Source organism: Leptolyngbya sp. 7M (assembly GCF_018128485.1).
On record NZ_CP070897.1, the window covers coordinates 1,900,216 to 1,957,886 of the forward strand.

Annotated in this window: 47 protein-coding genes, 1 tRNA gene and 1 pseudogene (2 of these 49 only partly in view); 27 read left to right on the forward strand and 22 right to left on the reverse strand. The window is 48.9% G+C overall.

The features are described from left to right. The 3 genes in view from JVX88_RS09030 to JVX88_RS09040 are tightly spaced (at most 12 nt apart) and all read right to left on the reverse strand, a layout consistent with a single transcriptional unit that may run on beyond the window. Positions 1-1,345, reverse strand: partial view of a CHAT domain-containing protein gene (locus tag JVX88_RS09030; RefSeq protein WP_211627003.1) — the 5' portion only. The gene continues 287 nt to the left of window position 1, outside the view; 1,345 of the gene's 1,632 nt are visible here — the first part of the coding sequence; it begins with the start codon at positions 1,343-1,345; the stop codon falls past the left edge of the window. A 12-nt stretch (positions 1,346-1,357) separates the two neighbouring features. Continuing rightward, positions 1,358-2,059, reverse strand: coding sequence for a DUF1822 family protein (locus JVX88_RS09035; RefSeq protein WP_211627004.1), 702 nt, complete (start codon positions 2,057-2,059; stop codon positions 1,358-1,360). Continuing rightward, positions 2,017-3,783 carry a hypothetical protein gene (locus JVX88_RS09040; protein WP_211627005.1) on the reverse strand — a complete coding sequence of 589 codons (1,767 nt, stop codon included), beginning with the start codon at positions 3,781-3,783 and terminating at the stop codon, positions 2,017-2,019. The genes JVX88_RS09035 and JVX88_RS09040 overlap by 43 nt, the downstream gene beginning before the upstream one ends. Positions 3,784-4,754: 971 nt before the next feature. On the opposite strand from JVX88_RS09040, the gene JVX88_RS09045 reads away from it, so the two are divergent. From JVX88_RS09045 to JVX88_RS09055, 3 genes are all read left to right on the forward strand, one after another. Next, a tRNA-Thr gene (locus tag JVX88_RS09045) sits at positions 4,755-4,830 on the forward strand. A gap of 372 nt (positions 4,831-5,202) precedes the next feature. Next, complete coding sequence (locus JVX88_RS09050; protein WP_211627006.1) at positions 5,203-7,161, forward strand: radical SAM protein; 1,959 nt, start codon at positions 5,203-5,205, stop codon at positions 7,159-7,161. A gap of 68 nt (positions 7,162-7,229) precedes the next feature. Next, positions 7,230-9,716 carry a S8 family serine peptidase gene (locus tag JVX88_RS09055; RefSeq protein WP_211627007.1) on the forward strand — a complete coding sequence of 829 codons (2,487 nt, stop codon included), beginning with the start codon at positions 7,230-7,232 and terminating at the stop codon, positions 9,714-9,716. Here the strand turns inward: JVX88_RS09055 and JVX88_RS09060 are convergent, their stop codons facing one another. From JVX88_RS09060 to JVX88_RS09070, 3 genes are all read right to left on the reverse strand, one after another. Further along, positions 9,717-10,316: a hypothetical protein gene (locus JVX88_RS09060; protein WP_211627008.1), complete on the reverse strand. Its 600-nt coding sequence runs from the start codon at positions 10,314-10,316 to the stop codon at positions 9,717-9,719. Continuing rightward, positions 10,249-11,274, reverse strand: coding sequence for a rod shape-determining protein (locus JVX88_RS09065; protein WP_211627009.1), 1,026 nt, complete (start codon positions 11,272-11,274; stop codon positions 10,249-10,251). Before JVX88_RS09065 ends, JVX88_RS09060 begins: the two co-directional genes overlap by 68 nt. 78 nt (positions 11,275-11,352) lie before the next feature. Beyond that, complete coding sequence (locus JVX88_RS09070; RefSeq protein ID WP_211627010.1) at positions 11,353-13,119, reverse strand: adenylate/guanylate cyclase domain-containing protein; 1,767 nt, start codon at positions 13,117-13,119, stop codon at positions 11,353-11,355. Between the two features lie 75 nt (positions 13,120-13,194). Between JVX88_RS09070 and JVX88_RS09075 the strand changes: the two genes are divergently transcribed. Then, on the forward strand, positions 13,195-14,340 hold the full coding sequence (locus JVX88_RS09075) for a cysteine desulfurase family protein (protein ID WP_211627011.1): 1,146 nt from the start codon (positions 13,195-13,197) through the stop codon (positions 14,338-14,340). Here JVX88_RS09075 and JVX88_RS40515 read toward each other — a convergent pair whose 3' ends face one another. Together JVX88_RS40515 and JVX88_RS09085 are read right to left on the reverse strand one after the other, a co-directional pair. Beyond that, positions 14,341-16,458 (reverse strand): sigma 54-interacting transcriptional regulator, encoded by a 2,118-nt coding sequence (locus JVX88_RS40515; RefSeq protein ID WP_225931365.1) that lies wholly within the window; start codon positions 16,456-16,458, stop codon positions 14,341-14,343. A 141-nt stretch (positions 16,459-16,599) separates the two neighbouring features. Beyond that, positions 16,600-17,445 (reverse strand): thymidylate synthase, encoded by an 846-nt coding sequence (locus JVX88_RS09085; protein ID WP_211627013.1) that lies wholly within the window; start codon positions 17,443-17,445, stop codon positions 16,600-16,602. Between the two features lie 96 nt (positions 17,446-17,541). Between JVX88_RS09085 and JVX88_RS09090 the strand changes: the two genes are divergently transcribed. The 5 genes from JVX88_RS09090 (at position 17,542) to JVX88_RS09110 (ending at position 20,897) form a co-directional block, all read left to right on the forward strand. Then, entirely contained in the window at positions 17,542-18,006 is a 465-nt protein-coding gene (locus JVX88_RS09090) for a hypothetical protein (protein ID WP_211627014.1), read from the forward strand. An 82-nt stretch (positions 18,007-18,088) separates the two neighbouring features. Beyond that, positions 18,089-19,102, forward strand: a complete 1,014-nt coding sequence (locus tag JVX88_RS09095; protein WP_211627015.1) for a methyltransferase domain-containing protein — start codon at positions 18,089-18,091, stop codon at positions 19,100-19,102. A 27-nt stretch (positions 19,103-19,129) separates the two neighbouring features. After that, entirely contained in the window at positions 19,130-19,768 is a 639-nt protein-coding gene (locus tag JVX88_RS09100; RefSeq protein WP_211627016.1) for a hypothetical protein, read from the forward strand. A gap of 54 nt (positions 19,769-19,822) precedes the next feature. Continuing rightward, positions 19,823-20,587, forward strand: coding sequence for a class I SAM-dependent methyltransferase (locus tag JVX88_RS09105; protein ID WP_211627017.1), 765 nt, complete (start codon positions 19,823-19,825; stop codon positions 20,585-20,587). Next, the gene (locus JVX88_RS09110; protein ID WP_211627018.1) at positions 20,580-20,897 is read left to right on the forward strand and encodes an HIT family protein; all 318 of its coding nucleotides are present in this window, start codon (positions 20,580-20,582) and stop codon (positions 20,895-20,897) included. Before JVX88_RS09105 ends, JVX88_RS09110 begins: the two co-directional genes overlap by 8 nt. Here JVX88_RS09110 and JVX88_RS09115 read toward each other — a convergent pair. Beyond that, positions 20,894-21,820, reverse strand: coding sequence for an isoaspartyl peptidase/L-asparaginase family protein (locus tag JVX88_RS09115; RefSeq protein ID WP_211627019.1), 927 nt, complete (start codon positions 21,818-21,820; stop codon positions 20,894-20,896). The genes JVX88_RS09110 and JVX88_RS09115 overlap by 4 nt on opposite strands. Positions 21,821-22,074: 254 nt before the next feature. Between JVX88_RS09115 and JVX88_RS09120 the strand changes: the two genes are divergently transcribed. The 6 genes from JVX88_RS09120 to JVX88_RS09145 all read left to right on the forward strand — a co-directional run bounded on the left by JVX88_RS09120 (position 22,075) and on the right by JVX88_RS09145 (position 25,650). Beyond that, the gene (locus JVX88_RS09120) at positions 22,075-22,341 is read left to right on the forward strand and encodes an AbrB/MazE/SpoVT family DNA-binding domain-containing protein (RefSeq protein ID WP_211627020.1); all 267 of its coding nucleotides are present in this window, start codon (positions 22,075-22,077) and stop codon (positions 22,339-22,341) included. Next, on the forward strand, positions 22,325-22,594 hold the full coding sequence (locus tag JVX88_RS09125; RefSeq protein ID WP_211627021.1) for a hypothetical protein: 270 nt from the start codon (positions 22,325-22,327) through the stop codon (positions 22,592-22,594). Before JVX88_RS09120 ends, JVX88_RS09125 begins: the two co-directional genes overlap by 17 nt. Beyond that, positions 22,527-23,645, forward strand: a complete 1,119-nt coding sequence (locus JVX88_RS09130) for an ArnT family glycosyltransferase (RefSeq protein ID WP_211627022.1) — start codon at positions 22,527-22,529, stop codon at positions 23,643-23,645. Before JVX88_RS09125 ends, JVX88_RS09130 begins: the two co-directional genes overlap by 68 nt. A 55-nt stretch (positions 23,646-23,700) precedes the next feature. Continuing rightward, on the forward strand, positions 23,701-23,892 hold the full coding sequence (locus tag JVX88_RS09135) for a chlorophyll a/b-binding protein (protein WP_211627023.1): 192 nt from the start codon (positions 23,701-23,703) through the stop codon (positions 23,890-23,892). Positions 23,893-24,014: 122 nt separating this feature from the next. Next, positions 24,015-24,170 (forward strand): hypothetical protein, encoded by a 156-nt coding sequence (locus tag JVX88_RS09140; protein WP_211627024.1) that lies wholly within the window; start codon positions 24,015-24,017, stop codon positions 24,168-24,170. Between the two features lie 601 nt (positions 24,171-24,771). Then, the gene (locus JVX88_RS09145) at positions 24,772-25,650 is read left to right on the forward strand and encodes an SH3 domain-containing protein (RefSeq protein WP_211627025.1); all 879 of its coding nucleotides are present in this window, start codon (positions 24,772-24,774) and stop codon (positions 25,648-25,650) included. A 112-nt stretch (positions 25,651-25,762) separates the two neighbouring features. On the opposite strand, the gene groL is transcribed toward JVX88_RS09145, so the two are convergent. The 10 genes from groL to JVX88_RS09195 form a co-directional block, all read right to left on the reverse strand. Beyond that, the gene (groL, locus tag JVX88_RS09150) at positions 25,763-27,400 is read right to left on the reverse strand and encodes a chaperonin GroEL (RefSeq protein WP_211627026.1); all 1,638 of its coding nucleotides are present in this window, start codon (positions 27,398-27,400) and stop codon (positions 25,763-25,765) included. Positions 27,401-27,546: 146 nt separating this feature from the next. Beyond that, a complete protein-coding gene (gene groES, locus JVX88_RS09155; RefSeq protein WP_211627027.1) occupies positions 27,547-27,858 on the reverse strand; it encodes a co-chaperone GroES in 312 nt (103 codons plus the stop codon). Between the two features lie 656 nt (positions 27,859-28,514). After that, a complete protein-coding gene (locus JVX88_RS09160) occupies positions 28,515-29,405 on the reverse strand; it encodes an alkene reductase (RefSeq protein ID WP_211627028.1) in 891 nt (296 codons plus the stop codon). Between the two features lie 7 nt (positions 29,406-29,412). Then, positions 29,413-29,760, reverse strand: a complete 348-nt coding sequence (locus JVX88_RS09165; RefSeq protein WP_211627029.1) for a nuclear transport factor 2 family protein — start codon at positions 29,758-29,760, stop codon at positions 29,413-29,415. A 19-nt stretch (positions 29,761-29,779) separates the two neighbouring features. Next, entirely contained in the window at positions 29,780-30,724 is a 945-nt protein-coding gene (locus JVX88_RS09170) for an EamA family transporter (protein ID WP_211627030.1), read from the reverse strand. A 140-nt stretch (positions 30,725-30,864) separates the two neighbouring features. Then, positions 30,865-32,448, reverse strand: a complete 1,584-nt coding sequence (locus tag JVX88_RS09175; RefSeq protein ID WP_211627031.1) for a nuclear transport factor 2 family protein — start codon at positions 32,446-32,448, stop codon at positions 30,865-30,867. Between the two features lie 52 nt (positions 32,449-32,500). After that, positions 32,501-33,496, reverse strand: a complete 996-nt coding sequence (locus tag JVX88_RS09180; RefSeq protein ID WP_225931367.1) for a zinc-dependent alcohol dehydrogenase family protein — start codon at positions 33,494-33,496, stop codon at positions 32,501-32,503. 36 nt (positions 33,497-33,532) lie between these two features. Next, positions 33,533-33,688, reverse strand: coding sequence for a hypothetical protein (locus JVX88_RS09185; RefSeq protein WP_211627032.1), 156 nt, complete (start codon positions 33,686-33,688; stop codon positions 33,533-33,535). Positions 33,689-33,696: 8 nt separating this feature from the next. Further along, on the reverse strand, positions 33,697-34,329 hold the full coding sequence (locus tag JVX88_RS09190; RefSeq protein ID WP_211627033.1) for an FMN-dependent NADH-azoreductase: 633 nt from the start codon (positions 34,327-34,329) through the stop codon (positions 33,697-33,699). Positions 34,330-34,580: 251 nt separating this feature from the next. Continuing rightward, positions 34,581-36,167: a radical SAM protein gene (locus JVX88_RS09195; protein ID WP_211627034.1), complete on the reverse strand. Its 1,587-nt coding sequence runs from the start codon at positions 36,165-36,167 to the stop codon at positions 34,581-34,583. Between the two features lie 226 nt (positions 36,168-36,393). Here JVX88_RS09195 and JVX88_RS09200 point away from each other — a divergent pair, with 226 nt between their 5' ends. Together JVX88_RS09200 and JVX88_RS09205 are read left to right on the forward strand one after the other, a co-directional pair. Then, positions 36,394-38,250: a DUF4097 family beta strand repeat-containing protein gene (locus tag JVX88_RS09200; RefSeq protein ID WP_211627035.1), complete on the forward strand. Its 1,857-nt coding sequence runs from the start codon at positions 36,394-36,396 to the stop codon at positions 38,248-38,250. A gap of 151 nt (positions 38,251-38,401) precedes the next feature. Further along, the gene (locus tag JVX88_RS09205; protein WP_211627036.1) at positions 38,402-40,699 is read left to right on the forward strand and encodes a carbohydrate binding family 9 domain-containing protein; all 2,298 of its coding nucleotides are present in this window, start codon (positions 38,402-38,404) and stop codon (positions 40,697-40,699) included. Between the two features lie 497 nt (positions 40,700-41,196). On the opposite strand, the pseudogene JVX88_RS38175 reads toward JVX88_RS09205, so the two are convergent. After that, positions 41,197-42,129: pseudogene (locus JVX88_RS38175) on the reverse strand (TolC family protein); the annotation flags it as partial. Between the two features lie 216 nt (positions 42,130-42,345). On the opposite strand from JVX88_RS38175, the gene gap reads away from it, so the two are divergent. The 10 genes from gap to JVX88_RS09260 all read left to right on the forward strand — a co-directional run bounded on the left by gap (position 42,346) and on the right by JVX88_RS09260 (position 53,955). Beyond that, a complete protein-coding gene (gap, locus tag JVX88_RS09210; RefSeq protein WP_211628640.1) occupies positions 42,346-43,353 on the forward strand; it encodes a type I glyceraldehyde-3-phosphate dehydrogenase in 1,008 nt (335 codons plus the stop codon). A gap of 63 nt (positions 43,354-43,416) precedes the next feature. Beyond that, entirely contained in the window at positions 43,417-44,634 is a 1,218-nt protein-coding gene (locus JVX88_RS09215; protein ID WP_211627037.1) for a phosphoglycerate kinase, read from the forward strand. A gap of 128 nt (positions 44,635-44,762) precedes the next feature. Beyond that, positions 44,763-45,539: a hypothetical protein gene (locus JVX88_RS09220; protein ID WP_211627038.1), complete on the forward strand. Its 777-nt coding sequence runs from the start codon at positions 44,763-44,765 to the stop codon at positions 45,537-45,539. Positions 45,540-45,658: 119 nt separating this feature from the next. Further along, a complete protein-coding gene (gene tpiA / locus JVX88_RS09225; protein WP_211627039.1) occupies positions 45,659-46,417 on the forward strand; it encodes a triose-phosphate isomerase in 759 nt (252 codons plus the stop codon). Between the two features lie 126 nt (positions 46,418-46,543). Continuing rightward, positions 46,544-46,738: a hypothetical protein gene (locus tag JVX88_RS43960; RefSeq protein WP_410503777.1), complete on the forward strand. Its 195-nt coding sequence runs from the start codon at positions 46,544-46,546 to the stop codon at positions 46,736-46,738. A gap of 533 nt (positions 46,739-47,271) precedes the next feature. Continuing rightward, positions 47,272-48,396: a heat-inducible transcriptional repressor HrcA gene (gene hrcA / locus JVX88_RS09235; protein ID WP_211627041.1), complete on the forward strand. Its 1,125-nt coding sequence runs from the start codon at positions 47,272-47,274 to the stop codon at positions 48,394-48,396. A 40-nt stretch (positions 48,397-48,436) separates the two neighbouring features. Next, positions 48,437-49,282, forward strand: coding sequence for a nucleotide exchange factor GrpE (locus JVX88_RS09240; RefSeq protein ID WP_211627042.1), 846 nt, complete (start codon positions 48,437-48,439; stop codon positions 49,280-49,282). A 48-nt stretch (positions 49,283-49,330) separates the two neighbouring features. After that, positions 49,331-51,136: a molecular chaperone DnaK gene (dnaK, locus tag JVX88_RS09245; protein WP_211627043.1), complete on the forward strand. Its 1,806-nt coding sequence runs from the start codon at positions 49,331-49,333 to the stop codon at positions 51,134-51,136. Between the two features lie 193 nt (positions 51,137-51,329). After that, complete coding sequence (gene dnaJ / locus JVX88_RS09250; protein ID WP_211627044.1) at positions 51,330-52,424, forward strand: molecular chaperone DnaJ; 1,095 nt, start codon at positions 51,330-51,332, stop codon at positions 52,422-52,424. A 178-nt stretch (positions 52,425-52,602) separates the two neighbouring features. Next, positions 52,603-53,955 (forward strand): ATP-binding protein, encoded by a 1,353-nt coding sequence (locus JVX88_RS09260; protein WP_211627046.1) that lies wholly within the window; start codon positions 52,603-52,605, stop codon positions 53,953-53,955. Between the two features lie 32 nt (positions 53,956-53,987). Here the strand turns inward: JVX88_RS09260 and JVX88_RS09265 are convergent, their stop codons facing one another. Together JVX88_RS09265 and JVX88_RS09270 are read right to left on the reverse strand one after the other, a co-directional pair. Next, positions 53,988-55,991, reverse strand: coding sequence for a flippase activity-associated protein Agl23 (locus JVX88_RS09265; RefSeq protein ID WP_211627047.1), 2,004 nt, complete (start codon positions 55,989-55,991; stop codon positions 53,988-53,990). Positions 55,992-56,032: 41 nt separating this feature from the next. Continuing rightward, a protein-coding gene (locus JVX88_RS09270; protein ID WP_211627048.1) for a hypothetical protein crosses the window boundary here: on the reverse strand, positions 56,033-57,671 show its 3' portion. The gene runs 419 nt beyond the window's last position; the window shows 1,639 of its 2,058 coding nt (coding positions 420-2,058); its start codon lies beyond the right edge, outside the window — the gene reads right to left on this strand; the stop codon is at positions 56,033-56,035.

The window sequence follows — 57,671 nt, forward strand, 5'->3', positions numbered from 1 at the left end:
CAAGCAACTCAATGGTGAGGGAAACCTGCTCTAGAAAATCTGACTCGTACTCTTCAGGGGAAATAAATCTGGCTCTCTCGCGTCCCATTCCCCCTCTGCTTAATTGCCATTCCTTCGGATATTTCATAGCGATTTCAGCATCTTTATAAAGCGAAAAAGTATTAAATTCTCTAACTTTGTTGATTATTGCTGGAGTTGCTAGCAAAGCAGCAATTGTCATGACAGCCGCAGCAAGCACACCAATCCGACGATTGGTAGACTTTTTCTTGATCCAAGTCATAGGTTCAGTGGCCGGATTCTGAAAAATGATTGGTAGCCAACTAGCACAAGGATATTCACTCTCTAGTCCTTGCAGTTGTTCTCGTGCTTCACGAACCGAGGCATAAAGGGATTTACCGCGAGAAAATATAGTCAGAAAGTTCTTCAAAAATTCTTGAGCAATCCGATCAGGAACGGGTTCTCGCATCACAATCATTTGAGGAATGTGCAGGTGGGCAAGCTGACGCGCTAATCCTAGCCCATCACAGGAGTTAAAAATTGCCAACTGTAACCCTCGTTCAATCGCTTTAGTCAATGCATAGCTGAGTTGAGGAATAGTCAAACTTTCAGTCGAGTTGATATACATTCGACCCGTTTCTGCTTCTGTCTGGCTATGTCCTGCGAAAAATAGGATGTCCCAACCTCGCTCATCCCATAGCCACCGATCTAACTCTCGCCTTTGAGGTTTAACCAAAAACACAGTTTCAGCTTTCGGCAGTGCTTCTAGAATTTCTCGATCAGTTTGAATATCAATTCCCGCTGCATCGCCTAAAATCGCCAAGATCCGAATTTTTTTTCTTCTTGGTTTCGATGATTCTACATACTGGTAGTCGGATGGACTCAGCGCAATTTCTGCATTCCGGTAGTCTCTAAAGAAATCCCATAACTGCCAAGGAATTCGCTGCCCTAAATCATCATCAACTTCAATTACCACTTGAACCTCATCCGCTACATTGAGCTGCGATCTCAAGTGTCGCTCGATAGAACGAAAATTTTCTGAATTGAGCCATACATTGATCCGCTGCTGCAACTCCTGGCAAATTTGATTAAATTCAACTTCTGAAAAGTTTGTTAAATCATTTTCTTCTATCCGAATGGCTGCTCGACGTAATCCTAATCGTTGGTAAGCAGCCGTATAAAGTCCTTGCCAGCGTCTATAGAGATGAAAAATCTCTTGATCAATGGGCAACTTGCCTGTAAATTTGACAGATGGAAGACCGCTATTTGACCAAACCTGTGCGGTAACGTAGGGAAACCCCGTTTTAATATCTCGCTGTCCTAAACTAATCACTACCAACTTACTCATGACCGACATACCTTAAATTTCAAACTGTTCTGTATAATTGTCGTCATCACGGCCTAACTGGAGCGAGAACTGTTCTCCGATAGGACAGGTAAAGCGTTTTAATTGAATAAAATTATCTTGAGTTCTAGCTTGAACGGTTTGTAGCACCTCTCCATCCACGGATGACAGCACTAATTCAAGACCGCCTGGGACTAAGATTTCTCCTTGATGAGGATGAACCTGAACTAATACTTGCACCTCCTGATTTACTTCTGGCGTCAAAGCAATTAAGAGTACAACCGTTGTCTTGTCAATCTCAACCAACTTTGCTCGTTTGGTTCCTTCTCTAAATTGCATTGAGCTTCTGAGGCTAAAGGCTAGCTGCTCTTGCTCTGGTGCTAGCAGCGTATCAATTGCTTGCCAACCTGCTTCAATCGCCTGATCAAAGTGATGCTGTAACCACTGTACTAGCTTCACTAAATGTTGCGGAGCAGAAGTTGGCGTTAATTTTGACTGAAGCGAATCTAGTGTGCGATTTACGATTGCCCGATTTTGTTCAGCAGCAGAGAAGTCAGCAGAGCTAGGTAATACTTGACCATAGCTAGCGAGTGCGTCCTGATATTCTTCACAGGCTTCTTCATATTGCTCTAGTTGTACATAGTAATCACCCACCGTCTGTGCAATTTGACCAATCAAAAATTCAGTTCCTTCCTGATCGCCAGCAAAGTTCGACATAGTTCAATCCTCATTGGTTGTGCTTGTTTTGCAGCTTTGAATACCTCAAGCCATTCCTTCACACCCCGCTGAAAATCTTGACAGATGGCGTGATAAATCGCTTCTGAAATTTCTCCTTGCTCTCGATAATGCTGTTCTAGAACCATATGAGCGTTCTTAATAATTTCGTGGCCAGTTTTAAGATTGAGACGGCGGATCAGCGGATGAATAGAATACCATCCCTGACCTTGTTGCTTATTCTCCCAAATAAAAGAAAAGCGAGTTAGATGGCGGAACGAAGCATTTGTAGTGTTAAAGTCAAGCGCTTTGCCAAGTTTGCTATAAATTGCTTGATCGAATGACCGACAGGCACTAAGGGCATCAACCGCATCTCGGATGTCTTCATCCACGTACTTCAGCAGATGCTCTATCATCAGTTTGTCCTTTTGAGCTGTTTGAGGTAGGCTCGAGAAGTCATCTACACTTAAAGATAGTCCCTTATTTCGAGCTGCCAAAATGATATCTGCACACAAGCCAAGATACAAAGGATGTACCTGTGCTTTTTCTTGTTCATTTCTAGAACCACTAGCATAGGTAATCAAATGCTTGCAAAGCTGATCATTCTCAATTCCAACTTTTCGTAGGTAGTCGTGGGCATCCGATTTCTCAAGATGCTCAACCGAATAAATCGCTAATTTCTCAAAGATTGGATAATGAGAGGCATCCGCCCAGCGAGGTTTCTCTCTGCCACATACCACTACCCTGATCCTAGTGGACAAGTCGAGTTCATCTATCAATCGCCGGAGCCACTCATCCTGCTTAAAGAAGCGAGCGTCACCCTGATTGCGCGAATCACCCCAAAAAGCTTCATGCGTATCGAACATTAGAACAACACGAGGGGGCGCATCAGACTTCTGCATAGATACATTTAGATCTTCAGCAAATAGACTGGGCAACACATTAATCAATTCTGTGTCGGGGTTTAGCCGTAGAATGTACTCCAGGTCTTGTTGCAAATCTTTATCTTTGCCTCCACGTTTTTGCAAGTAGCCGACCATTAAATCTCCACTTTTGTGTTTTCTAAACAAGCTCAAAACTTGAGCTACAAGGGTAATTGCGATAGGCCCATAGGGTATGGCTGAAGCCATTGCAGTCTTGGCTAAATTATCCTCAAATGCAGTTCTGAAGATACTGGCAATGCCACCTGCTAGAAATAATTCTTCAGAAGGAAAAAAAAGTTTGCCAAGTTGGTCGGTCGCCAGTCTCCCTTTATACTTTAAGTAGCAAATGCAACCGAATTCATAAAGCGGAAAGTAGAGTTTGTAACCCTGCTTTCGGCTAGTATGCATTAAGTTTCGGTGTATCATTAGTAATCCGTAGAAGGGATCTTGAGGACGCTCATCTCCAATAGGTTGCTGACCAAAATCATGTAATACAGCAGGCACTGGGCTAAAATCCCAACTATCCGCTGCTTGAAGATGAGCAACGGCTTCCGTAGCAGTTCTCATTTGTAACATTTGCTGATTTTCCGGAAAGTATTTGCATCCATGTTGAAGTAGAAATTTCAGTAGCAACGATTTACCGTTGCCACCATCACCGTGAAAAAAAAGAATTTTCTGAAGTGAAGAATTATGTATATATTCAATAAACAGCTTAATTAGTTCTTTGCGATCCACAAAGTATTGCAGTGTCAAATCACCTGCTGAAAGGAATTGCTGCTGCACTAGTTTTTCGCTAATACCCATAGTCGTAATGCCAAAAAAGGTGATAAGGAATGAGAATGGCCAAATTCAATTAATTTGTGTTCAGATAAAAATCTGACTTGAATTATTGATCTGAAAAGTACTTATATGGTTGGAGAGTCGCACAAGTTTCTATTGTTTTTCTAAATCATAATTTTAGCGGAACTAATGAGTACCAGTGTTAAATTGATTGAACGTGGTTGGATGATCGCAATTACAACAATCCTTTAAAGGTGAAATTTTTAGTTCAGCCATCTGGAATGGTCAGGGTTGAACAATCAATACGACTTGTTGACTAAATCCGAATTTGCTCTAAGATTGAGCGAAATTATCTGAGATTAGAGGTATACCCAACAGATATTTCTTCTTGTCTCATATACTCTTCTTCTTTCATGGCCTATGCATACTGCCAGCTCTACCATCACCCCTACTGCAACGCTGCTGATTTCTTGCCCGGATCAGAAAGGGTTGGTCGCTAAAATCGCTAGGTTTCACGGTAATCTCCTGTTCTAAAACTTTGCAAGTCTTTTTGGGGTCGAAATTCCCTATTGATCTGGCGGGAATGTGAAGAAACTGCCGCGAACGGCATTCTTCTTAATGTTATCGCGATGTAAAACAATCGTCAATGATTATTTTAAAATGTTTAACACCAGAGCTTGTTGTTTCCGACCTCTTCAGGTATTAGTAAATGTCGACGTCAAGAGAGCTTAAACTATTTAGCGATGACCTTTTGGCCAGCCCGCACCTTATCCGGTAAATTACACGATCGCCTTTTCTATTTGATATTTATGAAGTAAATAACGTAATGCTTTCCTACACTACAATTAAACGTTAAAGGCGAATATGCTAACACTTTCCGTTATACCTCGCCATTTTTTGGCGGCTCTGCCCAGATCCTTACAGCCATCGCTTGATTTGCTCTTTTACGATTTGTTACCATTTCGGTTTGCCGCAATACCGTATTCCTTCCGTTAGCCGGTGTAGCTCAGTTGGTAGAGCAGTTGATTTGTAATCATCAGGTCGGGGGTTCAAGTCCCTTCACCGGCTCCAGTATTTATTGGTGTTCAGATCTTTGGCTATCCAAGCCATTTTGTTGCCATAATGATATGTAGTTAGCATCTGTTTTTATAGTGTGGCCGACTCCCTTTCTGCTCTCATAATCTGATCATTAATACAACAATTCAACGAGCTTGAATGCCGTAAGTTCGGAAGATTCTGCTATATCAAAGGATATTAAGGTAGGAGTTTTTCAGAAGGCATTTTGCTGGGGGGAGGAGCTTCCCTTCTTGAATTGTTACCTTAGTATTTATGTTCTCAAGATCTAGAGTTCAGGTTAAAATATCAAATCTGATATGATTAGGCATTTATGGCGTGTCATCTACAGTAATAACATAGAGACATACCATATAAGGACAAAAACTTATGTTCAGCGATAATTTCAGACGAGGCGAAGGTAAGACGAAGGGCATGGCCGGCTCGAAGGCCGTGTCAAAACTTGCCGACATTGGCTGGAAGGCTTTTCAGGCGGTGAATACCGCGTTGCCTGAGGGCAAGTCGATCCAGCCGAAATGGGCCGCAGAGCCACTGCTGAAATCGTACGAACGAACTTCGCCGCCGCTCGGTTTTCCGCGCGAAACTGATTCGCTCTGTCCTGCCTGCGTCAAGCAGGTCCGCAACGGCGTGATCGCGGGCGATATTCCTCTGGATATCCTGATGAACTCGCATCCGGGTGAGATAAAGGCGCAGATCGTCGAGGAGAACGGGCAAGTGATAATGCGAAAAGAGTGCCCGACGCATGGCGTTTATGAGGATGTTCTTGCGACCGACGCGCGGTTCTTGGAAAGGATCGAGAACCTCTTTTTCGGGCGTGATTTCAGATCTGCCGAAGACGAGCACGTCCATCATCACGGCACCTCGGATATCAAATTCGGACGCGGTGCTGTTTTGACGGTCGATCTGACGAACCGCTGCAACATGATGTGCAATCCGTGCTTCATGGACGCGAATCAGGTCGGCTACGTTCATGAACCTACGTTCGAGGACATCAAGGCGATCCTCGACCGGGCAGTTTCTTTCAAGCCGCGTCGCCAAATAATCATTTTGTTCTCCGGCGGTGAGCCGACGCTATCGCCGTTCTTTCTCGATGCTGTCGCATACGCGAAAAAGATCGGTTTCTACCGCATTCTCGCTGCGACGAACGGCATTCGTTATGCCGAAGACCCCGAGTTCTGCAAAGCCGCGAAAGAGGCCGGCCAGCATGGAGTCTATCTGCAGTTTGACGGAACGAACGAAGAGGACAACAAGCATCGCGGCGTCGGTAATCTGTTCGATGTCAAACTGAAAGCTATCGAAAACCTGGCCGAGGTCGGCATCAAGGTCACCCTTGTTACGACGATCGTGAATTCCTGGAATAATCAGGGCATCGGCTCGATCGTCAAATTCGCGGCTCAGAATATCGACAAGGTCCAGACCATCGCATTCCAACCGGTCTCGTTCACGGGCCGTGATGAGGACGTTTCAGACAAGGACCGGATGCAGCAGCGATATACGCTTGCGGGAATGACGCACGACCTGAAGGATCAGCTCGGCGGCGTTCTAGAGCCGATGCGCGATTGGTTTCCGCTATCGTCGTATTCTGCATTCACATCTGTGATGGATATGCTGCAGGGAGCCGACGCTCCTTGGGGCTGGTCGTCGTGTAATTGCCACCCCAATTGCGGCATCTTTACGCTGATGGTCGTCAACAAGAAGACGAACGAGATGCGTTCGCTATTCGAGTTCTTCAACTACGAGCAGTTCATGAAGGACGTCGCAAAGATCACCGATACAGCACGCGGTAAAAAGCTGACCATGGCCCAGCTTGCGATGGCGATCATGCGGAACTACGATGCTTCGCGTGCACCGGAAGGCTTCCCCATCTCGCAGATCATCAATCTTTTCAAGCCTTCGTCAACCACTTCGAACAGCGACCGCAACGACCGTATGAAGGTCGAAAAGGCGGAAGACGACGTTTGGCGGGTGCTGTGTGTAGAGGGAATGTGGTTTCAGGACCTATTCACCTATGATTTCCGAAGAACGGAAATGTGCGTCATTCCGTATGGTACGCAGGAAGGCGAGATCAGCTTTTGTGCATACAACACAGGCGTTGGCTGGCGGCAGATCATAGAAGAAATGCACAAGACCGCTTCGCTTTCCGAATGGTACAAAGAGCACGGCCGCCACGCCGTCTATGCAAAGGGCAAGGAAGTTCCCGGCATCGGAAAAACACGATCACTCTCGTTGCCGGTCATAGCCAAAGTACTCGAAGAAGATATTGATAGATCGTCAATTACTCCCTATCTTGTTGATGCGGCGGACGTCGAGATTTCGGATTCTAAATGATATTCATCATATAAGTTCTCAATTGGTCTCTCACGCCGGATCGATTCTTTTGAAATGGAGTGGGCTAAATGATCCTTTTCGGCCGAATAGTAGTAGTAGTTGTCCTGCTAGTTCTGTTCATAGGTGGTCTGTTTCTGTCTAACCAACACACCGGTGCTAGTAGCGGCATCCCTGAGCCAATTTTTCACAATGATGAATTGCGCAGCTTGGGCTTGAGAACCATCAGGGATCTAGAACATGCTAGGTACTTTGTTGGATCGGGGAAGAAGATCTCATTTCCGCAGTCGAAAACTCAGGTCTTTACATGGTCTGAGTTTCGCCCATCCGGCCCTCCCAGAGAGTTTTATGCTATCAGTCTCGACGGTGAACATTTTTCTAAGGTAAGTGACTCCGAGACACTTTTAAGACTTCGCTTCGCCGAATTTGATCCGGTCGTTGAGAGGCCAATTATTTCCGGGGAGCTAACCTCCAAAGAATACGCAGGCAAGCAGGCATACATAGTTCAATTTGTTTCGCAGCCGCTTGAAGAGTTTCGTTTTGCAATTCAGAAATTTGGGGGACGTATTTTCACTTATCTCCCTGAAAATGCCTACATAATACATCTTGATAGTTCCATGGCCGCGGCTGTTCGTAGTCTTCCTTTCGTGCGTTGGCTCGAACCCTATCATCCCGCATTCAAGCTGGATCCAGCGATTTCCGATGTTCTAGCGGCGGGTCAGCTTAACGAGCGCCGTTACAACATAATGGTGTTGGAAAGAGGCTCCTCGATGAAGGATAAGTTGGCCGGCGACATCGTATCGATAGGCGGTACTGTTTACCCTTATGAGGAACAAGGCTTCAGACTGGAGGCTCAGCTAACTGATTTACAACTACTAAATGTTATCCGCTCGGAAGATGTTCTTTTTGTTGATGAATGGTCCCCACCGGAGAATGATATGGATGTTGTTCGGTCAACCGGTGGAGCGAACTTTGTTGAAAGCACGGCCGGTTTTCGGGGTGAAGGTGTTCGCGCTGAAATAATGGACAACGGTTTGCGACAGACCCACAGTGATTTTAACTCCGGGCTCTCGCCGATCATACATAACTCGTCAAATACGAACGAGGGATCCAATCATGGCACATCAACATACGGAATAGTGTTTGCAAGGGGCACGTCCAATCCGGCTGGGCGCGGGATGTTGCCGGAGGCACAAGGAATATTTGCAGACTACGATTTTCTAGGCAGTGGACGCTACGCTCATACTGCACGCTTAGTTAATCCGCCCTATAACGCTGTATTCCAATCCAATAGTTGGGGCAGCGCCCTCACCACGAACTACACGACCATATCGGCTGAGATCGACGACATTCTCTTCATCAACGACATCATTCTCCTCCAATCGCAAAGCAACGCCGGAAATCAGAATTCCCGGCCGCAGGCATGGGCAAAGAATGCGGTCTCGATTGGAGGCATTCGGCATTACAACACAGCAGATTTTCAGGACGACAGGTGGCAGAGTGGTGCAAGCACCGGGCCCGCTGCTGATGGTCGTTTGAAGCCGGATCTGGCTCATTTCTACGATTCTATTTTTACTACGCATAATTCGAGTGACTCTGCGTACACGACCGGTTTCGGTGGAACAAGCGCTGCAACACCGATCACGGCCGGGCATTTCGGCATCTTTTTCCAAATGTGGCACAACGGTATTTTTGGAAACCCGGTCAGCACCTCTGTCTTTGCGAGCCGTCCGAAAATGAGCACCGCAAAGGCCATGATGATCAACACTGCCATCCAGTGGGATATGACGATATCAGGAACGGATATTACGCGAGCAAGGCAAGGATTTGGCCGAGCAAATGTCCAGAATCTTTATGATCTGCGTAACAAGATGCGGATCGTTAATGAAACGGATGTGCTCACCAATCTACAAACGCGAACCTATTTTGTTAATGTGCCTACAGGATCAGCAGATCCGTTAAAAGCAACTCTAGTTTATACAGACCCAATGGGAAGTCCTGGCGCCTCACAGGCGCGTATAAATGACATTACGCTCCGTGTTACCTCACCCGGAGGAACGGTCTATTGGGGAAATGTAGGTCTTAACGGTACTGGAATGTGGTCAACCGCGGGCGGATCTGCCAATACGGTTGATACGGTCGAAAATGTGTTCATCCAATCTCCTGCGTCTGGAACTTGGACCGTAGAGGTGATCGGATCTGCAATAAACCAAGACGCTCGTCCGGAAACGCCGGGCGTTGTCGATGCCGATTTCGCACTGGTCGTCAGTGGTATAAGTCCGGCAGCTCCGACTTCCGCGAACATAACAATTTCCGGACGTGTTGCAACGAAATTAGGTACTGGGATTGGCAATATCTCGTTGACCCTGACGGACTCTGAAGGGAACGTTCGGCAAGCTCGGACAAATTCGTTTGGCTTTTTCGCTATCGACGAAGTTGCCGCGGGACGCAGCTATATTTTGTCTGTAAATGGCGGGAAGAGACAGGTCTATCCCGCAACGGTTCAGATCGATGCAGTTGAGGATGTTTCGGATATAGCATTTAGGGTCATTGAGTGATCAACTCGTTAATAACTCAGCCAATCTACCGATCCCGGTTACCGAGCTGCAGTGTACCCGCAATGCCCGACGACCACGGTCGAGCAAAACCTGAAAGTCACCCCTTGCCTGTGCCGCCTTCACCACCCCGAAAGTAAAACCTTGCCCAGGTACCGGCAAATCGATCTCATCATCAGCCGTTATCTGCGTAAATACTCCATTGTTTGCTCCTCCTTTGTAGGCCTGCCCGGTCGAATGCAGGAATCGAGGTCCAAATCCAAGGCAGGTTGCTGCCAACCTCTTTCCCAGAACATTAGTACGTATTTTTTGGAGTATCTTTTCGTTGCTCTCGTTCATCTCAACATACGCTAGGATCGCAAAGTAATCGCCGTCATCGATATTGGCAAAGTGAGCCGATAAGATCTCGGTTATCGACGGTTCATCCACCATCTCCAAAAGATGTTTCGAATAAGCCTCGGAAGAAAACAGTGCAAAGCCATCGGCTTCGAAGAACGGCTGTTCAGGCGGCAGCTTGCCGGTCTTTTCATATTCCTCAGTTATCTTTCGGGCTTCGATCTTTGCAGATTCGACATCGGGTTGATCGAACGGGTTTATCCCCATCACGGCTCCCGCCACCGCGGTCGCAAATTCCCATCTGAAGAATTCGGCCGCAATGTCTCCCATCCAGCATCGCACCTCCGCCTGCGAGAATGACGCCGCGATCATAAATATCCGCTGCGACCTCCGGACGGAGTTCGGTCAGCGTATCTTTGACCAGTTGTGCGATCCGGCGAACGATACCCTCAACGATCGGATACAGTTCACCGGTTGTTATCTCAACGGCTGCCGGACTTCCGGTTTGGACGTCGCGGCCTCGCACCTCAATGGTTCTGGAAATATCGTCCGGCAAATACGTTGAAACGAAATTGGTTTTCAGGAATTCAGTGGTTTCTTCACCGACTTGCAAGCCTCTATGACGACGTAGATGTGTCGCGATAACGTCATTTATCTCATTACTTCCAAATCGTTCCGAAGTGGAATGAACTATAGAACCTTTTGCGATGATCGCGATATTTGTAGTTCCGGCGCCGATGTCAACGATCGCAGATGCGCGTTTATCCGTCGGGAGTATCCCGGCCCCGAAGGCCGCAGCCAGGCCCTCCTCCATCATAAAAACTTTTCCGATGCCGGCATCTTCTGCAGCATTCAGCAGGGCTCTTTGTTCTACGTGAGTGACATCAGAGACCATGCTCATAACGGCTTGGATAGCGATGTTAGAGCCGCCAGAGCGAGCTTTCTTGACGAAATGAGCGAGCATCTTTTTTGTTCGCTCGAAATCGGCGACCACACCACCGATCAGCGGAGCCTTTACAATTACATCCCGACCTTCCCGGCCGGACATCTCAGCGGCTTCTTGCCCAAATGCAACGATCTCTTCGTTCAGTTCGTTGATCGCGACCAGCGAGGGTTCGTCCAGAACGATCCCCCGATCCTTGACTGCAATTATGGTGCTTGCGGTGCCAAGGTCGATAGCCATCGAATCAGTGACCAATTTTTTGAGCGAAGAGATCTTCAACATAAGAAATAAGTGATCATTTCGATTATATTCTGATTAGAATATCGCTGCCAAGAAAAATCTCAGGTATGCAAATTGTGGTTACGCCCACTTGATCTCATAGACTTCGACCGGCTGGATCCGGTTCCTGACCGTGAGCGGCTCGCGTGCGATGACCGGGATCCTGTTGCCGCTAGCTTGAAGCGTGGCGTCGCTTATTAAGATCTGTCCGCCGAGTGCGTTGGATTCAAGGCGGGATGCGAGATTGACGGTATCTCCGATAGCTGTATATTCCGAACGCTTGTCAGAACCGATGTATCCGATGGTCGCGACGCCAGTGTGAAGACCTATACCCATCGCGACCTGGCTATAGCCTTCCGCACGGAATTCCTCGTTCAGTTTAATTAGTCGCTTTTGCATCGTAACAGCGGCTTTGACAGCATTCAATGCATCTTCCGGGGATGCGGTCGGTGCCCCGAATATCGCCATCAATCCGTCACCTATAAACTTATCAAGTGTCCCTCCGTGCTCAAATATGATCTCTGTCATAAGGGAAAAATAACGATTCAGCAGAGCCACGACCTTTTCCGGATTCTCTTTTTCAGAAAGCGTTGTGAAACCACGGATATCGGCAAAAAGGACGGTGATGGATTGATTTATGCCTCCAAGCCTAAACGATTCCGGATGTTCAAGGAGCTGTTTAACTACATATTCAGGCATAAACCGGCTGTAATTGGCTCGCGCAACCTCTTCTCGGGCAAGCCGTTTATGGGCCTTTACGGTTTCGACCGTGACCGCAGTCTGCGCAGCGACAGCACTGATGAGTTCCAGATGGTCCGGGGTAAAAGCCGCAAATGGATCGAGCCGGTCTGCATAGAGAACTCCGTGCACATTAGATTCAGTGATCAGTGGGGCACAGATGGTAGATCGTACACCCTGCGCGACGATTGATTCCGCACCTAAAAACTGTTCATCAGTCTTCGCATCCTGGGACAGCAGTGCAACCTTCTCACGCATAACCTTTTGCGTGATCGTTCGACTGATGGTCAGCTTTTCCGTTAGAGCGTCCACATTCGCATCGCGAGTTTTGATTCCGACCGGAACGAGACTGTAATCCAATATCCTGCCATCGATCGTCTCATCGGCAAGGAGTGCGACAACGCGGTCTGCCGGAGTGCCGCGAAAGATGAGATCGGTTGCCTTCTCAAATATTTCCTTCAGGTCAAAAACGGTCCCGAGCGATCTGCTCATCTCGTAAAGTAGCTCAAGCATTCTTGCCTTCCGACGGAGGTCCTTTATCTCCTCTGGAGATGCGTATTCCGATTCCATCGAAAGATGAGATTGCCTTCCGATGATCTCATTTGCGGATATTCGAAGCTGAGTCTGGCCGAGCGGTTTGTCATCAAAGTTGACTCCGGCCGGAACATCTACAACAGTAGGTGCGTTTTGAACTACGGAACGTAGGTCGGGACGAGGCTCGGGCTTAGCGATCGGAATTGAGGTCTGACTTTGTTGTGCGACTGGGGAAGAGGCACCGGGAGCTGGCGCGATCTCAATGACTATTGTTGTTTCACCAATGACAATGCGGTCGCCGTCCTGCAAGATCCGCTCAAGGGCCGGAGCGCCATTCACGAAAACATGGTTGACACTTCGCTTAAGAACACCATCTTCGATATAGCCATCAACAAGCTTGTAACCGTTTGCGGTCGGTTCTATCCAAGCGTGCTTTCGCGAGACGCGACGGTCGTTCAACACAATATTGTTTTCTTTGAAACGCCCAATGGTGTGGACCGCGCCGGGAATTAGCTCAAAGTCCCGTGTCCTTCCGTTAGGTTCCGTTATCTTCAGCAATGTGTTCACTTTGGACACAATTGTAAGACTTCGTTTACTGATTTTGAAATCTCTTTGGCAATATTAACGGATAAAGAAACAAACAGGTGCTTAATGATCTACCTTGATAACAACGCTACAACGCCGATCGAATCTTCTGTCGCAGCCGTGATGGAACGGTTCATTGGTGAAGAATTCGGGAATCCTTCATCTTCACACCGCCTCGGGAAAGTAGCCAAAGAAGCGGTTCAAGACGCACGCAGATCGGTTGCAGAGCTTGTCGGCGCCGCGAGCGAGGCTGAGATCTATTTCACCTCTTCGGGAACAGAGTCTGACAACTGGGCAATACTCGGTGCAATTGGATCCAGCAACAAACCCGAACATTTCATCACGACAGCGGTCGAACACGAGGCTGTTAGAAAAACGTTTGATCGCCTTGAAAGATCAGGTCACGAAGTAACCAGATTATCCGTCAATGAAGAGGGGCATCTTGACCTAGACGAGCTACGCCGTTCGCTTCGCAGTAATACATTCTTGGTCTCCGTGATGATGGCGAATAACGAGACAGGAGTCATGTTTCCGATCAAAGAGGTCTCAGAGATGATCCATTCTGAAAGTAGTGCCGTATTTCATGTTGACGCTGTCAATGCTGCCGGGAAGGTTCCAATCGATGTATACGAGATGGGGGTCGATCTGCTTTCGATCTCCGCGCATAAATTTCAGGGTCCCAAGGGCAGCGGGGCTCTGTTTGTTCGTGAAGGAATTCAGATCGAGCCCTTTCTTGTAGGTGGCGGTCAGGAACGCGGGATGAGAGCAGGTACCGAAGCTGTTCATCAGATCGTTGGACTTGGAGCAGCAGCAGAAATCGCCAAGGATATGGAGCAAATGGATAGGATACGGAAACTGCGCGATCTACTCGAAAATAAGCTTATCTCGATGATCCCGCATGCTTATGTGAATGGAACACAAGACAGCATGAAAAGATTACCGAACACAACGAACATTTCCTTTAGGTACGCGAACGGGGAGATCATCCTGCACCTTTTAGATGAGTGCGGGATATTTGTTTCGACGGGATCGGCCTGCAATGCCTACGGAAATGAGCCTTCACCGGTGCTTGTTGCGATGAATGTGCCATATTCGCGCGCGATGGGTTCGATAAGATTCTCACTCGGACGCCAAAATTCCCTAGAAGATATATCAAGGGTCCTTGACGTGATGCCGGAGATCGTTAAAAGGGCGAGAAGTTTGGCTAAATGATCAGGTAGCCTTGTCAATTCCGTAGCGCGCGAGCTTCAGATACAGCCCGCGTCGGGTAAGGCCAAGTTCGTTTGCGACACGCGATATGTTCCAGTTATGCCGCGAGAGCGAATCTCGGATCATCTGCATTTCCAGTTCTGTTACAGCGTCTTCTAGCGTTCCGCCCTTTGGCAGGTTCACGAATGGCCTTATCGCGTGTTGTGTTCGGTCTTGTGCAATATTTACCAACCCAGAACTATAAGGGGCGATCGGGCGGGTCGAGCGTTTTAATTCAGGAGAAAGGTGCTCTGGTGTGATCGTATCTCCATCGCTTGCACGGGCGATTACCCGCTGAAGCTCATTGCAAAGCTGACGAACGTTTCCTTCCCAATCACAGACCATCAAAAGGTCGATGGTTTGCGGCGTGATGGTGATGTCGCGCTTGCCGAACTTGTCAGAGTAATGTTTGACGTAATAGTTGACCATCGGAGGTATCTCCGAACGGCGTTCTCTTAGCGGGGGAACACGGAGGCGGATCACATTAAGTCGGTAATAAAGATCTTCGCGGAAGGAACCATCGGCGACCTTTTCTTCCAAGGGCATATTGGTTGCTGCGATAACCCTTACATCAACCTTTATCGGACGCTTTTCTCCAACAGGCTGTACTTCGCCTTCCTGCAGAAAACGCAGCAACTTCGGTTGAACATCCAAAGGCAGATCACCAACTTCGTCTAGAAAAAGCGTGCCGCCGTCCGCCGCACGGATCATACCGGGCGAATCTGTTACGGCTCCTGTAAATGCTCCTTTCCTATATCCGAATAGATGACCTTCGGCGAGTTCTTTTGGAACGGCCGTGCAATTGAACGGAACAAATACCTTGTCTTTCCGATTCGAAAGCGAATGGATCGCACGCGATACAAGCTCCTTTCCTGTTCCAGACTCACCCGTAACCAAAACCGTTACATCAGACGAGCGGATCTTGTAAATCTCTTCGACCAAAGAGGTCATTGCCGGCGAAGAATGGATGAAACCAGGAAGCATCCCATTTGCCGAGCTTGAGGCGGAAAATGTTTCGAGCGGTTTAGTCCGACCGTCTTCTCGGAGAGCGATCACATCCAGTCCGAGTTCAACAACGCGCAGGAGCGGGGCGATCGGGCCTCCATCGATCAGAACAACATTCTTGATTGGCCCGGCAAAGAGTAACAGCGGTCTGGCGGCTTGCGGCGACAGACGGAACAATTCAAGATCCCGACCGCGGGCCAGCTTCTTTTCGTCACCCGTTTTCTCCGATTCAAAGAAGGTTGATAAGAATTTGTCGGCCTCGTCGCGAGCGAAGCCTTTAGCGATGAAGGGGACTAGATTTGAACCTTGTACTTCGACGATAAGCAAACGTTCGATCCGGCTTTCTTGTTCCAAAACCGCTGCCAACTCACGCAGCAACAGTTCTCGTGAAGCTGTAGCTTCTGCCAGCCTTGCGGATATCATTTGGGAGACGGCTAAATTCCTACCTGAATCCACGAACTTAGCCTTTGCGGCCGCTCGTCTGGAAACATACTCTTCCGTCTCTGCTAGCAGTTTTTGAAGGCCAAGTTTCTGAAAGATCTCTTTTGCGCTTCTTATGTGCTTGAGTGCCCTATCGGCATTTTCACTTGGAAGATGCTGTCCTAAAAGGAAATGGGCGATCGCGGTATTGTAAGTATCCGACGCTGTTTCAAAAATAGTTAGGCAGCGATTCAGATGATGAATGCCAGTTTCTAGATCACCAGAACGGATAGCTCTGAGTCCGCGAATACGCTGAATGCTTCCGAAAACAAAAAAATCCTCAGATTCAGCTTCTTCGCTTCCTAATGAGTCAAGTACCTCAACGCATTCATCCAGCGAATTGGTTGCAAGAAGGGCATCTGCTAGGACGATACGTGACATCTTAGCATAGTGCTTGTCGCCAATACGTCCGCTCAATTCGATCGTGGCTCTAGCTATAGTCTTAGCATCTTCGAAGCGGCCTTCGGCAAGCATACAACGAGCGAGATTACGCATTGCTTGGGCCTCGTACCATTCACGCTTCTTCTCTTTTGCGATTGCAACGGCCTGTTCAAGGAGTTCTTTTGCCTGATCCAGCTCGCCGCGAAGTATCATCAATTCGCCAAGACTACAAGGAGTTCGCGGCGAAGCTCTTCAGACAAAAGGCTATGGAGCCGCTCAGCCGCGGCCCGGCGCCGACAATAACACCGAACAAGGCCGATTCCTGAATCGGCGAATTCAATACTCGGTTCTGAATCGCTAAACAGCTACGGGAGCAGCGATCTTACCGTGATGCTGATAGTTCTGTAGTTTTAGATTCTCAGATCTGAAATTCAGCAAACCTTCCAGACCTTTTAGCTTTTCAGCATCGCTGAATTCTAGAGTTGGCAGCGGCAAAGGTTCGCGGCCAAGCAACTCGTTCACTTGATCAAGATGATTTGAATAAATATGTACGTCGCCGAACGTGTGTATGAATTCGCCGACGTGCAGGCCGCAAACATGGGCTACAAGATGGGTCAACAGGGCATAGCTCGAAATGTTGAACGGCACGCCTAAAAATGCATCCGCCGAACGCTGATACAGCTGACAATGTAGCGTCCTTCCGCTATCGATCTTGAACTGAAACAGCGTATGGCAGGGCGGCAACGCGACATTATCACAAGTTTCCGGATTCCAGCCCGTAACGATCAAGCGGCGTGAATTCGGGTCATTCTCTATCTCACGTATAAGCCTCGCGATCTGGTCCACGCCATTCATCTTTGGGTAATCACCCCCGAAAGAACGCCATAGATAACCATAAACCGGCCCAAGGTCTCCCTCTTCGCGGCCAAATCGGGCGGTCTGTTCTTGGGTCGCCCATTCCTGCCAAATATCTACTCCGCGGGCACGCAGATCGGCCTCATCGGTCGAACCGCTAAGGAACCAGAACAGCTCTTCCGCTACCCACCGAAAAGGCACCCGCTTTGTCGTAACTATCGGAAAACCTTTCCTTAGATCAAATCGGGTTTGATATCCAAATGTCGAGATCGTGCCGACACCTGTGCGGTCCTCGTGCCTAACGCCGTTATCGAGAATATGTCGGAGAAGGTCGTGATACTGTCGCATCTATTGAATAGTAAAATGTAACCGGAAAATAGTAAAAAGCCTCTTAGCCGTTCGGCGTTTTACTAATCTCGATCTACCATTTACGATTTATTAGCGATGCTTGAGATAAGTTTCAATTCACCGCAGTGCGGATGGATGTCCATCGGTTTCAAAGACGGGGCAAACGAGTTTCACACTACGACGGCGCATTCGCCGCATGAGACTGCCCTTCCGGACCTGATGCGGATACTTACAGCTCTTTCGGAACCCAATACCGAGCAAGACGATTTTCTCCTCAAATGGAACCGCGATCCCGAAGAATTCGATTTTCATTTCGTCCGAAGCGGCGATGATCTGACCATCGAAATATATCAATACCCGACCGACGAACGGGACGCCGCGGAACGTGAGCTTGTCTATTCACACACCGGCCCACTCCGCGATGCCATCGCCGCTTTTGCGGAAACATTTAACCAACTCTACGAAGATCGCGATACAGACGAATTTGAGTTCAATTGGCGCCAGCCTTTTCCATTTAAGGAATTTGAAGAATTTCAGGCAAAAGCGACAGCCGTCACATAGGTTATTCAGAATGGTCGACACGCCTCAAAATTGATATCATTTCCATTCGTATCAAACCGTGTTTGATACGTTTTTGTTTTTGATGAAAGAAAAGCTTATAGACCTTCTGGCCTGTCCGAAATGCGGCGGGGATATTTTGCTGGCATACGCCAGCAAGTACGAAGACAAAGAGATAATCGACGGCGTTCTGACATGCAAGAAATGCGATCGTGAATATAAGGTCGTCCGCGGTGTGCCGCGCTTCGCAGATCTTGGCAAGATCGAGGCAGATAAGGCCGAAACCGCCGAGAATTTCGGCTGGCAATGGACGCATTTCACTCAGGAAGACCCGAAATATAACGATCAATTCCTTGGCTGGATCAAGCCCGTAAAGCCCGACTTCTTTGAAGGAAAGGTCGTGCTCGAAGGCGGCTGCGGCAAGGGTCGGCATACAAAACTTGCTGCACAATGGGGCGCGAAAGAAGTTGTCGGCATCGATCTCGGCGACGGGGTCGAATCCGCATTTGCGCTTACACGCGATCTGCCGAACACACACATCATCCAGTGTGACATTTTCAAGCTGCCGCTCAAGCGACTTTTCGATTACGCATTCAGCGTCGGCGTTCTGCATCATACGCCAGATCCGAAAAAGGCGTTTCACTCGCTCGCATCAAAGGTACAGAAGGGTGGCCACATAACTGCCTGGGTTTACGGTGCTGAGAACAATGAATGGATCACCAGATACGTAAACCCGATCCGTGAAAGCTTTACATCTAAAATGTCGCAGCCGATGCTGTATCAGCTTTCAAAACTTCCGACGCTCTCCCTTTTTCTGACCACAAAGCTCATCTATCGTCCCGCGAACATCGCCGCAAAAGGCTTTGCGAAGAAACTTTTTTATAACGACTATTTGAACCATCTTGGGACGTTTGGCTGGCGCGAACAGCACAATATCGTCTTCGATCATCTTGTCGCCCCGACCGCGTTCTACATCTCCAAAGAGGAATTCGAAGATTGGTGGAAGGAAGCGAAAGCCGAGGATGTCGAAATAATTTGGCACAATAGCAATAGTTGGTGCGGATTTGGCAGATTAGGTGGATCACCAGCTTCCGAGTAACTCGCGGCAGAAGGCCGGCAAAAGCGTATGTGGTTCAATGACCAGGCTACAATTGAGCTCAAGTCAGTTCTCGACAATGCCTTTGATTCGATACTCGCGAAAGGCAATGCGAATCATCGTCGCATCGTAAATGCGATACGCGATTCGGATATGCTGATAAATGCCAGCCCGGTCAGCGTAGTGAAAGCATCTGGCATCACCGGCATCATTGATCCGCGAAAGACCAAAGCGAAGATCGCCGCCGGCCGAATGAGTATCCGAGAAGCTCTTGGAGAGGTTTTCATAACCTTCGCTACCGAAACGCTTGGAAGCCGCCGCGGAACCGAAGGCACGCTCGTTCACGAAATGCAGCACGCCTACGATTTCGCCCGAACGATTGCCAGTCTTTCAAATGTCTCGTTGAAACCGCTCGGCATTTTTGACCCGACACTGTACGAACTCGAACTAGCCGCGCATCGCAGCTCCGGAGAATGGATGCTGCTCGTCGGCGAGGAAGAATATACCAGCGAAGGCGTTGACCTTATGATCCTTGGTCGCGATGGCTCAGGCACCTGCTTCCTCCACGAAGAAGGTATCCACAAACGCCTCTCTGAAAGCTATAAACTCTCACCAACTGGAAACCAAGGCCCTCGAGCCAGTGAATTGATGGGCCTAAGGATAAACTAGATCGAATGATACTCGACTAGTGAAATCCGTGCAGTTCGTGGCAATATTTAACTGATGAATTCCGCACTGCCACAGGAAATGCAACGGCATACATACGCGATAATGGACCGCGTAGAGGATACGCATTGGTGGTTCGTCGGCCGTCGGGCGATCCTGGAATCATTTCTGAAAGACATAGTTGCGAAGTTAGCCATTCCAGATGCCGAACTACGCATTCTTGATGTCGGCTGCGGCACGGGGGCGAACCTGGAAATGCTTTCGCAATTCGGATCTGCCGAAGGCGTAGATGTCTCCGACGAGGCTCTGGAATTCTGCCGCAAAAAAGATTTGAAGGTTCAAAAAGGATTGGCAGAAACGCTGCCCTTCGAAGATGGAACTTTCGACATTACGACCGCTCTTGACGTGATCGAGCATCTGGACGATGACGTCGCCGGATTAAAAGAAATGTTTCGCGTAACAAAGACCGGCGGTTATTCCCTCTTCTTCGTGCCCGCCTTTATGTGGCTCTGGGGCGTACAGGACGACATCTCGAACCACCGCATCCGATATACGAAAAAGCAGATCGTCGAACGCATAGAAAAGGCAGGTTATAAGGTCGAACGCGCGACCTATGCGAACTTTACGTTTTTTACTCCCGTGCTTGCCGGCCGCACGATAATGAGACTGACCGGCATCAAACCAGAGTCTGAGAACAATATAAACGTCTCAGCATTGAACGGCTTGTTCGGAAAGGTCTTCTCCGCCGAGCGTTTCATACTTAACAAAATGGATTTCCCGTTCGGCGTTTCTATCGTTGTCGTGGCCAGAAAAGATGTCTGACGATTTTTATTGTGACCAGGTTTTTTCGGGAAAGACGCCTGTTGAAAAGGTGCTTGAGACCGAGAACGTCTTGGCCTATCACCACACGCGGCCTTTTTGGCCGGTACACATAGTTGTCGTTCCGAAGCAGCACGTATCCTCAGTTCTTGAAGTAGATAACGAACTTTTGCTCGAGTTGTTCGGTGTGATAAAACAGGTCGCGGCCAATGTTTACGCCGAGACAGGAGCCGCCCGTGTTCTTACCAATCTCGGCGAATACCAAGACTCAAAGCACCTGCATTTTCACATAAACTCCGGCGAACAGCTTTAGAAATAGCTCTTGGATTCAAACACTTTTCCATTCGGGTGATCCGTATTCGTAACTGAATAGCTGAATCCTTTCTGTATCGCGAATGCACCGATCTCACCGCGGCGTGATATAGCGACAAACCCTACCTGGATCTCTTTCGCCTTTGTCGGATCGCGCTTTAAGATGCGTCGAATCGCTTCGCTACAGGCTTGCTCCGGTGAACGTCCCATCCGCATTTGCTCGATAACGGTATGCGTGCCGCAAATGCGTATCACTTCTTCACCGACGCCGGAACTCGTCGCCGCCCCGACCTCGTTATCAACAAAAAGTCCGGCTCCTATGATCGGCGAATCACCAACTCGGCCGTGCATCTTGAAAGCCATTCCGCTCGTAGTTACCATTCCTGCAAGCTTTCCGTCCGCGCCGATCGCGATCGTGCCCATCGTGTCATGATTCGGCGAGCCGTCTGGGAAAAAATACGGTACCGCCGGACCGCGAGCCGGGCGATTCTCGATATTGATCTCCGGCTTGTAATTCGATCTTTCAAGCCATTTCTTCCATTCCCTTTCGGCATCGGCAGAAAGCTTTCCCGATTCAAGCTGCATCCCATTTGCCAATGCGAATTCCTGCGCGCCTTTGCCGGAAAGCAGCACATGCGGTGTTTTTTCCATCACCATTCGAGCAACTGACACCGGGTGTTTTATTCGCTCCAGGTACGAAACGCTGCCGATATCACCGTTTCCGTTCATTATGCATGCATCAAGCGTTACGATGCCGTCGCGGTCCGGAAATGCATCCAACCCAACGCAGCAGCTAGGTTCCGCTTCAGCAGCACGCCCCGCCGCTTCGACCGCATCCAGGGCCGAACCTTTCCCCGCAAGCATCGGCCACGCCGCGGCATTTGCCCTAACGCCGCTGTCCCAAGTCGAAACAACAACCGGCATTTTCACACGCTGACGCGACACCACCGGAGAGCTCTGCCCGCGAGCCTTGTCAATAAGTAATACAGGGATCGAAAAAAGTGGAAGTCGCAGGAAGTTTCGTCGGCTCAGCATGCGAGAATGTTAATTGATTTTCCTAATTCTCCCTAAGGCAGAGATCTGTAAACTTCCCTCTCATCTCTTACTTAGAAAATATCCTTTCGACCACTTGTCCGATCGATCTTTGTGTATTACTCTTACTAGTAGGAGTATTACTTATGAAAGTTACATCTAAAGGCCAGGTAACTATTCCGATCGAGCTGAGGGAGAAGTTCGGCATCTTGCCCAATTCTGAGGTGGAATTTGGATACTCTGGAAACAAGATCACAATCAGGAAGGTCAGCCCAAAGAAAGGCGAACTGTCTCGTGGCCAACGGATCGTCGCCCGTGCTTTGGCTAACAAAGGGACTGCGGAGCCAAGGTTAACTACGGATGAGATCATGGCCTTGACGCGCGGATGGGGTGAAGATGATTTTGATCGATAGCAGCGTGCTGCTTGACCTGTTTGATGAGGCGTCTGACTGGCATGATTGGTCGATCACAGCATTAGCAAGATCCGCGGATACCGCACCTTTGATAATTAACCCGATCATCTACGCCGAGGTGTCGATCAATTTCAGAACCCCAGCCGAATTTGACGCGGCATTTCCACCAGAAGACTTTCTACGGCGTGCATTGCCGTTTCAAGCCGCTTTTACTGGGAGCAGGACTGGCCTTTGGCCTGCTCTGCCTCACTAAAGGCATTCTAGTGGCAGTGCTGTTGGGTGGCATTGCACTGCTGTTTTTGGTCTGGGATACGCCGCGCTTGCTCCAGCAGCCCTATTTGTGGTTGGGGATCTTATTGGGCAGCGTTCCGGCCATCGCTTGGTATGGTGCCCAATGGCTGCATTATGGTCAGGCTTTCTTGGGTAACAACTTGGTAGACCAGTCGCTGCAACGCATCTGGACCGATGTGGAAGGAAATGGTGCACCCGTCTGGTACTACCTGTTGGAACTGCTGAAGGCTGCACCGTGGATTCTGTTTCTCCCAGCAGGCTGTCGCTTAGTCTGGAGCAACCGCAACTGGAGCTGGGCCAAACTGGCTATTCTTTGGGGCAGCGTTTACTTTATTGCCATTTCCCTGATGGCGACTAAATTGCCGTGGTACATTTTGCCGCTGTTTCCAGCCTTGGCGTTGATCGTGGGTGCCCAACTGGCCGAGATGTGGCAGCAGGGCAAGCAGCTTGGGGTTCAGCAGTTTCTGCCGGATGCCTATTCTCCAGCCTGGTTAGCTAGCTTCAGCGTCTTAGCTGCTGTAGGTTGGCTGGGAGCGGCCTATTTTATCGGTTGGGCTGCTCCGACGGAAAGTGATTTGGGTTTGATTCTGGCGATCGCAGGCGCTACGTTCAGCGTCGCTGCGTTTTTGGTAGCCCGGCAAAATCCGCAGTTTATCAATATTCTGGTTTGGGGGACCTATTTGGCCCTACTGCTGCTGATGGCTTCTCCCCATTGGGCCTGGGAGTTGGCAGAGTCCTACCCAGTCCAGCCGGTGGCAGCCATGATTCAAACTCATACTCCTGCTGGTAAACCAATCTATACATCCTATCCCTATAACCGCCCGTCGCTGAATTTCTATAGTCAGCGGCAGGTGATTCCAGCTTCAGAGCAGGAGTTGAAGCGGGCATGGCGCAGAGACGAACCAGCTTACCTACTGATTGATCGTCCCACTCTGATCACCCTGGGAATTTCGCCAAATCGCATCCTTGCTACCACCGAAGAATGGCTCCTCATAACAAAAGATAAGATCTGAAGTAGAGCGATTGCGAGTTTTGCCGTTCACTGTTCCAATTGTGCAGCTAAATCCTATGAATTCTGATCAAACCTCTTCTGTACCAACCTCTCAAGAACAACCTGTCATTCAGCCCCAACCTGCCTTTGGCTGGACGAGTTATGCCGAAATCATCAACGGTCGTTTTGCCATGATTGGGTTTGTGGCGCTGTTGATTCTGGAATTGTTCACCCACCAGGATTTCTTTACCTGGCTGGGACTGCGCTAGATTGCCATAGCGAAACAAAACTTAATAACTATTCTGTAACATAAGCTACCATTTCGGGATTTATGCTAATTTGGTTTGTAGAATTACTAGACAGCACAGAGTAGCTTATAAGGATGTTCAAGATGAACAAAAACCGTCAGCGCATTTTGACCGAAACCGCACAGTTGCATCGCACGAACTTGCGTAGAAACTTGGAGCGTCGTTTAGAGGCAGCCAAGGCAAGAGGTGATGAGCATTTGATGCGGATGCTGGAAGCGGAAGCCAACTATTTGGGTTAGAGTTAAGCCACCGCAAGCGATGCAAGGTTAGTTCAGGCAGATTGTTAACCAGTAATCCGTTTGCAAAACGGTCTAATCTACTAACAAATAATCATAAGTAATCACAAGCGAGGGATTAGCTCCTTCGCTTTATTTTTATTCTTTTACCGCAAACTCAAGTGAAATCTGACACAAACAACGGCAACGGGTAAAGGCCATAACGATTAGCTAAGCGGATGTTTGAAAAGTATAAAATTCATTGCATTTGCCCTCTAAATCCCCCAATTCTGTAGGACTTTATACCTCACAACCTCCAAATTTGGAGGGCAGAAGGGCTGGTTCAAATAACAATTTTGACTTTTCAAACATCCTCTAATCAACTCCGCACGAGCAAATCTTAGTTGCACATTGCGTTAAATTTTGCAACCTGATTACTGTTTTTGTCTTACGATTACTTCTCCTCTAATTCAAACTAGATGTAAGTGATATCGCATCTCTTACATTCAGTTGAATTATGGCTCTACGGAATAAACCTGGAGTTCCCCAGTGCGGATGGCGATGCCTAGAAGAAATTGATTATTCTCCAGAGGGAACTGATGATCCTATCTGTGAGTGGTGTTGTGTGAAGCGTAATCGACAACGTCTTTATGTCCTAGAGCATGATAATTTTGACGGTCCAATTAAAGTAGGAAGTAAATGTAAAGACGAGGCGATTGCGAAATGTGTTGATTCCGGACCTCATGAAGATGAATCAAATAATAAACCAGAAGACGGGGTAAAGAATGGTACTTCCGATGAAAAGCCACTTCCTGTACCTGAACTTCTTGTTCTAGCAGGTGCAAGTATAGTGGTAATGGGAAACTTGGCTTTATTTGAGGACTTTTATTCTCAATTGATTCCAGAAAGATCATCTCCTCCTACGCAAAGACAGCGCCCCTCAGAATCTCCAGAGAATTCTAATAATCGCTATAGAAATAGACTTTCCCCAGAGGCAGAAAAAAGATTAAGAGACTGCTTAAAAGAAAATATTAAAAACCTAGTAGGGGTTCCCGAACTCTCTGACCTAGTTGAATCTTTAACCAATGAAGATGAGTATTCCATCACCGAGACTCAAAGACAAGTCAGACTTTTGTATAAACAGATTCAACAGCTACGCAAAACTATTACAGACTGTGATCCTTCACTAATTCAAGAACTTCTTGCCGCTGATCAGGCAGACGAGCAAGAGCAATTTGAGAACCAGATTCAAAACCAATTCTGCTGTGAGCCTACTGTTACAGTTGTTGGGGAAATAGTTAATGTGCGAGCAAGTCCAAGTTTAGAAGGTGAGGTAATTGGACAAGTTCTATACGGCACTTGCTTAGGGGTGGACACTGAAATTTTTACCTTTTTTTCAGCACAAGAGCGATCAGCAGCAATGATAGGAACAGGTTGGTATCCGATTGTCTTACCTGATGGAAGAAGAGGCTACATTCACAGCCAGTATTTGTCATTTAACTGAGATGCCAGAAATGAAAAACAATCGCCTCCGTTACAGAAGACGATCGTTAAGTTCAATCAAATTGCGGTGAAATTACACCGGTTTGATTGTAGTAGCCTTAATTGTAGTAGCCTTAGTAATCGAAGTCACCGCCCATGCCGGCACCAGCACCAGCCGCCGCAGCATCCTTCGGTTCAGGCTTGTCAACCACAATGCACTCGGTGGTCAGCACCATGCCAGCGATAGACGCAGCGTTTTGCAGAGCCGAGCGAGTTACCTTCGCTGGGTCAACAATACCAGCCTCGAACATATCGACGAACTGATCCTTGGCGGCATCATAACCAACGTTGAAGTCTTTCTCCTTCACGCGCTCAGCAATCACCGCGCCGTTCTGACCAGCATTCTCAGCAATCCGCTTCAGCGGAGCCGACAGGGCACGAGCTACAATCAGCGCACCGATCAGTTCTTCGTTCGCCAGGTTCGCCTTAGCCCATTCTTCCAGACCAGGAGCCATGTGGGCCAATGTGGTACCACCACCAGGAACGATACCTTCTTCTACAGCCGCTTTGGTGGCGTTGATCGCGTCTTCCAGGCGCAGCTTGCGGTCTTTCATTTCGGTTTCGGTGGCTGCCCCATCTTTCACTACAGCGACACCACCCGACAGCTTCGCCAACCGCTCTTGCAGCTTCTCTTTATCGTAGGAAGACTCGGTTTCTTCCCTCTGACGGCGGATTTGCTCACAGCGAGCCTTTACAGACGCTTCGTTGCCTTCAGCCACAATCGTGGTGTTGTCTTTGGTGATGGTGATGCGGCGCGCCTTGCCCAGCATGTCGAGCTTGACGTTATCCAGCTTTAGACCAGCATCTTCGGTAATCACCTGCCCACCCGTCAGCACGGCGATGTCTTCCAGCATAGCCTTGCGACGATCACCAAAGCCAGGAGCCTTCACAGCCGCCACGTTCAGCACACCCCGCAGACGGTTCACCACCAGCGTTGCCAGGGCTTCTTTCTCGATATCTTCAGCGATAATCAGCAGTGGACGACCAGAACGAGCGACTTGCTCCAGCACCGGCACTAGGTCTTGCACCAACGTGATTTTCTTATCGGTTAGCAACAAGAAAGGCTCATCTAGTACTGCTTCCATCCGCTCGGTGTCGGTGGCGAAGTAGGGCGAGATGTAGCCTTTGTCGAAGCGCATCCCTTCGGTCACTTCCAGCTCAGTCGTCATCGACTTGCCTTCTTCCAGAGAGATCACGCCTTCGCGGCCTACTTTCTCCATCGCCTCAGCGATCATGGCACCCACTTCTTCGTCGTTACCAGCCGAGATGGAGCCAACCTGAGCAATCGCTTTGGAATCTTCAACTTGACGGGCATGCTTGGCAATTTCATCCACCAAGAAGCCAGTTGCCTTGTCGATACCGCGCTTCAGCGAAATAGCATTAGCGCCAGCAGCCACGTTACGCAGACCTTCTTTCACCATCGCATGAGCCAGTACGGTTGCGGTCGTGGTTCCGTCACCAGCCGCGTCGTTGGTCTTGGAAGCAGCCTGACGAATCAAAGAGACGCCCGTATTTTCGATGTGATCTTCCAGCTCAATTTCCTTAGCAATGGTGACACCATCGTTCACAATCTGAGGAGCACCAAACTTCTTCTCCAGCACCACGTTGCGACCCTTAGGACCAAGAGTGACCGCAACCGCTTCCGCCAGAATATCAATTCCCTTTTCCAGGGCACGACGAGCATTTTCGTTGTAAATGATGCGCTTAGCCATAACGTTCAATCAGTGTTGAGTGTTGAGTGTTAAGTTCTTAGTTTCGAGTTGCAAACAGTCTGCAAGCTTCAAGTCGCTTCGAGTTTTGAATCCTGAGTTCTGAGCTTTATCCAACTCAAAACTCAAAACTTAAAACTCAAAACTTTTTAAGCAACGATTGCCAAAATGTCTTTTTCCGACAGCAAAACATACTCTTCAGTGCCGAGTTTGATGTCAGTACCGGCATACTTGGAGTACAGCACTTTGTCGCCAATTTTCACTTCCATTTCTTGGCGAGAGCCATCATCGTTACGACGACCAGGGCCAACAGCTGCCACTTCCCCAACCTGGGGTTTTTCTTTAGCCGTGTCGGGCAGGAAGATGCCGCCTGCAGTCTTCTCTTCAGAAGCACTCACTTTAACGAAAACACGATCTCCTAGAGGCTTAACGGTTGAAACACTCAGAGATACAGCCGCCATACAAGAATTCTCCAACTATACAAATCTAGGATTAGAAGCTTTGAACCTTGGGTCTCAATTTTGAGTGAATAAACGCAACGGACTCAAAATCTCAATCCTCAAGTTCAACACTCCAAAGGGCGAGCATCAACATAAGCCCAATTCCTGGTGGATTTGGGGTGTCAATCTCGTCGCTTTGAAAACCCACAATACTTAAACCTGAGTTTCGAGATTAGCACTCTCCACTCCTGAGTGCTAATTTAACGGACAAGTGGCCCAACTGCAACCCGTTCTTCTATCTTTGGGAGTACGGTTTACCGAACGGCGACTCCAAAAAGCAAAGTCAGACGATGCCAAATTGGTTTGATGCCTGGGCTTTACAAACCTCATACTTTCGTTAAAGATTGCCCAGAAATGCTGGTGAGTCAGAAAAGTCCTGTGCCAGGATAGCGTTCATAGAGGCTGAGCCAATCAGCGCTTCAACAGCCTAGGATGTAGCCCCACAGCCATTCGGTTTTGTCATGCTTTTTACCGACCTAGATTTGCCCATTTCGAGCTGCACAGAGTCTGCATAAAGCCGACGTATCATCTGCATACATTATCTGCATACATTATCTGCATACATTCACTAGCAAACCATGCATCCCCAGAAATTGTCGTTCTACGATTTTGGCGCTTTAGTCACCGCTCTGCTCACAGCGCTTACTGTTGTGATTAGCACTCCTACAGGTCTGAATACTACTCTGAATACTACGTCCTGGCAGTGCTTCTTGAATGTCGAGAAACGCAAGATTCAATGCATTTAATGTCTCAGCCGCATAGGTAAATGTCGCCTTCGGATCGCTGTCTCGCATGTCATTGAAGACATCATTACTCGGCGAAAGCTTGATCCCAACTCGATCGCCATTCCAGGCATTGACCACAGCTTCCGTCACTTCCAACAAAAACCGGGCGCGATTGGCAATGCTGCCTCCATAGGCATCAGTACGCTGGTTGACCCCATCTCTGAGAAATTGATCGATGAGATAACCATTGGCGGCATGAATTTCGACACCATCAAAGCCAGCTTCCTGTGCTCGTAGGGTTGCAGTGGCATATTGCTGCACTACCCCTGGAATCTCGTCAAGCTCCAGTGGGCGAGGCGTAAGGTAAGGTTTCTTGCCTTTCGGAGTGTGACTGTAACCATTGATGGCGATCGCTGAAGCTGATACAGGCAACATACCTCCAGGCTGAAAATCAGGATGGGATGCTCGTCCTGCGTGCCAGAGTTGCAGCATAATGCGACCCCCATTGCGATGAACAGCATCTGTAATCTTCTGCCAACCCTTGACTTGAGCATCGGTATGAATGCCAGGTGACTCGTTCCAACCAGCGGCTTGCTCCGAAATTTGGGTGGCTTCAGTAATAATCAGTCCAGCCTCAGCCCGGAGTGTATAGTATTCCATCATCATGTCATTGGGAATTCGCTCTGCCCCAGCCCGTCCACGCGTGAGGGGAGCCATGACAATGCGGTTTGGCAGGTGAAGCGCACCAACTTGAAGCGGTGAGAAAAGTTGTTTGAAAGTCATAGTTAGCTCAAAGTCCCGTAATATCCATTCGTTGAATCAAACCATCTTCAAAGGTGTAAACATGCTGAACGATTTGATCCAACAGCAAGTTTCCATCCAGATTCCGCACCACTTGATGAACATCAACGACTATTTGCCCATTCTCATCAGATCGAAATCCTTGAGGGTTGACCTGGGGATCGATCGAGTTCCACTGGCGAATCCAATAATCCCGTACTGCCTCGCGTCCGTGGATATGTCCACCCTCCATACCGTTTGCCCACTGTACATCTGGGTGCATCACTGTAAGAACCGCATCAATATCACGATTGTTAAAGGCAGTGTAGGCTTCTGTGAGTAAATCTTGTGTCTTCATCGGGTTCGTTCGCTTTACTTTACAAGTTGTTGTGTCCTGCTTCTTTTGCGGTTTGAAACTGCATCCAGGTGATTGCTGCAATGATTAGAACGCCACCGATCATTTGCATCACCGTTAAAGTTTGACCAAACCACACCCAGGCGAGAACACCTGCAATCACAGGTTCCAGCGTGGCAGTAATTGCGGCTCGTTCTGCTTGAACCTGCTGAATACACCAGAAAAACAGCAGATAGGGTAACAAGTTTCCGGCAAGACCGACGTAGATAACCTCTAGAAGATTCTCTGGAGTGAGCAACAGCCAGGGAACGCCTTGAGTCACCTGGTAGGCAAGCCAAAATAAGCTGGCAACCGCAAATGTCTTCAACATCACACCAATGGTTTCATTTGTTGCACTGATCTGCTCATTCATTACAATGTAGGCCGCGAAAAATATCGCTGTACTTAAACCAATCACAATTCCCGTCCACTCAACAGGTTCTTCATCAGGAGCAAGCAAATTCGACACCAGCAACACTCCCGCAATCGCAAGACTGAGTGCCACCAATACCGATCGAGAGGGGAGAGTTCGAGCAGTTAGAGCTGTCCACAGAACCACTAAAACAGGAGCCGTAAACAGTAGAACGATCGCAACCGCGACAGGCAACCGTTGAATTGCCAAATAATCGGCACCTACTAATCCAACCAGAATTAGCCCCAAAGCAAAGTTTTGACGGCTGAGTGGTCGAGCTTGGGTGCGTCCGAACAAGCAATCTAGCAGAGCCAGCCCGAACGTAGCGATCATTGCACTGGCTCCAGCGAGTTCAAGCGGCTGTACTCCGGTGAGAAACAAATAATTCACCACATTCGCGGCGATCGCCCAGGCAACCACAGTCAAGATCATTGCCAGCAGTCCCAACCAATTCGGCGAAAATCGTTTCAGGTTGAACCAAGATTTCCAGGCAGGATGAAGCGGTTTAATTGCCATCGTTTCAACCTCAATATGATTGAATTTTTTGCAACAGAAAATGTGGACAGTGTATTCAGCCGGAATTGCAGAATTGTTTGGCGCTCACCTGAATGATGAAGAACTTGAGGTGATGCAGCGAGTGCTAAAGCGAATGATTTCTACCGCTTCTCAAAAGAGCTAAACATCGGCTCGATAGGGTTGCCTTGTGCTGCTTGTGCCACTGCAAAACTATCCTCAAATAACCGATAACGAACAATTAAGCCAGCTTGAACGATAAACTCCAAGGCAAACTCACTTTCAATGATGTTTCCGGTTTTTCTAATTTGTGAGGCGAAGTTACCCAGCGCGACAGCCTGTTCTCCTTCAACCACGATTGAGCGAATTTCAAACCGAATCGGCTCATCTTGTTCTCTCAGCTCACGAATGAAATCCGCAACACCGCTGCGTCCTTTTCTGCGACCAATCCAGAGAACTGAATTGATATTTCCAGGAATATTCCAATCGATATCCTCACTGAAGAGAGCAGCGATCGCTTCGGGTTCTGCACCGGACTGGAGGCGATCGAAATATTGCTTGACTACAGTTCGAGTCACATCGCTACTGATCTGCTGATCTTGAACGATCTGAATGTTTTGAGATTCAGAGTACGTTGGAAAATCCGTGTAGCCTTCTTTGTCAAAGGAAAACCAAACACTTGGGTCAGCCGGTGGATTTAACGACCAACCATTGGCAAACCGTTCAACTAAATCTGGATTGCTGATAATGAGTCGTCCAAAGCCAATCAAGTCAGCGTTGCCAACATGGACAGCGATTGAGGCAGTTTCTTGGGTATAGTCACCGTTCGCGATGATTGCACCCGTGAATACATCACGGAATTCGGCTGTCCCCATTGGTTTTCCTAGCTGATGAAAGCCGTTGAACTCCAGTCCATCAATCAGAGCCAAGTAACCTAGACTATACTGATTCAACTGTTGGGCAACATAGAGAAACGTTTCTCGGAAATCTGGCGAACCCATGTCATTGTAAGTGCTGTTCGGAGATAGTCTGACTCCCACTCGATTAGCCGGAAACACGGTGAGGACTGCTTCGACAATTTCATTGAGGAAGCGATAGCGATTCTCCAGACTACCGCCATATTGATCCGTGCGCTGGTTGGTTTTCGATTGCAAAAATTCATCAATGAGGTAGCCATAACCCGCATGAATTTCAACTCCATCAAAACCAGCTGCTTGAGCGTTCTGAGCAGCCTGACGATAATCTTCTACGATCAAAGGGATTTCGTTCGTCTCTAAAGCGCGAGGCGTTTCGTAGGGTTGTTTGCCAATGGGAGTATGAATGTCGTCATCCTGCAATCTGATGGCAGAGGCAGAAACGGGTAATTGACCATTCTCCTGAAAACTACTGTGAGACGCTCGCCCGGTATGCCAGAGTTGCAGAAAAAATGGCGTGCCTTTGGTATGAACCGCATTGACAACTGGCTTCCAGGCTTGTGTCTGTTCCTCTGAGTAAATTCCAGGGCTATTCAGCCAACCGTTCGCCTGTTTCGAGATGGTAGCTCCTTCAGAAATGATCAACCCGACAGAAGCCCGTTGAGCGTAATACTCTGCCATTAAAGCGTTGGGAATTCGTTCCTTGCCTGCCCGACCGCGAGTCAAAGGAGCCATGACCACTCGGTTTTTTAGAGGCAAGCCTGCCAAATCAAAGGGACTGAGTAAGGTTTTAGCAATTGTTCGATTTGTCATATGTTTTCGCTTAAACAAAATGTATGAATTGCTATTAGGAGAGGCGCAGACATTAGACTGTAACCACGATTTTTCCCAGTTGCTCATTCGACTCCATATATCGGTAAGCATCCCTGATCTGATCGAGGGTGAATCGTTTTTCAGCAATCAGTGGACGCAACGCGCCTGACTGCAATCGCTGGTTGACATAGTTTATTCCTGACTGCAACCGTTGCGGGTGAGCGATGACATGAAAGCCCAAGTGGAAACCCTGTACCCGAAAGCCCTTCACGAGCGCCGGAACCACAGGAAAAACGGGTGTTCCTGCGGCAAGCCAACCGTATTCAACGATCAAACCTTCGGGAGCAACGATATCAGCTAATTTCTCCAGGTAGGATCCACTCACCGGGTCAAAGACAATAGCGGCTCCCTTGCCCCCTGTTATCGCATTCACCCGCTCAGCCATATTCTCTTGATCCGTCACGATCACATACTGAGCACCCGCTTTGAGCAATCCTTGGCGCTTATAGTTCTTGCGAGTGATGGCAATGCTGATTCCCCCAGCATCATTCACCAGTTGAATGGCAGCAAGTCCAACGCTACTACTCGCCGCTGTGATCGCAACCACATCTCCTGGTTTGAGCTTACCAAATTCAATCAGAGCACCGTAGGTCGTCAGATATTGCATCCAAATCGCCGTTCCTTCTTCTGGTGAAAGTTGGTCCGGATATTTAACCACATGCCTTGCAGTAATGACAGCGGTATCACCCGCTACACCATATTGGTTCAGGCTGAAGCCTGGAATAGTGCTGACGCGATCGCCAATCTGGAAATCAGTTACTCCTTCACCCACAGCGTCAATAACGCCTGCTGCTTCATAGCCAATCCGAGATGGAAACTGGGCTTGCTCAGTGTAAGCATTGGTGCGGTACAGCACTTCTGCACGGTTAAGTCCCAATGCCTGAACCTTGATTCGTACCTCTCCAGGCTGTGGATCACGCAGCGCTTCTTCTTCAACTTTGAGAACGTCGGGACTACCAAATTCGTAGAATTTCACAACTTTGGGCACGATGTACTTTCCTCTAGGTTTAACTTACATAGCCGATCAATACTGACCTACCGCGATCGGCAACTCACGTTCGATGGTTCGCAATCGTTGCAAAAAACCATTCAGGATACGTTGACGAACTACATCGGTTTGTCGGGCGGGGGCATAGACAATCTGCGGAGCAAGAACATCAAAACCAGTGAATTGCAACATCCCTCGCTCTATGCGGCAACTAGCTCAGTGATTTTGGCACGGGCATTAGCAATTGACTCGGCTAGTTTTGTACCACCATATTCATCGTTTTCTACATGAATAAAAGTGATATCCGTGATACCCATAAATCCAAAAACAGTAACCAGATAAGGATCATGGTAATTCATTTTCTCGTACTGTCCACCGGGATGAAACCCAGAATCGCCCCGAGATTCGATGATAAACATCTTTTTACCCAGCACTAACGGCTTAAACACGTTGGCAGTATCATTAGGTTCAAAAGCAACAGTGCGTCCAACTCGCACAATTTGATCAATGTAAGCCTTGAACACACTGGGAACACTGAAGTTGTACATCGGGACACCAATCACGTAGACATCAGCCGCCAAGAATTCATCGACGAGTTCATCACTTAAGCGAATTGCTTCGCGCAGTTCAGGCGTGTGTTGCTCCGGTGGTGAGAATGCAGCAGCAATCCAGAGTTCATCGACATGGGGAATAGGATTGCGACCAATATCGCGATAGGTAACGGTATCGTTTGGGTGGGTCTTTTTCCATTGTTCGATGAATTCCTTTGTCATGCGGCGAGAATGCGATCGTTCTCCTCTAGGGCTGGCATCAAGGTGCAACAAGTGTGACATATTAGTAATTTCCTATTGACTTGAAGTGTGTGGTTTTTTACCAAGTAGCCTTAAAAAAACGGCCTTTGATATTGTCACCGTTGGCAAACAGGAGCTTGATCTCTGACTTCTCGACAAAAGGCGCTGGCAGAAGCGTTGCTGCTAAAAAGATTCAGCATTAAAGTCATTAAAGCGGCAATAGTCATTGCTGTTTTCATAGATTTCTTGTGCTCAGATTGCTTACCCCTTCAGCTTAAGTAAGTCATCCAAACTCAACTATCAAATTCCTGTACAACTATCAAAATTCTGCAATCAGATGAAAAAAGCGCCTGTTCGTGTGCGATGCGAGCTGACATAAAACGAACGTTGACATTCGGTATCCGGCTTAGACCCTTGCAAACGTATTTTAATCTTCGTCTGAGTTCTTTTTCTTCATAGATCGGTTCCCATTGAAGAGGTGTGTTGGGTTTCGGAACGAAACCGTTCAACGATGGGATTATGGTGCCGGCGCGGCCAAAACGCTTTCCTGCTTCCAGCATTCTGTCTTTGATTCTTTCAACAAGAATGAACATCTCGTCAAGGTCGTCTTCTGTTTCTGTAGGCAGTCCGACCATCATATACAGCTTTACGGTGAGCATTCCTCGGTCGAACACGGCTCCGCAAATGTCCACGATCTCGTCATTCGTCAGATTCTTATTGATGACGCGCCGCAGCCTATCGCTTCCGGTTTCCGGAGCGACCGCGATCTGCTGATCCCGCGATTCCACCAACGCATCCAGAAGTTCATCGGATATTTGGTCAAGACGCAGGCTCGAAACCGATATGCGGTAGTCCATCGCGCGTAGTTCGCGAAGAATGGTGGAAATTTCCGGATGATCGCAGACCGCAGTAGAAACAAGTCCGATCTTATCGGTCTTGGAACGCCACTCCGCGGCTTTCGCCAAAATATCTTTTGCCGGCACTACCCGCGGAGGATAATAGTTATAACCGGCCCAACAGAACCGGCAGCCCTGAGAGCACCCGCGAGAGATCTCCACGAGCAGCCTGTCTCCCATCTCGGCTTCGGGAGCCCACACGGCGGTTGATGGACAAAAGATATCCTGACCTACCAAAAAGTCCGAAAGCTCGCTCTCGCCGCGCTTCAATGCCCGGCGAAGAGTGCCTTCCTTTGGGTTGACGGAAGCCAGAGCCCGGCCTACTCGGCGCGGCACACCGGGCTGGTTCGGTACGTAATCGAAAACTGTTCCATCATCGTTGTAAACAACATCGTAGAACGATGGCACGTAGAATCCGCGACCGATCCCTGCCAAGGAAAGAAGGATCTCTTCTTTTGTCTCGTTATCAAAAATGGCATCAACCAGCTGATAAGCAAGAATCTCACCTTCACCAACGGCTATAACATCCGTGAAATCAGCGATCGGTTCGGGGTTAAGGAAAGATGCGGCTCCGCCCATCACGATCAACGGATGAAAGTGGCTGCGTTCGGCTGACCAAACAGGTATTCCTGACAGATGCAGCATTCGAGCCATATTTAAGTAATCTGTCTCGAATGAAATTGAGAATGCAACAACGTCGAAATCCTTTATCGGGGTCTGGGTTTCGAGAGTAAGCAAAGGTGTGCCGGTTCTCTCGTGTTCCTTAAGGTCTGAACTATCCGGCAGAAATGCCCGTTCACAGCTGACACTGGGAATGCTATTAAACAGCTCATACATCGTGTGTAAGCCTAGGTTCGCCATTCCGATCGAATAAGTATTCGGGTAGCAAAGTGCGATCCGCAGTTCGGCGCCCTGCCGCACGACATACCCTTCTTCGGTGGCGAGCTTTTTTTTGAGGCTATTAATGATCGAACGGTTCATCATCAGAGTAAACCTATACAATATCAAGTATGACACGGGTTGAACAAGCTTTTTCAAATTAGATGGTTCGATCTTTTTACCCAGGCTTCGATCGCGCAAACTTTTGAACTACTAAGAGAAATTTTCAGGTTTCTGGGTGGAGGGTGTCACAAAACTGCTAAGCTTGGTGTTTACATTTTGAAAAGCGGGAAATCCGTCAGGATAAAGATACATCGGAGCATTCATACAGATGAGTTGGATCTATTCATTCATATTTGCCAGTATCGCATTCGTCTCTAGCGGGACAGCCCCGGAAAGCGAACTTTTTACTTCAGGATCGCAGGCTCCGGAGCTACACCAAAGCGACATCATCGAACGTTTTGACCAGACCTATCCACTGAACCCGAATGGCCGGGTCAGTCTTTCGAACATCAATGGATCGGTAGAGGTTATGGCATGGGACCGCAACGAGGTCCGAGTTGAGGCTACAAAAACGGCGGATAGCGCTGAGACTCTGGCTTTGATGGAGGTAAAGATCCGTTCTACACCTGAAAGACTTTCTATAGATGTTGATCTTAGCGGAGCAAGAGCAATATGGCGGCGAAATGATGTGGGAAGAAAGGCCGTGATCGATTTCAAGATATCTGTCCCCCGCAACGCGATAGTCAACGAAGTTGAAACGGTCAATGGGTCCGTTTCAGTCGCCAACTTAACGAGTTTCACAAAGATCTCTGCCGTCAACGGTACGATTACAGCGCGGAATTTAAGAGGAAATGCAAATCTTTCTACGGTCAACGGCGACGTGAACTGTGAATTTGATCGAGCTGACGCAGGAACAAAGATCGCACTCAATACTGTTAATGGCAGGGTGAACCTGACGCTCCCTTCGGATATAAATGCCACTCTTAAAGCAGATACGCTCAACGGCAATATCGTGAATGATTTTGGTCTGCCGGTGCGGAAGGGTGAGTATGTTGGCCGTGATCTGTACGGCAGGATCGGTACCGGTGAGGTGGATATCAAGCTGGACAGCGTCAACGGCCAGCTCTCAATACTTCGGAAGAATGATGGCCGTTCGCCTAATCCGGCGGTCAATCTGCTCCCGGCATCGGGAACAGCTGCTATTGCTGTGTCCCGTCAGGAGCGTGAACAAGCCGTGAGGTCTGCAAGAGCTGCGCGACAGAATGCCGAGCAGGCGATGAAGCAGGCTGAAAAAGAGATAGAAAAGATAAAGCCGGAGATCGAGAACCTAAAGTTGATCGAACTCGAGAGCCTAAAGTCCACATTGCCTACGGTTATTTCGACCGGAGTTACCGCTGGGATAAAAGCAGCGGCAGAATCTGTGAAGATGCTTCAGGAAGCGAATTGGACATCCGGTCCGCCGACGATCGAAAAACGTTCGAATGCATTTTCAGTGGAAGGAAAGCCGACCGTTACGATAGATGCAGCGGGATGCGATGTTAACATTCGCGGCACCAACGATGCATCCATCAGATATGTACTGACTCAGATCTCAAGAGATGGGAGGCGTGCGGATCCGGAGGTCGATGAGCAGCGTAAAGGTTCAAATGTAAGGCTTATTGTTAATGGTGCCGATGCTGTTCCTTTTCAAGGTATCGGCGGAATGCGCACTGGTTTTCGACTTGAGGTTTTTGTACCGAAACGCTCTGACATAGTGATAACGACTGATGCGGAGGTGCGCGTTACCGGACTCAATGGGTCCATGATCATCAATGCCGAGGACGCACCCGTCAGCATTCGCGACTCTTCCGGCGACCTTAAGATAAATGCCGCCGATGCACAGGTAAGGGTTGTTGCATACAATGGCGGGCTTATTACAAATACTGAAAATGGACTAATTTCCCTTGACGGAAGCTTTAGTTCGATCCGATCCCATGCTGAAGGCGGCAGCATTTATCTCACCGTGCCCCAGAATGCCGGGGCAACGATCCGGTCGAATCGAGAACTCTCCGCCGATGGTGTCCCATTGATCCGTGATCCCAACAAGGGGGAATGGCGCATCGGGTCGGGCGAAGCAATGTACGAATTCCTGGTAGAAAACGCCACAATCAATATCCGAAACTCCGTCCCGCTCGGCACAAATTAAGTAATTCTAGTAACGCGCAGACTGCCCGTGCAGCGATCACATTGAAACTTTCCGAGAGGAAATAGGTTCTGGTCAGGGGGCAATTTATACCTTTATTATATATGACCTCTTTCGCCCCCCTTTATACGTAAAACAATAGGACGGTGTAATAATGAAGCGCATTCTTACAATACTTGTGTGTTTGGTCTCAGCGGCCAGCATTTCCTCCCAGTCCCAAAATACAGGTACATCTGGAAGCAAGGCGATAGCGACGTCGCCAGACGATCCTCCGGCTCGATCCGGGAAAATTATCTTGCCGCCTGAAAAGAAAAGTCCGGTCTCGGTGCCGAAACTCGCTACGCCGATAGTGATCGATGGCAGATTGGACGAAGAAGCTTGGTCAAAAGCGGCGGTCTTTAAGGATTTTTATCAGACCTCTCCCGGCGACAATATCGCACCGTCGAAGCCGACCGAAGTTTACATGATGTATGACGAAAAGCACCTGTACATCGGCTTCAAATGTTGGGATGAGCGCGACAAGATCAGGGCAACGGTCGCAAAGCGTGACAATGTTTTCGGTGAGGATAATGTTCGCGTCTGGCTTGATACTTACGATGATCAGCGGCGGGCCTATGTGCTCGGGTTCAATCCGCTCGGCATACAGCAGGACGGTATCTACACCGAAGGACGCGGAGCGGATTTCTCAGTCGATATCGTGATGGAATCCAAAGGCGTTATCGAGGACTGGGGCTGGTCTGTTGAGGTAAAGATACCATTCAAATCGCTTCGGTATGCTGCAGGTCCCGGAAAGAACTGGGGATTCAATGTGGCGCGTAATATAGATCGCTTCAATGATGAATTCAATGCCTGGATGCCGGATGACCGAAGTATCAACGGATTCCTTATCAAATTCGGAAAGATAACCGGGCTAGACGAGATAAAATACGAGCGAACGCTGGAAATAACGCCGAGCGTTACCTTATCGCAGACCGGAAGGAGGGTTCCGGCGATCGAATTTGTTGGCGGACGTTGGGTGAACCAACCGATAAAGCACGACATAGGTTTGACCTTGAAATACACACTCTCACCGAATATTACGTTGGACGCCGCGATCAATCCTGACTTTGCTGAGATCGAGGCCGATGCTCCTGTGATCACCGCTAATCAGCGATTTCCAATATTCTTTCAGGAAAAACGTCCGTTCTTTCTTGAAGGTGCTGAGATCTTCCAGACGCCGCTCTCAATATTTGATTCGCGTTCGATAGTCGATCCCGATTTTGCGGCAAAGCTTACGGGGAAAGTCGGCAAGAATTCATTTGGCTTGATGGTCGCTTCAGATAAAGCCCCGGGCAATTTTGAAGAAAACGACAGAAATGATCCGAATGTACGACCGCGGATAGATGAATTTCTTGATAAGAATGCTCTATTCGGTGTGGTCCGGCTAAAACGCGACGTTGGCAAGGAGAACCACATAGGATTTTTCGCCACCTATCGGTCTTTTCCGGAGCAGCGAAATCTATTGGCCAGCTTTGATTCCCGTGTAAAGCTCGGCCCTAAAACAACGGCGCAGTTTCAGCTTGTCGGCACGACGTCTCGTAGGTGCTTCTTTGATGCATCTTTTGAGCCGACTGTTGATCCGATCGGGGCGCAAAGGAATCGCGAGATCTGCGGAACAGGGAACACATCTGCAAATCCGTTGAGCAATGGCACATACAACCGTTATCGGACCGGGAACGCGATCGGGTATTATGCGAACATCGATAGCTCTGATGATACGAATGGCTGGTTTCTAGAAGTTGGCGGACGAACACGCGACTTCAGAGCTGATGTCGGCTTTACGCGCCGGACTGACACGAACTTTGCATTTTTCTATCACCGCAACAGCACAAAGTCACGTCCAGACGCCCCGATCGTAAGAGCGAACTGGGGAAAGTTTACTGGCATCGACTACGATTGGTCAGGGCGCCTGCAGAGGTTCCGTACTGGTTCAAGCCTCGGTGTTTCGTTGCAGCGATCTGCTTTCGTCTTTGTTGAGGCAGGAGTTATTCGGGAGGTGATCTACGAGGAGGAATTTGGGCTGAAACGTATGCCGACCAGGCCGGGCCGATTTGCCGGAGAGCCGACGCGATCTGCATGGCAGCCGTTCATCTACTCAGAATTCAACCAAAAACTGCATAAGCGGTTCAGTTATTACCTTTCTGCAAATTACTCCAACAATGCCTTTGATTATTTCTTCCCTGCAGGTAACGGACAAATAAACCCGGGCGCCGGCAAACAATTTGGAGCACAGGCACAGATCCAATGGACACCGATAGATCCGCTGACTACATCAGTGAACTATCAAAAGAGCAGATTGGTCAGAAACGACAACAGGATAAGGTCTTTCGACACGGACATCGTAGCCTTGAGCTGTGTGTCGGTTTGCCGTTTTACTATTTCCGCACCGGCAAGATTTGCCTTGGCAGTCTGATTCCTAAAAGGGAAGGATATCGTCAATCCAACAGAGAAATTTGGCGAATCGCTTCTAAAAAGATTGCCAAGCGAGCGATTGAATCCTCCAAAAAGATATCCGGGAGGTGCCGGAAAAGTGAGGGTTGGATTCGGGATCGCCGGAAGATTAGGAATTGCGGCACGCGTGTCATTTATAGCTGCCAGAAGAACGAGATCCGCCAGCGATGTGAAAAGCGGGGAGGTTGTGGCCTCTGCACGTCCGCTTCGGGCAAATCCGGAAAGCGAAAAGGTCGTGTTAAGGTCGATCTGGGGCCGGATCTGATTCCTAAAGAATCTGATGTCTATATCATTTATCTCATTTGCGATACGAAGCCTTCGCAATTCGAATCGGTTATTCCTGGCATCTTGCATCGCAGCATCAAGATCGATCTGCTCTGGGCTGACGACAGGTGCATCGGTAGGTATGAAAGACTTGTTCCAATCTGCCGATGTGGGGGCACCGATAAGAAGTTCTTTCAAATTGTTCTCCGCGATCGATACTTGTTGTGTCGCGACCAAAACATCCGCTTCCCGTGCTGCAAGCTCCGTCTCGACCTCTGCTTTAGCAATGGGAGCAGCTGCTCCAGCCGCAATCCTTGCTTCGATCTGCCTTAGGTTCTCACGACTAAGATCCAAGTTAGCAACTCGATTTTGTTGATCGCGCAACGCGAATACCAGCTCCCAATATGCCCTTTGTACAAGTGTTATCGTATCGATCGTCTGACGGCGAAAGTCGAATTCGGTCTGTTCGAGCCGTTTGCTGGCGACCTTTATATTTCTTCGTGTGTTGTCGATCGAAAGATTGCGAAAAAGCGGCTGATTGTATCTTATACCTAGACCAGAGGAATAGATCGCGCTCGAACTGGAACTCAGCGATCCGGAGCTTACTTGTGCCTGTGCAAAGGCGTTCTCTGTGCGACTATTATTGAAGAATACACTATAGTTGCCGCCGCCTGGACGGATCAGACTGAAGACATTTGAATTTACGCTAAAGTCATTTGTCGCGGTCGAACCTGTCGTGGAACTTCGGGTATAGTTCGGCGTAAGGTTGAAAACTGGGTCATACGCACCTTTTAACGAGCGGACCTGTGTTTCCTGAAACCGAACATCATCGCGAGATAATTCGACGGTGTTGTTATTCTCAAGCGCTCGGGCAATTGCCTCGCGCAATGTTAACGGAATGGTTTCGGTGGTCTGAACACCGATCCGTGCTAACGCTTTTGAATCAGAATCATTGCTGCGCCTTTCCGAATTACGAGACTCTGCCAAAAGCGATTCCTTATCTTTGACAACAATTGATTGCAATAAATTTATGACCGCCCCAGTATCGTCCTGAGCCGACACGGACAATGAAAAAGTGAATAGTACGCCCGCAATAATAAGATTGAACGTGACCCGCGAAATTGTCATTAGAAATTGCTCCGATCGTGTTTGTCCCTTGAAACCGAGTCCAAAAACTCAATCGGTTACTACGACTTGGTAACTTTTATAGTTTCAACAATTTTGCGGCTCTGCTGAAGGGTAAATGACCGGCCTCTCAGCTGAGAGCGACTTTTGATGTTTACCCATTTTTGCGATATGGTTTATGGTTTTAACACAACTCACTTCGGAGGCGATCATAACGTAATGGGTATCAAAGTTGGCATAAACGGATTTGGTCGGATCGGGCGCAATGTGCTTCGATCTTGTTTGGGTGACAAGGATATTGATTTTGTAGCGGTTAATGACCTTACGGATACAAAAACGCTCGCTCATCTATTGAAGTACGATTCGGTGATGGGAAATCTTGATAACAACATATCAGCAGAGGGCGACACCATAACAGTTGATGGTGATTCGTTCAAGGTCTTCTCCGAGAAAGACCCTGCGTTAATCGATTGGGAGTCGGTAGGTGCTGATGTCGTGATCGAATCTACGGGGCGTTTTACGAAAGCGGAAGATGCCGGAAAACATCTTCGAGGGTCTGTCAAAAAGGTCATCATCTCGGCACCTGCTAAAGGCGAGGATGTAACGATAGTGCTGGGTGTTAACGAGGAGATGTATGATCCGGCAAGCCATAATATCATCTCAAACGCCTCTTGTACGACCAACTGCCTTGCTCCTGTTGCGAAGGTGATCCACGAAAAGTTCGGCATCAAGAATGCTTTGATGAACACGATCCACAGCTATACAAACGATCAACAATTACTTGATCTGCCTCATAAAGATCTTCGTCGTGCTCGGGCTGCAGGTCTTTCAATGATCCCGACATCAACAGGTGCGGCGAAGGCCGTTGCCCTGGTGATCCCGGAACTTAAGGGTAAATTTGATGGCATCTCGGTCCGCGTCCCGACACCAAATGTTTCCCTTGTTGACGTCGTTATGAATGTCGAGAAGGAAACCTCGACAGAGGAAGTTAATCAGGTTCTCAAGAACGCCGCAAATGAGGAGCTCAAGGGCATTCTTGCCTTCTCAGAAGAACCGCTAGTTTCGATCGATTTTCGCGGTAATCCGAACTCGTCGATCGTTGACGCGGAGAATACTAAGGTGATCGACGGGACGTGTGTGAAGGTTCTGTCTTGGTACGATAACGAATGGGGATACTCCTGCCGAGTACGTGATCTGGTCAAGTTCATAGCTGCAAAGGGACTTTAGTAAAAATATAATACTCCGAAAGCTTATAGCTATTAACTGATAGCTATAAGCTATCCCTGACGAATGAATAAAAAGAGCATCAAAGATATTAGTCTTGAAGGAAAGACTGTATTTATCCGGGTTGATTTTAATGTCCCACTTAAAGATGGTGTTGTCGAAGACGACACGCGTATCCGCGGAGCGATCCCGACGATAGAATATGCGATCGAACAAGGAGCAAAAGTCGTGCTGGCGTCTCATCTCGGCCGCCCCCTTAAAGATAAAAAGAAGACTGAGGAAAAGGGGATAGAATTTGATCCGTCCAAATACACCCTCCGTCCTGTCGCTGAAAAGCTTTCCGAACTTATTGGAAAGGATGTTGCATTCGAGAAAGGTGATGTTCTTGCCCAGATCGGATCTTTAGCATCGGGTAATATCCTGATGCGCGAGAACCTTCGGCTTAACGCAGGTGAGGAAAAGAACGACCCCGAGTTCGCAAAACAGCTATCGAAAGGGATCGATATTTACGTGAATGATGCTTTCGGAACGGCTCACCGGGCACACGCTTCAACAGAAGGCATCACACATTATGTTGATACTTCTGTAGCAGGCCTGCTGATGGAAAAAGAGCTTAGATTTCTTGGCAAGGCACTTAACAACCCCGAGCGGCCGTTTGTGGCCATACTAGGCGGAGCTAAGGTGTCGGATAAAATTCCGGTCATCGAGGCGCTGATAGAACGGAAAGTGAACAAACTTCTGATCGGCGGAGCTATGGCCTATACATTCTTCAAGGCAAATGGTTACACGGTCGGTAAATCACTTGTGGAAGATGAAATGATGCCGACGGCCCTTGAAGTGGTCAAGAAAGCCGAGGCGGCCGGGGTGGAGCTTTTGCTGCCGACAGACCATATCGTGGTTGATTCTTTTGACCCCATAAACTCACAAAAAGCCATCCAGATAGAATTCACAAACGCAGGACATGTTGGACTCGACATTGGGCCGGAAACAGCCGGGGTATTTGCAAACGCCCTGGAAGGAGCACAGACGATTGTTTGGAACGGCCCAATGGGAATGTTCGAAGAAAAACCTTTTGACCAAGGAACATTTGCGATTGCTAATGCTGTAGCGGAAGCTACTGACAAAGGAGCCGTTTCGATCGTTGGTGGGGGAGATTCTGTCGCCGCCATCAATCAGGCAGGGCTTGCAGACCGTATCTCGCATATTTCTACCGGCGGCGGTGCAACGCTTGAATTCTTAGCCGGGGAGGTTTTGCCGGGTGTGGCGGCGCTGGAAGATCGATAGAATTTCGATCAGAACATCGTCATTGGTGCCGATTCACTCTCCTATTGACTCCTAGATCAGTTGATTATATAAGGACATTGTTAGTGCGGTGTCTTTTTGTTAGGTGCTGTCTTAGGGGAGGGCAAGCGATGCGTTCTATCTTTTTTTTAGGCTTGATTATCGTATGTGTCGCGGGAACGTCGCTTGGCCAGCAAGCGTCTAGCCGTGTGATCGTCTGGGGCGGAGAGGAGAGATGCGGCTACCGAAGCCCAGCAATTTCTGAAGAAGAAAGCGTTAGGTGCCAGACTGAAGACACACCCCGAGGTAAGATCAGCATCTTGCACCACAGAGGCCTTTCATTGTTGATGGCGATGCTCGAAGATGATAAATATGTGATCATTGCCGCACAGATCAGTAATGAAACAACTGAACCGATCGGATTCGATCCCGATAAATGGGGAGCCGCATACTACAAGGATTCTCCAAGCTTTCATGAAGGCGCGAGGCCGCTTTCTGCTGAGCTGTCAATACCTTCACGCGATCTAGTTCGTGGGATCGCATCAGGCGCATTGATAGATAGTTCCGGGGACAATTATCTAGCCGGGGTTAGCAGGACCAACACGATCCGAGATCTAAGAAACTCTGAAGGGACCCGAACACGCGAGATCGTACAGACAAATGACCGTGAAGCTGAACAACTTGCTCGAATGCGAACTGAGGCTAGAAAGGGCTTAACCGAAAGGGAACAAGAACGTATCCGCAAAACAGCGCTTACGCAAAAATGGGTCGGCGCGGGGGAGAGCGCAAAGGGCCTTGTTTATTTCAATCGGTTTCGAAAGGCCGGACTGGTGGTGATCAATGTTCCGATCGATGATACGACATATGTATTTCGATTTTTTACCCGTCGCCCGCGTCCGAGAGCATGAGCTAATTTACTCAGATTCGCGATCTCTGACCTTCCGGTATCGCCGTTCAAGACCTGCCTTATTTTGTGCTAATCTCAAAATTTACGCATTGATATTTTCAGATTGTAAGTTTCCTGACTATGACAAGAAAACCGGTTATTGCGGGTAATTGGAAAATGTATAAGCTTATCGATGAATCAGTCGATACTGCTTTGAATTTGAAACCGTTGGTCGCCAACGCGACTCATTGTGACGTGATTATCGCTCCGGTCTTTACGGCACTCAAAAGCGTTGCCGATAGGATTGAAGGATCGAATATCCTAGTTGCGGGCCAGGACTGCTCGACACAGAATACTTTCGGAGCACATACTGGCGAGATCACAGCGTCAATGCTTCTGGACGCGGGTTGTTCCCACGTTATAATTGGACACAGTGAAAGACGGCAGTTTTATGGTGAGACCAATGAAAGCGTTAATCATAAGGCTAAGGCAGCTATCGGAGCGGGTTTGACCGCGATAGTTTGCGTCGGCGAACATCTGGCAGAACGGGAATCGGGTGATGCGGAAAATGTGGTCTCAGAACAGTTATCAGGCGGGCTCGAAGGATTGACAGCCAATGATATGGAACGTATCATAATCGCTTACGAGCCTGTTTGGGCGATAGGTACGGGTAAAACCGCCACGCCGGAACAGGCTCAAGAAATGCATAGCTGTATTCGGCGCTTTGTTTCAAAAGATCATGGCAGTGAAGTGGCCGCGAAAGTCCGGATACTTTACGGTGGCTCTGTAAAGCCAGAGAATATTTCGGAGCTGATGTTACAGGCGGACATAGATGGTGCATTGGTTGGGGGAGCAAGCCTTGATGCCGAAAGCTTTGCTAAGATCGTAAATTATAGGTAGATCGGCGTCTTGGTTGATCCCAATTTTAGGGTCTTGAACAGATGACTGACTATCGAGAGAGATAAAGAGTTGTTATATATACTTTACGCATTATTTTTTATCGCATGCCTTGTATTGGTAGCTTCGGTGCTGCTGCAGCCTGGTAAGACTGATGCCGGTGCTTTGTTCACTAGTAATGTTTCCAGCGCAGCGTTTGACAAATCGCGGCGTGGCTGCAGAATCAAGAGAGCGACTTATTACGATCGTATCGTGGGTTGCATCGTGATGCCCCAAGATCCGATAGGTTCGCCGAGCCGACCAGGTCAGCACCGGTTTTTCTAGCTTTCCGGCAAAATATGTATTATTTAGTTCATCAAAGATCGCGTCGAGATCGAAGTGATCCCCGGTCGGCCCTGTAACTATTTTCCTGCCGCGGTCTCGCCGACATTCCAACGACCGTTGCCGCACCTCCTCTTGCTGAATATACTCCGAGTATGCCGCAGAAAGCCGCTTTGCGGCACGCCGCCTGAAAAGCTTCGCAACAAGAATGAACGCCAGTGATCTATGCGCGGACAATGGCATTCCACGACAGATCTCGCCGATACGAACAAGTGCGATACCCGATCTTATCCTAATTGTGTGATTTATACCCACATACGGGTAATATTCCACGCGAACAGGCGGCGGGGTTCGAGAATTGTCGTAATGAGAGAAGGCCTCTGAGTATAGATCTGCTATCTTTTTTAGGTCTTCATCACCACTTGTGTTATTCACCGTTAAACGATTATTTGTTGACATCAAGGGCAAAAGAGTGCTATTCATTTAGTTGGCTGATCACCTCGTAGAGGCATCAGTTCTGATCATAAGATGACAAGATGCCGAACCGCGAATATGGCCTAAAGGTTGAGGATACCCCAAATTTTCCAGACGTTCGAGGCCAAACCATCCTTTCGGCGATCATCAACGAACATTTTGTCACGGGCGAGCCCGTTGGCTCTAAGGCTATTGCGGATAGATTTGCAAATGCGTCAGGAATGAGCGCGGCAACCATTCGCAATGTGATGGCCGAGCTAGAAGAAATGGGGTTTTTGGAACAGCCGCATACTTCAGCCGGTCGGATCCCTACCGATGCTGGATATCGGTATTATGTTGACAATCTGCTGGGCGTTCTGAGCATTTCCAGTGACGACCTTGGCCTTATCGGCGACGAGTTCGGACTTAATCCGAGCGAGTTTGTCGAATGCCCGGATCGGCTGATGGAACGCACTTCGCAATTGTTATCTGCTCTTTCAAATAATGTAGGAATAGTGGTCAGCCCCAGCATTGCAAATGACCGCCTTCAACACATCGAATTCGTTGGTCTTTCGGAAAACAGGATCCTTGTGGTGCTTGTCTCCCATCCGAACATTGTGCATAACCGGATAATCCGGTTGAAGGTCAACTTCACGAAAGATGAACTCGAGCAGGCCGCAAATTATCTGAATAGTGAATTTGTCGGTCGCAGCCTTTCGCATATCCGTTCGGAGATACTTAGGCTGATGCACGAGGAGCGATCGATGTTCGATAAGCTGCTTCAGAACGCCGTTATCTTGTGTTCAGAGAGCATTGATAACGCCACAAACAGCGAAGGCGACGTTTATGTTGATGGAACGACCAACATTCTTACAAAAAGAGATTTTGCAGATCTTGAACGTCTTCGAGAACTTCTTGCTACTATTGGAGAACGATCGAGGCTCTTGCAGATCTTGAACGAATGCGTTGATAAGGAGAACGCGGCAAATGGTGAGGTACAGGTTATGATAGGCAGTGAGAACCGAACACCTTCATTCAAAAATTGCACGCTTATCTCAGCCCCTTATCGAATCGGCAACGGATCCGCCGTTGGAACATTGAGCGTTCTTGGTCCGACCCGCATAGAATACGCGCGAATGATCTCTGTCATCTCATACGTCGCGCGTGTGCTGGAAAGAATGCTTTCACGCGATATTTCCGCAAATTGACCATCCCTCCTCAACGCCGTCCAACGGCTGTCCATTCACGATGAACCCAGACCCGGATAAAAAAGAGATAGAATCATTGATCGATGAATCATACAGCGGCAGTGACGATGCCTCGTCGGTCGATGATTTCATTCGCCAACTTGAGGCCCGCGAAAAAGACCTGCATATAACCGCTGAAACATCGATCATCGAGATAGCTGAATCATTCGACGACGCGAACCTGCCTGATTTTCTTGTCCAAGACCTAAATGTACCAGCCGAGATTGGAACAAATACTTCCTCGAAAGAAAGTTCGAATGAGCGCGTAACCCAGCTTGAGTCAGAGATCGAGAAGCTGCGTGGGACCATCTCTAACATGGAAATTGAGAGGGCGGAGATCTTTAAGAATTCCCAGCGGCGGGCAAAAGATTTTGAGAATTTCAAAGCTCGCTCCGAACGCGAGCGCCGTGAGACCTTCCAGAACCAACTCGCCAACCTGGCTACCTACCTGCTCCCAGCGTTGGATAATTTCAATCGCGCGATCGACTCGGCAAAGGGTATCAACGAAGCAAAAAGTGTTGAATTTCAGCATTTTTTTGACGGAGTGGTGCTGGTGAACGAGCAGATCTACGACATCCTCGGAAAGATGGGAATAGAGACTATCCCGACCGTGGGGGAGTTTTTTGACCCTCATCTGCACGAAGCGGTTGCAACAGATCCTCGTGAAGATCTTCCGGACAATACCATCTCAGAAGAGCTTTTGCGCGGTTTCAGAATCGGGGATCGCGTTGTCCGCCATTCGATGGTAAAGGTTGTAAAACGCGGAAAAGATCCTCTAGCTTCAGCGAATGTCTCTTCTGAACAATCCGAATATATTAAGCCCGAACCTCCGGTCTCGAATGATTGAACCTCCCTATTTAACAGTGCCATAGGCCATTAGGCCCACCTTTGATATATGAGTAAAGTTATTGGAATAGACCTTGGAACAACGAACTGTTGCGTTTCTGTACTAGAGAACGGCACCGTCCAGATCATCTCTAATAAAGAGGGCGGACGGACGACACCATCGGTTGTCGGATTCACGGACAAAGACGAGCGTCTGGTTGGGCAGATCGCGAAACGCCAAGCCGTTACAAATCCGGTCAACACTCTCTATGCAGTAAAGCGACTGATCGGACGCAAGTTCGATTCACCCGAGGTTGAGAAAATGCGGTCGACCGTTCCGTTCGAGATAGTTGAAGCTCCGAACGGTGATGCCCATATCCGTGTTCTCGACCGAGTTTATAGCCCGCCAGAGATCTCTGCGATCGTGCTCCAACGGCTTAAACTTGCTGCAGAAGAATTTCTCGGGGAGAAGATCGATGAGGCGATAATTACGGTTCCGGCCTATTTCGATGATATGCAGCGGCAGGCGACCCGCGACGCTGGAAAGATCGCCGGGCTTGAGGTAGAACGGATAATCAATGAGCCGACCGCGGCCGCCCTGGCATACGGATTCGGAAAGAGCAAGTCAGAGAAGGTGGCCGTCTATGACCTTGGCGGCGGCACATTCGATATATCCATCCTAGAGATAAACGATGGAGTTTTCGAAGTGCTTTCGACGTCGGGCAATACATTTCTGGGTGGTGAGGATTTTGACCAGCGAATAATAGACTGGTTGGTTGAGACGTTTAAGACTGACACCGGCATAGATCTGAAGGATGACAGATTGGCCCTACAGCGACTTAAAGAAGCTGCCGAAAGGGCCAAATGTGAGCTTTCAAGCATAAACGAAACAAATATCAGTTTGCCGTTCATCGCAGCCGACCAGACCGGCCCGAAGCATGTCAATGCCACGCTGTCCCGTGAGAAGTTTGAGGAACTCGTCGGCGATCTTGTCGAAGCCTCGATAGAGCCGTGCCAAAAGGCGCTCTGGGACGCAAAACTGAAGGCCTCGGACATCGACAAGGTAATTCTCGTTGGCGGACAGACGCGTTCACCGATAATCACGAAGACCGTAGCCGAACTTTTCGGCAAAGACCCGTCCGCTGAGATCAATCCCGACGAAGTCGTCGCAATGGGAGCAGCGATCCAGGGAGGGGTTCTGACCGGCGACGTCAAAGACATTGTGCTCTTGGACGTACTGCCGTTGAGCCTCGGCCTCGAAACGCGCGGCGGACTGTTTGTAAAATTGATAAATAGAAATGCGACCATACCGCTTACAAACACGATGACCTTTACGACCGTCGTCGATAATCAGCAGTCGGTAGAGATCCACATTATGCAGGGCGAACGAGAGATCGCCCGCGAAAATCGCAGCCTTGCGAAGTTCGAACTTGTCGGAATACCGCCGGCTCCACGTGGCGTGCCGCAGATCGACGTAACCTTCGAAATAGACGCAAACGGGATCGTTAACGTTTCTGCACAAGATAAAATGACGGGGCTTGAGCAGGCAATGACCATTAGTCCCTCTTCAGGCCTCGCTCCGGATGAGATAGAACGCTTGATACTCGAAGCGGAGAGTTCCGTTGAACGTGATCGTGAAGAGCGTGAATTGATAGTTCAGAAAAACCGTCTTGAGAATATGATCAAAAACGCTCGAAAGGCGATGCTCGAATTTGGAAAATCGTTCTCGACAGAAGAACAGCAGGAAATAAATGGGGTTCTCAACAATGCTGACAGCGTTCTTTCGAGCTCTGATATGAACGAGGTGCAGTCAGCATTAACGAAAGTCGAAGAAGCTGCCAGCAAGATAACTTCAGCGATGCTGACAGCGGTCTAGGTCTTGCGGGAGCAAAGACTCTATCGGATCTAATCTCTTTACAACCTTCTATATCGAAGTGTTCCCGAACCTAACTTGAATGGCTCGGCCCAGTTTCGCTAGAATACGCTTTGGCGTCAGTTCAATTCTTTGGGCTGGCGCCATTGGTGATTTTGGATCGGTGTTCCCGGAGCGGCACTAGATCATTAACGATATGGCAAAAAGGGATTATTACGAAGTCTTAGGGATCAAGAGAACGGCAAGCGAAACGGAAATAAAACGTGCGTATCGCCAGATGGCAGTTCAATATCATCCGGACAAAAATCCGGGTGATGCAGCTGCCGAAGAGAAATTCAAAGAATGCGCGGAGGCGTACGCGGTTCTCTCCGATCCGCAGAAGCGCTCCCAGTACGATCGATTCGGCCATGCCGGCATGGGCGGAGGTGGCTTTGATGCCGGATTCTCAAATATCGAGGATATTTTCGATCTTTTCGGGTTTGGCGATATGTTCGGTTCACGCGGACGCACCCGTAGCACGGTCAAACGCGGCTCTGATCTCCGCTATGATCTGGAAATCACGCTTGAAGAAGCAGCGAACGGCAAGGACGAAAAACTCAGTATCCCGCGATTGGAAAAGTGTGAGACCTGTGAGGGCTCCGGTGCAGAGCCGGGAACCTCCCCTGAAGCGTGCATCACGTGCCGTGGCCGAGGACAAACACAGTTTCAACAGGGATTCTTCAGTGTTATGCGCACCTGCCCGAATTGTCGCGGCACTGGCAGCATCATCCGTACTCCCTGCAAAGACTGTCGCGGACAGGGCAGAGTCGAAAAAGAAAAGACCCTTGAGATAAAGGTGCCCGCCGGCGTTGAGACCGGTTCGCGTCTCCGTGTTTCCGGTGAAGGGGAAGCCGGCATGAACGGCGGGCCGTCAGGTGATCTTTTTGTCGTTGTTCATGTTAAAGAACACGAGATATTCGAACGTCAGGGTGCAAATCTTTATTCCGCCGTTCCGATCACGTTCGCCCAAGCGGCCCTGGGTGCCGAGATAAAGGTGAAAACACTGGATGGTGAGGAGGATCTGAAGATCCCCGCCGGCACGCAGACCGGGACGGTCTTCCGCATCAAGTCACAGGGAATGCCTGCATTAGGTGGAAGAGGCCGAGGCGATCTATTCGTGGCAGTAACGTTGATAACTCCGAAGTCGCTGACGAAAGAACAAAGGAAGCTCTTGGAGCAACTAGCTGAGATCGAAGATACCGACTTCAACGACGCATCGTTCATGGAGAAGGTGCGAAACATCTTCGGCTAGCTTCGCGACCATTTCATCGACCATCAACTTATCTGCGAAATTATGGGTGTGCCAAGCACCCATTTTTATGCAAGCTTTGCTTTGACCATATCGCTCACGGCCTTCCCGTCCGCATTTTTTCCGGCCAGTTTTGAAAGTGCTGCTTTCATAACAATGCCCATATCCGCGTATCCCGCCGATGCCGGGCGATCGGGTTTTCCTGGCCTCCAGTGAAACCCTGTCGAGGATGTTGAGTGCGAAGCGTGTTTCGGAAACCGGATCGGCTCATATCGGCTCGCTGCTTACACGTGAACCGGGTGAAGTACCCGTCGTGCTTTCCGTACGTGATGTCGTATCAACTCATCTCGCTATCCTTGCCTCAACGGGTTCAGGGAAATCCTATACCGCCGGAGTTTTGATCGAAGAGCTTCTGAATTCCTACAATCGTGCCGCGGTGCTAATTGTAGATCCCCACGGCGAATATCACACTCTGGCATCTATTCAAGGTGATAAAACGTTCAGCGGCGAAGACGGCTATTTGCCGGAGGTGAAGATCTATACGCCTGACCGCATCCGAGTCAGATTTTCAAGCCTGACAGATGCTGATGTCCGCTACCTGCTGCCCGAAGGAACATCGGACAAAATGCTGCATTTTCTACGGCAGGCCTATCGAAGTCTTCGGGAACGGCTTACGGCAGAGGGGAGACGCGAATATCTCTACAGCTATCAAGACCTCCGCGATGAGGTCGCGAAACAGCAATACGGCAAAGACGACCGTGACGCGGGCGACGGTGGGAATGTTTCTTCGATCCAAGGATTGCTTTGGCGGCTTGATTCACGCTTCGATAGGAATGATTCTATCTTTCACCCGCACGAGCATCTTGAACTCACAGAACTTTACCGTCCGGGCCGCGTAACGATCCTCGATCTTTCAGATATTGAACAGCAGGAACAGCAAGTGATAGTAGGAACGCTTCTAAGGCGCGTGAATAAGGCAAGAGTGCTTACCACCCGCGGTGAAGCTGCCTCGGGCGAAAATTTTCTGGATTATCCCGTCTTTACATTGCTTGAGGAAGCTCATAGGTTCGCACCTGCAGGCGCAAGTGTTGTTTCAACGAAGGTCCTCCGACAAATACTCAGTGAAGGGAGAAAATTCGGCGTGGGCATTGGCCTTATAACGCAGCGGCCGGGCAAGCTGGATCAGGACGTTCTTTCACAGTGTATGACGCAGATAATTATGCGCATCGTGAATCCGATCGATCAGCAAACGATCGCTCAATCGGTCGAAGGTGCCGGGCGCTCAATGCTGGCAGAGCTACCGGCTCTCACAAAGGGCCAAGCGATAATTGCGGGAGTTGGAACGAACACACCGGTCCTTTGCCGCATCAGACCACGAATAACTAAACATGGCGGAGAGACCTTTGATGCTCCCGCCGAATGGTTAAAGTGGCATTCTGAAGGCGAATCCGCTAAACGTTCTCAGAATAATGCTCCCTACCTGAAACCGACATCAGAAAAGAAACCGGAGAAGATCGGTAATATTAGGATCTGATGGGCATCGCGTGCCCGTTCTTACACCATCGATCACGGAATTTCCTCGGTAGCTATTCCCTTCGCTGGTTTCGCTGCAATATCTTTTCGCACCCAGAGCATTAGTTCCACACCGGGACGCAGTTTATATGTTCCGTAATGCAGGTAGTCGCGTCCGAAACGCCGCTGGGCCTCGACTTCCTGTGCATTTGCCTTGGCGATCATCATATCGGCACCGTCAGGATCGGTCATTGTTCCGCCAAACCCGGTGTTCGGATAATTGCGCATATACCAAACGAGCGGCCAATAATCCGGCGAAACTACCTTGATGCTTGCCTGCTCTCCTTTCCCGCTAAGTTCGGCGAATCGTTCGATCTCCGCGACCATAAATAGGAATTGCCTGTCCGTATGTGCGTAAACATATGGCAGCTTTTCGTTATCATAGTTAACAAAATTTAGGTCGTATGCCTGCCACGATAAGATCACGCACGCTAGAGCCGCAAGAACACCCGCTACTATGCGATTGGCTATGTCCTTCGAGCTGGCAAGTTCGTTTATCGCATAGCCCGCCGAGAGGCACATCGGGAGTGTGAATGAAAGCATGAGCCACGGCGTTTTGTAAGGAATGATGGAATAAGCGAGGAAAAGACCAAACCACCAAAATCCGATGAATAAAGCAGTTCTGTGACGTTCTCTTATTAACGCGATCAGTAGCCCGAGCGACGACAATACTAGAAGCGGTGCCTCTATCTCCATTAACCAGCGAAGATAACCGAACGGCCCGCCCTGCGTGTGATCACGGTTGCCTGTCTTTGCCCAGATCGCGTAGGCCTCAAATGACCGTGATACTCCCTCAGGAAATGAAAAAAACGACGAGAAAAAAAGAACCCACAGATAGACGAACAGTGTGAGCGATGCGACCACAACCAAATAACGATCGATACCTGTACCCAATGCTGCTCGGAATTTCGGCCAACTTGGTTCCGAGTTTTCGTCGATCCTGTCACTGACTTGCTGTGAGCCGAGAAAATAAACAAATGCAGCTATTACAGACATCGTCAGCACTGCTATCAAATAATGCAGCCAGACCTCTCCAGACGGATCCTTCACGTAATTTGTATAGAACCATTCGATCCCATCGAACACCAGATCATATTTATACAACCCAACGAGCACGGGAAGAGCAAAGATCGCGATCAATGATCTAGAAGTATTCGCCTTTAGTGAGTAAGCTTTTACGATCTTTTCCCATAGGATCACGCACGCGATCGCAAGCATCATCGTGCCGAGCGTGATGAACCCCGTCTCCTTGGTTGCATATATAAGCGAAGCGCTCGCCGCAGCCAGCAATGCGTATATCGGGCGTCCGTCTCGCCACGAAAGCAGCGAGCGAAGAATGAGGAGCACCAGAACTGTCTCAACAGCGAAAACAAAGACCTGAACTACCGTAAATAGTACCCCTTCATCGGCAATTGCGCCGGCGATCCCGTAGGTGCCCGGAAAAAAACATACAAGCAGGATAAGTCCCGTCCAGAACACGGCAAACGGTCCGGCTTTCTCACGTTCAATGAACTGAAGTATTGAGATAACTACCGCCAAGGCAAGGAAGACGAAGAATATCTCGTGAATAAAATACCGCGAGATATAGACCATTCCCGGCGATATCGCCAGGAACAGCGCCGCGAAAAGACTTCCGATACTGCCAATGTATCGCCTAAGCCAGAGCGCGAGCAGTACCATCAGCCCCCCCCAGATGGCAACACTCCAGCGAATGGAAACCGTCTCCAATCCAAAAACTTCTACAAATGCGAGCGATATGTAGTAAAGGGTCGGGCCGTGATAGTTTTCAGGATCGTATGCGTATGTGCCCTGCCGGACTAGGTTCGTTAGAAACCAGCCATTAACTCCCTCATCGTGATGGAGCGGCTTTACCCCAAGATTTACAAACCGCAGCAGAAAGCCAACAACCGCCACGGCCGAGCAGACTGCTATCCATCGTAGGTCGGTCCCAGAATTCGTGAACGACTTTGCATCCTCCGGTTGACTATTACCTTTCATCTTCACAAAACTTCATCGAAGCGTAGTTAAGCTATCGTCACCTACTTTATCTTGTATATCCGATACTGTCCGGTTGCCGCTAGCTGCGGATATTTCTTGAAGTACTCCTCATTCAAGGCAAATGGCCGGTTGCGGTCATTAGCAAAATTGGCAACCTCAGGACCGAAAAGGACCAGATCGATACCGTATTTCCCAAGTAAGCTATCTGCCTCCGGCCCGCCCGAATATATCGTCCTAATGTCGTTCTCACGCGACGTGTAGTCAATGCCGTGCGACGAAAGATGTCCCGGATACCTCATTACCGACCTGCGGCCCGAAAGCACGACTGCCGTATTGTAAGTTGGAGCAGACAGCACCATTGCACTCGATGCACTTCGCGTTTTGATCGCTTCGGAGATCTCTACTGCTTCACGATCAAACACGGTAATATTTATCTGCTTTGACACCGTACGATATACGTCCAACGCTCCGGAAAAGATCAGCACCATAAATATAATTGGAGCTAGATATCGTGACGCATTCTCGTTTCGCCATAGACTTGCTAACGCATAAGCAACAAATGGAATAGACCCGATCCACCAATAGATCAATACCTTAATGTTGTCCCATTCCCACGGTGCAAGCTTGAATAGATTTGCGACAACAAAAAGCAAGAGGAAAGGAACATAAAAAAGTAACAGCGGATTTGCTCTGGGAACGATCCCGACAGCAGTTTCTTGCACCGATCTTTTTTTCTTAGACTTCGTTTTAACCTCACCTGATGCATCCGTTGCGGGCATGGAACCGATCTGCAGCCAAACTAGATATACACCCGCGATCAGCATAGGTATGAACAGCCCGGTATTCTTGAACCAAAACCAGATCAAGTTCGAATCACGCGAATCCCAGCCAAAATGTCGTGAAATGAAATCGCCGGCACTAGACGCGCTGCCTGTTATAGACCACAACAATTCCGGTACCGCCACGACGCAGACACCGATGCCGAAAGCTATCCACTGCGCCCACAGATCGCGACGAAACACAAAGAACACGATGGTAACAACAAAAAGAACAAAAAGACTGTGCAGATGAACCAGCGGAAGCATTCCCGCGAGAAGACCGATAGAAACGTAGTGGGCCAGCTGTCTGAACCCCGGTCGGGGCATCGACCTGCCGTCCCCTCCTGTTTCTTGGTCCGATCTTGAAGCAGAGATCCATCGCCAAAGAAACCCGAGAACGATCAAAGTGATGGGCATTCCGAGCAAAAGACTTCGTTGTGTTATGAATAGGGTGACAAGCGAGTTACCCCAACGAAATTGATCGCCGATCGTGTAGTCTTTCGGGATCGAATCAAGGAAATCTATAAAGCCTTTCTGCTGTGCGGACCAATCACCAAAGAACCAAATAAAGCCAAGCCCTCCGCTGAAGAACAACAGAAATGGAGCTAGCCGAGCCGCCATCCGATCATCTAGTAACCGAATAACGAACCGTTCAAGAATGATCAGTAGCGAAAAAGCCCACGCAACATTCTGGACAAGCATCGCGTCACTTACGTCAGCCCCGAGTTTTACAAAATAAGCCGTCGTGAGGTCCGCAATGAAAGGGTATGAAAACCTTGCCCCGGCGAAGTTGGGGTTCTCCGGCGGAAAATTCGCTCCTTCGGTAAACGAGAATATGGCACCTAGATGGAAAGCAAGATCG

Coding starts and splice junctions, on each gene's coding strand:
- JVX88_RS09035 (WP_211627004.1), bottom strand. CDS start 2,059: ATGTCGAACTTTGCTGGCGATCAGGAAGGAACTGAATTTTTGATTGGT.
- JVX88_RS09040 (WP_211627005.1), bottom strand. CDS start 3,783: ATGGGTATTAGCGAAAAACTAGTGCAGCAGCAATTCCTTTCAGCAGGT.
- JVX88_RS09050 (WP_211627006.1), top strand. CDS start 5,203: ATGTTCAGCGATAATTTCAGACGAGGCGAAGGTAAGACGAAGGGCATG.
- JVX88_RS09055 (WP_211627007.1), top strand. CDS start 7,230: ATGATCCTTTTCGGCCGAATAGTAGTAGTAGTTGTCCTGCTAGTTCTG.
- JVX88_RS09060 (WP_211627008.1), bottom strand. CDS start 10,316: ATGGGGATAAACCCGTTCGATCAACCCGATGTCGAATCTGCAAAGATC.
- JVX88_RS09065 (WP_211627009.1), bottom strand. CDS start 11,274: ATGTTGAAGATCTCTTCGCTCAAAAAATTGGTCACTGATTCGATGGCT.
- JVX88_RS09075 (WP_211627011.1), top strand. CDS start 13,195: ATGATCTACCTTGATAACAACGCTACAACGCCGATCGAATCTTCTGTC.
- JVX88_RS09085 (WP_211627013.1), bottom strand. CDS start 17,445: ATGCGACAGTATCACGACCTTCTCCGACATATTCTCGATAACGGCGTT.
- JVX88_RS09090 (WP_211627014.1), top strand. CDS start 17,542: ATGCTTGAGATAAGTTTCAATTCACCGCAGTGCGGATGGATGTCCATC.
- JVX88_RS09095 (WP_211627015.1), top strand. CDS start 18,089: ATGAAAGAAAAGCTTATAGACCTTCTGGCCTGTCCGAAATGCGGCGGG.
- JVX88_RS09100 (WP_211627016.1), top strand. CDS start 19,130: ATGTGGTTCAATGACCAGGCTACAATTGAGCTCAAGTCAGTTCTCGAC.
- JVX88_RS09105 (WP_211627017.1), top strand. CDS start 19,823: ATGAATTCCGCACTGCCACAGGAAATGCAACGGCATACATACGCGATA.
- JVX88_RS09110 (WP_211627018.1), top strand. CDS start 20,580: ATGTCTGACGATTTTTATTGTGACCAGGTTTTTTCGGGAAAGACGCCT.
- JVX88_RS09115 (WP_211627019.1), bottom strand. CDS start 21,820: ATGCCGGTTGTTGTTTCGACTTGGGACAGCGGCGTTAGGGCAAATGCC.
- JVX88_RS09120 (WP_211627020.1), top strand. CDS start 22,075: ATGAAAGTTACATCTAAAGGCCAGGTAACTATTCCGATCGAGCTGAGG.
- JVX88_RS09125 (WP_211627021.1), top strand. CDS start 22,325: ATGATTTTGATCGATAGCAGCGTGCTGCTTGACCTGTTTGATGAGGCG.
- JVX88_RS09135 (WP_211627023.1), top strand. CDS start 23,701: ATGAATTCTGATCAAACCTCTTCTGTACCAACCTCTCAAGAACAACCT.
- JVX88_RS09140 (WP_211627024.1), top strand. CDS start 24,015: ATGAACAAAAACCGTCAGCGCATTTTGACCGAAACCGCACAGTTGCAT.
- groL (WP_211627026.1), bottom strand. CDS start 27,400: ATGGCTAAGCGCATCATTTACAACGAAAATGCTCGTCGTGCCCTGGAA.
- groES (WP_211627027.1), bottom strand. CDS start 27,858: ATGGCGGCTGTATCTCTGAGTGTTTCAACCGTTAAGCCTCTAGGAGAT.
- JVX88_RS09160 (WP_211627028.1), bottom strand. CDS start 29,405: ATGACTTTCAAACAACTTTTCTCACCGCTTCAAGTTGGTGCGCTTCAC.
- JVX88_RS09165 (WP_211627029.1), bottom strand. CDS start 29,760: ATGAAGACACAAGATTTACTCACAGAAGCCTACACTGCCTTTAACAAT.
- JVX88_RS09170 (WP_211627030.1), bottom strand. CDS start 30,724: ATGGCAATTAAACCGCTTCATCCTGCCTGGAAATCTTGGTTCAACCTG.
- JVX88_RS09175 (WP_211627031.1), bottom strand. CDS start 32,448: ATGACAAATCGAACAATTGCTAAAACCTTACTCAGTCCCTTTGATTTG.
- JVX88_RS09185 (WP_211627032.1), bottom strand. CDS start 33,688: ATGTTGCAATTCACTGGTTTTGATGTTCTTGCTCCGCAGATTGTCTAT.
- JVX88_RS09190 (WP_211627033.1), bottom strand. CDS start 34,329: ATGTCACACTTGTTGCACCTTGATGCCAGCCCTAGAGGAGAACGATCG.
- JVX88_RS09195 (WP_211627034.1), bottom strand. CDS start 36,167: ATGATGAACCGTTCGATCATTAATAGCCTCAAAAAAAAGCTCGCCACC.
- JVX88_RS09200 (WP_211627035.1), top strand. CDS start 36,394: ATGAGTTGGATCTATTCATTCATATTTGCCAGTATCGCATTCGTCTCT.
- JVX88_RS09205 (WP_211627036.1), top strand. CDS start 38,402: ATGAAGCGCATTCTTACAATACTTGTGTGTTTGGTCTCAGCGGCCAGC.
- gap (WP_211628640.1), top strand. CDS start 42,346: ATGGGTATCAAAGTTGGCATAAACGGATTTGGTCGGATCGGGCGCAAT.
- JVX88_RS09215 (WP_211627037.1), top strand. CDS start 43,417: ATGAATAAAAAGAGCATCAAAGATATTAGTCTTGAAGGAAAGACTGTA.
- JVX88_RS09220 (WP_211627038.1), top strand. CDS start 44,763: ATGCGTTCTATCTTTTTTTTAGGCTTGATTATCGTATGTGTCGCGGGA.
- tpiA (WP_211627039.1), top strand. CDS start 45,659: ATGACAAGAAAACCGGTTATTGCGGGTAATTGGAAAATGTATAAGCTT.
- hrcA (WP_211627041.1), top strand. CDS start 47,272: ATGCCGAACCGCGAATATGGCCTAAAGGTTGAGGATACCCCAAATTTT.
- JVX88_RS09240 (WP_211627042.1), top strand. CDS start 48,437: ATGAACCCAGACCCGGATAAAAAAGAGATAGAATCATTGATCGATGAA.
- dnaK (WP_211627043.1), top strand. CDS start 49,331: ATGAGTAAAGTTATTGGAATAGACCTTGGAACAACGAACTGTTGCGTT.
- dnaJ (WP_211627044.1), top strand. CDS start 51,330: ATGGCAAAAAGGGATTATTACGAAGTCTTAGGGATCAAGAGAACGGCA.
- JVX88_RS09260 (WP_211627046.1), top strand. CDS start 52,603: ATGCCGGGCGATCGGGTTTTCCTGGCCTCCAGTGAAACCCTGTCGAGG.
- JVX88_RS09265 (WP_211627047.1), bottom strand. CDS start 55,991: ATGAAAGGTAATAGTCAACCGGAGGATGCAAAGTCGTTCACGAATTCT.